General features: G+C 53.6%; 42 protein-coding genes (2 of these 42 cut by a window edge). 22 read left to right on the top strand and 20 right to left on the bottom strand.

Annotation, left to right across the window (positions count from 1 at the left end; genetic code table 11):
- The 4 genes from rsfS to argH form a co-directional block, all read left to right on the top strand.
- On the top strand, positions 1-98 hold the 3' end of the coding sequence (rsfS, locus tag FUA23_RS11820) for a ribosome silencing factor (protein ID WP_319923263.1). It extends 295 nt beyond the left edge of the window; the window shows 98 of its 393 coding nt (coding positions 296-393); its start codon lies beyond the left edge, outside the window; its stop codon occupies positions 96-98.
- Positions 99-190: 92 nt separating this feature from the next.
- Complete coding sequence (ftsH, locus tag FUA23_RS11815) at positions 191-2,179, top strand: ATP-dependent zinc metalloprotease FtsH (RefSeq protein ID WP_147930952.1); 1,989 nt, start codon at positions 191-193, stop codon at positions 2,177-2,179.
- A gap of 169 nt (positions 2,180-2,348) precedes the next feature.
- Positions 2,349-3,023, top strand: a complete 675-nt coding sequence (locus FUA23_RS11810; protein WP_147930951.1) for a nitroreductase family protein — start codon at positions 2,349-2,351, stop codon at positions 3,021-3,023.
- Positions 3,024-3,123: 100 nt separating this feature from the next.
- Positions 3,124-4,467, top strand: coding sequence for an argininosuccinate lyase (argH, locus tag FUA23_RS11805; protein WP_147930950.1), 1,344 nt, complete (start codon positions 3,124-3,126; stop codon positions 4,465-4,467).
- On the opposite strand, the gene FUA23_RS11800 is transcribed toward argH, so the two are convergent.
- The 5 genes from FUA23_RS11800 to FUA23_RS11780 all read right to left on the bottom strand — a co-directional run bounded on the left by FUA23_RS11800 (position 4,464) and on the right by FUA23_RS11780 (position 9,737).
- Complete coding sequence (locus FUA23_RS11800) at positions 4,464-4,706, bottom strand: hypothetical protein (protein ID WP_147930949.1); 243 nt, start codon at positions 4,704-4,706, stop codon at positions 4,464-4,466. The genes argH and FUA23_RS11800 overlap by 4 nt on opposite strands.
- A 315-nt stretch (positions 4,707-5,021) precedes the next feature.
- A complete protein-coding gene (locus FUA23_RS11795; protein WP_147930948.1) occupies positions 5,022-6,029 on the bottom strand; it encodes an NADP-dependent oxidoreductase in 1,008 nt (335 codons plus the stop codon).
- Positions 6,030-6,122: 93 nt separating this feature from the next.
- Positions 6,123-8,777 (bottom strand): choice-of-anchor B family protein, encoded by a 2,655-nt coding sequence (locus FUA23_RS11790; RefSeq protein ID WP_147930947.1) that lies wholly within the window; start codon positions 8,775-8,777, stop codon positions 6,123-6,125.
- A 321-nt stretch (positions 8,778-9,098) separates the two neighbouring features.
- Positions 9,099-9,353, bottom strand: a complete 255-nt coding sequence (locus tag FUA23_RS11785) for a hypothetical protein (protein WP_147930946.1) — start codon at positions 9,351-9,353, stop codon at positions 9,099-9,101.
- A gap of 3 nt (positions 9,354-9,356) precedes the next feature.
- Positions 9,357-9,737 carry a hypothetical protein gene (locus FUA23_RS11780; RefSeq protein WP_147930945.1) on the bottom strand — a complete coding sequence of 127 codons (381 nt, stop codon included), beginning with the start codon at positions 9,735-9,737 and terminating at the stop codon, positions 9,357-9,359.
- Positions 9,738-9,819: 82 nt separating this feature from the next.
- Here FUA23_RS11780 and FUA23_RS11775 point away from each other — a divergent pair, with 82 nt between their 5' ends.
- Positions 9,820-10,104 carry a hypothetical protein gene (locus tag FUA23_RS11775; RefSeq protein WP_147930944.1) on the top strand — a complete coding sequence of 95 codons (285 nt, stop codon included), beginning with the start codon at positions 9,820-9,822 and terminating at the stop codon, positions 10,102-10,104.
- Positions 10,105-10,127: 23 nt separating this feature from the next.
- Here FUA23_RS11775 and pnp read toward each other — a convergent pair whose 3' ends face one another.
- Positions 10,128-12,386 carry a polyribonucleotide nucleotidyltransferase gene (pnp, locus tag FUA23_RS11770; RefSeq protein WP_147930943.1) on the bottom strand — a complete coding sequence of 753 codons (2,259 nt, stop codon included), beginning with the start codon at positions 12,384-12,386 and terminating at the stop codon, positions 10,128-10,130.
- Between the two features lie 443 nt (positions 12,387-12,829).
- Between pnp and FUA23_RS11765 the strand changes: the two genes are divergently transcribed.
- Both FUA23_RS11765 and FUA23_RS11760 read left to right on the top strand, forming a co-directional pair.
- Positions 12,830-14,272: a sensor histidine kinase gene (locus tag FUA23_RS11765; RefSeq protein ID WP_147930942.1), complete on the top strand. Its 1,443-nt coding sequence runs from the start codon at positions 12,830-12,832 to the stop codon at positions 14,270-14,272.
- Between the two features lie 2 nt (positions 14,273-14,274).
- Positions 14,275-14,694 (top strand): response regulator, encoded by a 420-nt coding sequence (locus tag FUA23_RS11760; RefSeq protein WP_147930941.1) that lies wholly within the window; start codon positions 14,275-14,277, stop codon positions 14,692-14,694.
- Positions 14,695-14,730: 36 nt separating this feature from the next.
- Here the strand turns inward: FUA23_RS11760 and FUA23_RS11755 are convergent, their stop codons facing one another.
- The 4 genes from FUA23_RS11755 to FUA23_RS11740 all read right to left on the bottom strand — a co-directional run bounded on the left by FUA23_RS11755 (position 14,731) and on the right by FUA23_RS11740 (position 17,470).
- Positions 14,731-15,201 (bottom strand): DinB family protein, encoded by a 471-nt coding sequence (locus FUA23_RS11755; RefSeq protein WP_147930940.1) that lies wholly within the window; start codon positions 15,199-15,201, stop codon positions 14,731-14,733.
- 46 nt (positions 15,202-15,247) lie between these two features.
- The gene (gene murI / locus FUA23_RS11750; RefSeq protein WP_147930939.1) at positions 15,248-16,063 is read right to left on the bottom strand and encodes a glutamate racemase; all 816 of its coding nucleotides are present in this window, start codon (positions 16,061-16,063) and stop codon (positions 15,248-15,250) included.
- Positions 16,064-16,210: 147 nt separating this feature from the next.
- On the bottom strand, positions 16,211-16,717 hold the full coding sequence (locus FUA23_RS11745; RefSeq protein ID WP_147930938.1) for an OmpH family outer membrane protein: 507 nt from the start codon (positions 16,715-16,717) through the stop codon (positions 16,211-16,213).
- Between the two features lie 234 nt (positions 16,718-16,951).
- The gene (locus FUA23_RS11740) at positions 16,952-17,470 is read right to left on the bottom strand and encodes an OmpH family outer membrane protein (RefSeq protein ID WP_147930937.1); all 519 of its coding nucleotides are present in this window, start codon (positions 17,468-17,470) and stop codon (positions 16,952-16,954) included.
- Between the two features lie 380 nt (positions 17,471-17,850).
- Between FUA23_RS11740 and FUA23_RS11735 the strand changes: the two genes are divergently transcribed.
- From FUA23_RS11735 to aat, 3 genes are all read left to right on the top strand, one after another.
- Positions 17,851-18,318, top strand: a complete 468-nt coding sequence (locus FUA23_RS11735) for a redoxin domain-containing protein (RefSeq protein WP_147930936.1) — start codon at positions 17,851-17,853, stop codon at positions 18,316-18,318.
- A 30-nt stretch (positions 18,319-18,348) separates the two neighbouring features.
- A complete protein-coding gene (locus FUA23_RS11730; RefSeq protein ID WP_147930935.1) occupies positions 18,349-18,642 on the top strand; it encodes an ATP-dependent Clp protease adaptor ClpS in 294 nt (97 codons plus the stop codon).
- A gap of 108 nt (positions 18,643-18,750) precedes the next feature.
- Entirely contained in the window at positions 18,751-19,434 is a 684-nt protein-coding gene (gene aat, locus FUA23_RS11725) for a leucyl/phenylalanyl-tRNA--protein transferase (protein WP_147930934.1), read from the top strand.
- A 1-nt stretch (position 19,435) separates the two neighbouring features.
- Here aat and FUA23_RS11720 read toward each other — a convergent pair whose 3' ends face one another.
- Both FUA23_RS11720 and FUA23_RS11715 read right to left on the bottom strand, forming a co-directional pair.
- Complete coding sequence (locus FUA23_RS11720) at positions 19,436-19,873, bottom strand: hypothetical protein (RefSeq protein ID WP_147930933.1); 438 nt, start codon at positions 19,871-19,873, stop codon at positions 19,436-19,438.
- A 2-nt stretch (positions 19,874-19,875) separates the two neighbouring features.
- Entirely contained in the window at positions 19,876-20,151 is a 276-nt protein-coding gene (locus tag FUA23_RS11715) for a hypothetical protein (RefSeq protein ID WP_147930932.1), read from the bottom strand.
- A 174-nt stretch (positions 20,152-20,325) separates the two neighbouring features.
- Here FUA23_RS11715 and pdxA point away from each other — a divergent pair, with 174 nt between their 5' ends.
- Together pdxA and FUA23_RS11705 are read left to right on the top strand one after the other, a co-directional pair.
- The gene (pdxA, locus tag FUA23_RS11710; protein ID WP_147930931.1) at positions 20,326-21,447 is read left to right on the top strand and encodes a 4-hydroxythreonine-4-phosphate dehydrogenase PdxA; all 1,122 of its coding nucleotides are present in this window, start codon (positions 20,326-20,328) and stop codon (positions 21,445-21,447) included.
- Between the two features lie 135 nt (positions 21,448-21,582).
- Entirely contained in the window at positions 21,583-23,850 is a 2,268-nt protein-coding gene (locus tag FUA23_RS11705) for an efflux RND transporter permease subunit (protein WP_147930930.1), read from the top strand.
- Positions 23,851-24,484: 634 nt separating this feature from the next.
- Here FUA23_RS11705 and FUA23_RS11700 read toward each other — a convergent pair.
- Positions 24,485-25,147: a class I SAM-dependent methyltransferase gene (locus FUA23_RS11700; protein WP_147930929.1), complete on the bottom strand. Its 663-nt coding sequence runs from the start codon at positions 25,145-25,147 to the stop codon at positions 24,485-24,487.
- A gap of 69 nt (positions 25,148-25,216) precedes the next feature.
- Positions 25,217-26,665 (bottom strand): D-alanyl-D-alanine carboxypeptidase/D-alanyl-D-alanine endopeptidase, encoded by a 1,449-nt coding sequence (dacB, locus tag FUA23_RS11695; protein WP_147930928.1) that lies wholly within the window; start codon positions 26,663-26,665, stop codon positions 25,217-25,219.
- A gap of 112 nt (positions 26,666-26,777) precedes the next feature.
- Here dacB and FUA23_RS11690 point away from each other — a divergent pair, with 112 nt between their 5' ends.
- The gene (locus FUA23_RS11690; RefSeq protein ID WP_147930927.1) at positions 26,778-28,202 is read left to right on the top strand and encodes a DUF92 domain-containing protein; all 1,425 of its coding nucleotides are present in this window, start codon (positions 26,778-26,780) and stop codon (positions 28,200-28,202) included.
- Positions 28,203-28,295: 93 nt separating this feature from the next.
- On the opposite strand, the gene FUA23_RS11685 is transcribed toward FUA23_RS11690, so the two are convergent.
- Together FUA23_RS11685 and FUA23_RS11680 are read right to left on the bottom strand one after the other, a co-directional pair.
- Positions 28,296-28,943: a response regulator gene (locus FUA23_RS11685; RefSeq protein ID WP_147930926.1), complete on the bottom strand. Its 648-nt coding sequence runs from the start codon at positions 28,941-28,943 to the stop codon at positions 28,296-28,298.
- A 10-nt stretch (positions 28,944-28,953) separates the two neighbouring features.
- The gene (locus FUA23_RS11680; RefSeq protein ID WP_147930925.1) at positions 28,954-30,927 is read right to left on the bottom strand and encodes a tetratricopeptide repeat-containing sensor histidine kinase; all 1,974 of its coding nucleotides are present in this window, start codon (positions 30,925-30,927) and stop codon (positions 28,954-28,956) included.
- 219 nt (positions 30,928-31,146) lie between these two features.
- On the opposite strand from FUA23_RS11680, the gene rplS reads away from it, so the two are divergent.
- Positions 31,147-31,497, top strand: a complete 351-nt coding sequence (gene rplS / locus FUA23_RS11675; protein ID WP_147930924.1) for a 50S ribosomal protein L19 — start codon at positions 31,147-31,149, stop codon at positions 31,495-31,497.
- Between the two features lie 495 nt (positions 31,498-31,992).
- On the top strand, positions 31,993-33,024 hold the full coding sequence (locus FUA23_RS11670; protein ID WP_147930923.1) for a hypothetical protein: 1,032 nt from the start codon (positions 31,993-31,995) through the stop codon (positions 33,022-33,024).
- A 66-nt stretch (positions 33,025-33,090) separates the two neighbouring features.
- Here FUA23_RS11670 and rsgA read toward each other — a convergent pair whose 3' ends face one another.
- The gene (rsgA, locus tag FUA23_RS11665; protein ID WP_147930922.1) at positions 33,091-34,065 is read right to left on the bottom strand and encodes a ribosome small subunit-dependent GTPase A; all 975 of its coding nucleotides are present in this window, start codon (positions 34,063-34,065) and stop codon (positions 33,091-33,093) included.
- Positions 34,066-34,698: 633 nt separating this feature from the next.
- Here rsgA and FUA23_RS11660 point away from each other — a divergent pair.
- Entirely contained in the window at positions 34,699-35,172 is a 474-nt protein-coding gene (locus tag FUA23_RS11660) for an OsmC family protein (RefSeq protein ID WP_147930921.1), read from the top strand.
- Between the two features lie 5 nt (positions 35,173-35,177).
- On the opposite strand, the gene FUA23_RS11655 is transcribed toward FUA23_RS11660, so the two are convergent.
- Positions 35,178-35,621, bottom strand: a complete 444-nt coding sequence (locus FUA23_RS11655; RefSeq protein ID WP_147930920.1) for a hypothetical protein — start codon at positions 35,619-35,621, stop codon at positions 35,178-35,180.
- Positions 35,622-36,267: 646 nt separating this feature from the next.
- Here FUA23_RS11655 and ileS point away from each other — a divergent pair.
- Positions 36,268-40,122 carry an isoleucine--tRNA ligase gene (gene ileS / locus FUA23_RS22735; RefSeq protein WP_147930919.1) on the top strand — a complete coding sequence of 1,285 codons (3,855 nt, stop codon included), beginning with the start codon at positions 36,268-36,270 and terminating at the stop codon, positions 40,120-40,122.
- A gap of 284 nt (positions 40,123-40,406) precedes the next feature.
- Positions 40,407-40,898 carry a flavodoxin family protein gene (locus FUA23_RS11645; RefSeq protein ID WP_147930918.1) on the top strand — a complete coding sequence of 164 codons (492 nt, stop codon included), beginning with the start codon at positions 40,407-40,409 and terminating at the stop codon, positions 40,896-40,898.
- Between the two features lie 34 nt (positions 40,899-40,932).
- On the opposite strand, the gene FUA23_RS11640 is transcribed toward FUA23_RS11645, so the two are convergent.
- On the bottom strand, positions 40,933-41,475 hold the full coding sequence (locus FUA23_RS11640) for a hypothetical protein (protein WP_147930917.1): 543 nt from the start codon (positions 41,473-41,475) through the stop codon (positions 40,933-40,935).
- 189 nt (positions 41,476-41,664) lie between these two features.
- On the opposite strand from FUA23_RS11640, the gene FUA23_RS11635 reads away from it, so the two are divergent.
- Positions 41,665-44,484 carry a M16 family metallopeptidase gene (locus tag FUA23_RS11635; protein WP_147930916.1) on the top strand — a complete coding sequence of 940 codons (2,820 nt, stop codon included), beginning with the start codon at positions 41,665-41,667 and terminating at the stop codon, positions 44,482-44,484.
- Between the two features lie 16 nt (positions 44,485-44,500).
- On the opposite strand, the gene FUA23_RS11630 is transcribed toward FUA23_RS11635, so the two are convergent.
- Positions 44,501-45,016: a DUF6155 family protein gene (locus tag FUA23_RS11630; RefSeq protein WP_147930915.1), complete on the bottom strand. Its 516-nt coding sequence runs from the start codon at positions 45,014-45,016 to the stop codon at positions 44,501-44,503.
- A 739-nt stretch (positions 45,017-45,755) separates the two neighbouring features.
- Between FUA23_RS11630 and FUA23_RS11625 the strand changes: the two genes are divergently transcribed.
- The 3 genes from FUA23_RS11625 to FUA23_RS11615 all read left to right on the top strand — a co-directional run.
- The gene (locus FUA23_RS11625; RefSeq protein WP_147930914.1) at positions 45,756-47,594 is read left to right on the top strand and encodes a Xaa-Pro dipeptidyl-peptidase; all 1,839 of its coding nucleotides are present in this window, start codon (positions 45,756-45,758) and stop codon (positions 47,592-47,594) included.
- Positions 47,595-47,864: 270 nt separating this feature from the next.
- The gene (locus FUA23_RS11620; RefSeq protein ID WP_147930913.1) at positions 47,865-48,368 is read left to right on the top strand and encodes a hypothetical protein; all 504 of its coding nucleotides are present in this window, start codon (positions 47,865-47,867) and stop codon (positions 48,366-48,368) included.
- Positions 48,369-48,888: 520 nt separating this feature from the next.
- Positions 48,889-57,671, top strand: partial view of an HYR domain-containing protein gene (locus tag FUA23_RS11615; protein WP_147930912.1) — the 5' portion only. 1,861 nt of this gene lie beyond the right edge of the window; only the first 8,783 of its 10,644 coding nucleotides appear in the window; it begins with the start codon at positions 48,889-48,891; its stop codon lies beyond the right edge, outside the window.

The raw sequence follows: 57,671 nt of genomic DNA, 5'->3' as shown, positions 1-57,671 counted from the left end.
TCGATGTGGTAGTACATATTTTTTACCCCGAAACCCGCGCCTTCTACGAGCTGGAAGACCTCTGGAGTGATGCCGAAGTGACGGCTTACGACGCCTGAGACCATCTTCTTACCCAGCCTATAGCAGTCGCAACGCGAAATCAGCACTAATTGACCCAACGAATTGGGCAATTGTGCGTTAGCCTTTTACCATGAGTAATAACAATAAAGACAATAAGCCCGACGGTGGACCTAAGTTCCAAAGCTACTGGATGTACGCCCTCATGTCTCTGGTGCTGCTGGTGCTCCTGATTTCCAGTCTTGGAAGCGGAACCAGCCACGAGATTGACAAAGAGCGGCTTTATAAGATGCTGAACGATGAAGGAGCAATTACTAAAATTGACCTCGTCAACGGCCGCTCGGCAGAGATTTACATAGCTGAAGACAAGAAGGGAGAAACCGGCCCTTACCAGGATGCCTCCAGCGGAGGCTTCGGGGGGGGCAGTTACGACTACATCCTACCGGTCCTCGACCCAGCTGTTTTCAGCGATTACCTGAAAGAAGCTCAGGACAACCTCGAAATACCCTTCGAAAAGCGGGTTAAAGTCAATTCAGTTCGTCGGACCAACATCCTGGCTGAAGCAATGCCTTACCTCATTTCTTTCGGTCTGATCATTTTGATCTGGGTTTTCCTCATGCGCCGTATGGGCGGAGGAGCAGGAGGGCCTGGCGGCCAGCTTTTCAACATCGGGAAATCGAAGGCTACGCTCTTCGATCAGAACAGCAAGGTGAACATCACCTTTGCCGACGTTGCTGGTCTCGACGAAGCCAAGGAAGAAGTGATGGAAGTCGTTGACTTCCTCAAAAACCCGAAGAAATACACCGCTCTTGGTGGTAAAATCCCCAAAGGTGTACTCCTGGTAGGCCCTCCCGGAACGGGTAAGACCCTCCTGGCAAAAGCGGTAGCCGGCGAAGCTGGCGTGCCTTTCTTTACAATGTCCGGATCGGACTTTGTAGAGATGTTTGTCGGAGTTGGTGCCAGCCGGGTACGTGACCTCTTCAAGCAGGCCCGCGAAAAGGCTCCTTGTATCATCTTCATCGATGAGATCGACGCCATCGGCCGCGCCCGTGGCCGCGGTGGCATGCAGGGGGGTAACGACGAACGTGAGAACACCCTCAACCAACTCCTCGTGGAGATGGATGGTTTCAGCACAGATAAAGGAGTGATCCTGATGGCAGCGACGAACCGCCCTGATGTTCTGGATAGTGCCCTGCTTCGTCCGGGACGTTTCGACCGCCAGATCGGTATCGATCGCCCTGACCTGAAAGGACGGGAGGCTATCTTCAAGGTTCACCTGAAAACCATCAAGACCGATGGTGTGACGGTAGATGCATTTACCCTCGCGGAAATGACCCCCGGCTTCGCCGGGGCGGAGATTGCCAACATCTGTAACGAAGCTGCTCTTATTGCTGCACGCCGCAATCAGGACAGTGTAACGCTCGAAGACTTCAATTATGCCCTCGACAAAGTGATCGGTGGACTCGAGAAGAAGAACAAGCTCATCAACCCCGATGAAAAGGAGATCATTGCCTACCACGAAGCCGGCCACGCTATCTGTGGTTGGTTCCTGGAGCACGCCAGCCCGCTGGTGAAGGTTACCATCGTTCCCCGTGGTGTTGCGGCGCTCGGCTACGCTCAGTATCTCCCCAAAGAGCAGTATATCACTCGTACCGAGCAAATGCTCGACATGATGTGTATGACTTTTGGTGGCCGCGCGGCCGAACAGGTATTCTTCGGAAAAATCAGTACCGGAGCCCAAAACGATCTCGACAAAGTAACCAAGCAGGCTTACGACATGATCACCGTTTACGGTATGGATGAGGAAGTCGGCCAGGTTAGCTTCTACAGCATGGGACGCGACGCTTACCAGCGCCCTTACTCCGATGAGACATCTACCCTGATAGATAACCGGGTACGAAACATGCTCGAAATCCAGTACCAGCGTGCACAAGCCCTGCTGACCGAGAAGCGTGCCGAGGTAGAGTTACTCGCAAAGGAACTGCTCGACAAAGAGGTGCTCAGCAGCAAGGATCTCGTCCGGCTCATCGGTCCCCGCCCATCGGATGCAGATAAGCTTCCGCCGGTAGAGATGCCCGGGGTGATCGACAATAACCTTTCGCCTAACGGCAGCGGGAATTAGTTTTCCTGTTTTCAGATTGTCAGAACCGGCCGTTGGGAATTACTCCTGACGGCCGTTTTTTGTTGTGGTACATCAAAATTCAGCGCACGGACTACCTGCGCCTCAAAAGCTGATTTCAGACAGGCTCTTACTCCTATGACTTCTTAGCTGTAACGAATATCTTTACGCCATGCCTCACCACGACCAGGGCTTTCAGCCCCTCCGCCATACCGAATACACGCCCGCAGAAATGCTTGCCCGGGCTAAAGAATTTCACGAACAACACGAAGACCGCCGCACCGTACGGATGTTCAGTAATCGGCCGGTAAACCGGGAAGTCATTGAACTCATCATTAAAACGGCCTCTACTGCGCCCAGTGGCGCAAATAAGCAGCCCTGGAACTTCTGCGTCGTCACCAATCCGGACGTAAAAGCTAAGATTCGCGAAGCAGCCGAAAAAGAAGAGTACGAAAACTACCACGGCAGGATGTCTGACGACTGGCTTGAAGACCTGAAAAAATTCGGCACCGACTGGCACAAAGACTTTCTTACGACTGCCCCTTACATCATCGTTGCGTTCAAGAAAGCATACGATCTCGATGAGGAGGGGAACAAAGAAAAAAACTACTACGTCAACGAATCCGTCGGCCTGGCCTGCGGCATGCTAATCTCCGCCATCCATAACGCAGGACTGGTAACGGTGACGCATACGCCCAGCCCGATGAACTTCCTGCAAAAAGTGCTCGAGCGGCCGGATAATGAGCGGCCATTCCTTCTGCTTCCGGTCGGATACCCGGCTGAAGACGCTCAGGTACCGGTAATCTCACGGAAGGAATTAGGAGAAATGAGTGCCTGGTACGAATAGGAGCGATTGTAGAAAATTACGAAAGCGAGCTTACCGGTTGCGGCGATTATCTTAGTTTCGCGCTGCAACTATTGCACTGCATTAATAACAGCCTCCTGCCATGCCGACCAAACTCTGGGAAAAAGACTACGACCTCGATCAAAAAATTGCTGACTTCACCGTTGGGCGCGACCGCGAGCTGGACCTGGAACTGGCCCCGTTCGATATTCTGGGGTCGCTGGCGCACGTAACGATGCTGGAGGAAGTAGGCCTGATCGATGCGGGCGCGGCACGCAGGTGCAAAGAAAAGATGAAGGCGCTGTACCAGGAGGCCGTCGCCGGAAACTTCGTGATCGAGGATGGTGTCGAGGACGTCCACAGCCAGGTAGAGCTGCTACTCACTCGGGAACTGGGAGACGACGGTAAAAAAATCCACTCCGGCCGCAGCCGCAACGACCAGGTGCTGGTCGACCTGCGGCTCTACTTCCGCCACCGCATCCGGGGTATCGTGGAACGCACCGCCGAACTCAGCCGGACGCTGACGAACCTGAGCGAAGAACATAAAGACAAACTCATCCCCGGTTACACCCACCTGCAGGTCGCCATGGTATCGAGCTTCGGCCTGTGGTTCGGCGCTTACGCCGAAGCCCTGGTGGATGACCTCCGGATGTGGCAGGGCGTCTACGAAGTGACGGACCAGAACCCGCTGGGCTCCGCCGCGGGCTATGGTTCCAGCTTCCCGCTGAACCGGGACCGGACGACGGAACTGCTCGGCTTCCGGGCACCGGTCGTCAATGTAGTGGCCGCGCAGATGGGGCGCGGCAAAACGGAGCTGCTGATGGCGATGGCCATTGCTTCGCTGGCCCAGACGATCGGGAAAATGGCCATGGACGTCTGCCTGTACTCCAGCCAGAACTTCGGTTTCCTGCAACTGCCCGGGGAACTGACCACCGGCTCCAGCATCATGCCCCATAAGAAAAACCCGGACGTGTTCGAACTGCTGCGCGGACGGTGCAACCTCCTTCAGAGCCTCCCCGCCCAGATCGCCCAGCTTACAACCAACCTTCCTTCGGGCTATCACCGCGACTTCCAACTCCTGAAGGAAGCCATCTTCCCCGCCCTGGACCAGCTGGAGGACGGACTGGACATTGCTCTTTATGCCTTGCCCCGCACCAGCGTCCGCGCCCAGGAACTACCTACCGATCCACGCTATACTTACCTGTACTCCGTCGAGGCCGTCAATAACCTCGTGCTTGAAGGCGTACCCTTCCGTGACGCCTATATGCAGGTTGGGCGCGACATCGAAAACGGAACTTTTGTTCCACCGACGGATTTGAAGCATACTCACCTGGGGAGTTTGGGCAACCTGGGGAATGAGCGGATCCGCACGAAACTATCCGACGCACTCGCGGGCTTCAACTTCAGCCGGGCCGACGATGCGCTCACAACACTGGCGGGCCTTTAGCGTAGAAACGAAGGAAGCAGATACGTCAGAAACTGAATCATCCCGAGGATAAATACGCCCTCCCGTAAACAGAGGTCGTTCTTCGCCCGGAACTGACGAAAGAAATAGACACCACCCGCTGCGGCCGGCAGGATCATAAAGACCGTACGGAGGAAAAGCATCGGATCATCTACCGGCAGCGAGCCCAGCGCTTCAATTTTACCGGCTACATAAATGCCCAGCAAAACAGCTGGAGGCATATTGTAGAAATAGGGCAGGCGGATATCGAAATAGTTAATAAGGAAGGGCTTGTGGGAGAAAGATAAAAAACGCGAGTGCTTCAGGCCTTACATTTCCCCTTAAACATAGGTTTTCCCGTTTGCGGGCAAAACCGCGCAGCAAGAGGAGCCACGAGCGACAGCAAGCTAAACCGTCCGGAATTCGTAGTGGAGCAACGCCAACAAACGGAACTCCCTATTCTTAAATGCGTGTTGCCGGCGGCCTTCAAGCCGCCGGCAACACGCGTATACAAAGCTCAGGTAACCTTAATCGGTCTTTGCAAACGAAACTTTGACCTACTCCTCAATCACCTTCAACACCAGCTTACCTTTCTTCTCGCCGGTAAACAGCCGTTGAAACGTTTCGTGAAAGTTCTCGATACCTTCGTAAATGTCCTCTTTGCTCTTGAGCTTTCCTTCCATCATCCACTGCCCCATTTCCTGAGCTGCGGTCTGGTAGTCCTTGGCGTAGTCCATCACGACCATGCCCTGCATGGTGGCGCGGTTCACAAGCAGGGAGAGGTAGTTGCTGGGGCCTTTGACGTTTTCCTTATTGTTGTATTGGCTGATGGCGCCACAGATAACTACCCGGGCGTGCATCCGCAGGCGGCCAAGGGCGGCGTCGAGAATTTCGCCGCCGACATTGTCGAAGTATACGTCAATACCCTTAGGACAATGTTGTTTGATGCCGGCGGGAACGTTTTCGTTTTTGTAGTCGATACAGGCGTCGAACCCCAGTTCCTCAACAACATACCGGCACTTGTCGGGGCCGCCGGCGATGCCGACTACGGTACAGCCCTTGATCTTGGCGATCTGGCCTACAACGCTACCGACTGCTCCCGCCGCGCCGGAGACCAACACCACGTCGCCCTCCTTGATCTTACCAACTTCCAGAATACCAAAGTAAGCCGTCATCCCCGGCATGCCGAGCGTGCCGATGTAGGTAGGCATGGGAGCAAGGTTGGTGTCTACGGGGTAATAGTTTGTACCATCGGTGATGGTGTACTGCTGCACGCCGCCCCAGCCGGTAAGTACGTCTCCTTTCTTGTATTTAGGGTGCTTGTTGGCCTTAACGACGGTGCCGATGGTGCCGGCGCGCATCACCTCCCCGATTTGTACCGGGGGAATGTATGACTTGGCGTCGTTCATCCAGCCGCGCATGGCGGGGTCGAGGGAAACAAAGTGGTTTTTAATGATGACTTCGCCTTCTTTCAGTTCGGGGACTTCGGTGGTGGTCAAAGTCCAGGTTTCGGCATCAGGCATGCCGACGGGGCGTTTGGCGAGGATTTGCTGTTTGTTGGTCATGATCGTTGATTTTAGAGGCGCAAGGTAAGGCGGGGAGAGGAGAAAACGTTATTCACCAGGCGCGGCCGCAGGATGCAAAGTGATGGCGAACGCCTACCGTTTGACCACCCGCGTACTTTTTCCATTCACCGATACTAAATAAACGCCCGGGGCTAAGTCAGCAAGGTTGATGGTTTCCTGGCCTTCCGCGGCGGGGAACCGCCGCACCAACCGTCCGCTGCTCTCATAAACCTCCACGGCACCTGCGTCCGCGCCCAAAATCCATAACTGATCTTGCACCGGATTAGGGTAAACCACCAGCTCCTCACTTCCCGCAAAGCTCACCAACCGCACCTCACTTAGCGTGCTGCTCCCATCCCGGTCCACCTGCTCCAAGCGGTAAAAATTCGCACCAACGGCAGCATCAGCGTCCACGAAGGAGTAAGTTTGGGACACGGAGCTCTCCCCAACGGCAACGACCTCACCGATGGTCGCGAAGTTGATCCCGTCAGCACTTCGCTGAACCGCGAAGTGACTGGCATTGTCCTCCTCCTCGGTCACCCACTCGAGGCGGGCGGTTTGCTTGGCGACCGCCGTAGCCGTGAAACTGCTCAAAGTCACCGGCAGCCTCGCCAGGGCCGTGAGGCTAAAGTTGTCCAGCCCGCCCTCGACCAGGTGGCCGTTGCCGGTATCCCCGATGTTGAAGATGATCCGCATTTTGTCGGTCAGGGCGATTCCGAGGTCGCTAAAGGCGAAGTTGTCCGTCGTCCACGCGGCGCTGACGGCCGTGGAATTGTCGTAGGTCCTGATTACTTCCGTGGCGATGCCGTTGGTGATGGCAACGGTCATTTGATCGTCGGGGTCCGTGCTGCCGCCATCGTTGAAAAACCAGTAATCGTAGGTGAGGAGGATATCCTGGTTACTGATGTCGGCCGGATCAAATACGGGGGAGGTCAGGACGGTGTTGCCACCGTCAATGTCGTCGCTGCCCGCGCCACCACCACCGTTTCCGGTGACGTAGGCCAGGTTACCGACATCCCCCTCCGCGTCTACGCCAGGGTTGGCTGGCACTCCGCCGAAGGAGGTGCCTACGGGAACACCCCGCTCCCAGGCACCGGTGGTAGCGTCACCGCTGACCGTCCAGCCCTGGTCGACGGCAAAGCCGTCGTGGTAACCCGGCTCCAGCTGGAAACTGAGGGCCTCATTGCCCGTAACGCTCACGCTCTGACCAACATCGCGAAAACCCCAGGCTCCCGCGAAAGTCTCGTACTGGCCGGTGAACAGCAGTCCGAAATCGACCAGTCCGGCGCCGTCAGAGACGTCTTCTGTTGTACCGTCTTCGCCAGTCATCCTCACCTCTGCACCTGCGACCGTGCCCCCGTCTTCTGTAGACGTAACGTTGCCGGTAACGGCCACCTGTACTTTTCGCGTCAGCTGTACGTCCTGAATAAGTTCCGTACCGGGCGCGAAAGAGAGCTCAAACGACTCGCTGTTGTATCCCGCCAGGGAATAGGTGACCGTGAAGGTGCCGGTGGAACCGATTCCTGTCTTGTAGCGCCCCAGGGCATCGGAGCCGGCCGCTACGTTTTGTGCGCTGGCGATAGTGATGTTCACTCCGTTGAGGTTACTGCCGTTGTCCGCATCGGTAACCACTCCGCGCAGCCTCGCCGCGCGCTGGTAGTCGGCTTCGATTACGAAAAGGCCGTTGCTGATGTCGGTAGACAGTATGAGGCCGGAAGGCAGGAAAGGATAGGCACCCCAACTACCGTTGAAGCCCCCGTCGCTGCCGGTCCAGTGATCGAAGTAAGCCACTTCGACCAGGTTATCGGGTATCGATGCATCCACCACCTCGATGCCGTCAGTGTAGCTGCTAATGACGAGGTAGTCATCCTGCACGTGAACGTTGTGGGGGATCATACCGCTCCCGAGGCTGCGGGCGGGCCGGAACTCATCGATGAGCATAATATCATTGAGGTCGCTGATATCGTAGGCGGCTACCGGAGCGTTCGCGCGCTCGTCGGTGGTGAATACATAGTTGCCGCTCGCGTCGGCCCAGGCGTTGTGCGTAAAGTTGAAGGGGGTGTTAGTAGCCCCGATTTCGGTGATGTTTTGCGGGTTACTGACGTCGTAGAGGGTCAGTTCCCCGCCGTTGATTTCACTGGCGTACATAACGTCGTCTTGCACGTACACATCGTGGGCGTACACGGCGGGGGCAAAAGCTACGAAGGCCGGCACGCCCGGCGTGGTCGCCACGTCGTAAATCACCATTCCGCCGCTGTTGACGTTAGCGCCGGCGATATAAGCCAGACCGTTCGGCTCGTCGATATAAATATTGTGTGCCCGGGTCAGGTCGGCACCGCTCGTATTGGCCGTATTATAGTTCACCGAGCTTACACTGGCGGGAAGGTTCGAGAGGTCAATCGAAAGAATGCCATCCGCCCCCTGATCCGCAACTACATAAGCATGGTCGCCGTAAGTTTTGATGTCTCGCCAGATGGAAGTCGCCCCCGCTACGGATGCAACCTCCACGATATTATCCGGATCGGCGAGACTGACGATGGAGATGCGGTTCCGCAGGCCCACCAGAGCGTACTCAGTCCCATCGGGCGCCACGTAACCCCAAACATCGTTCAGGTCGTTTGCCGTTTGGGTCATCCCCGGAGGGCTGTAGTCAATCTGGTCGCGCAGCGTCGTATTGAAGCCGACCTGGGCGCTGACGCAGGTGCAAAGAAAGCTGATAAAGAGCAGGGTGGTGAGGAAGCGATTCATAAAACAGAGAACTGGAGATAAGAAGCGGAAACGGGAATACGTGCAGTACCGCAACCAACGTGAATTTACGTAGAATAGGACGAATCATCTTTTCGTCGGTCACGGTGTCTCACGAATTCCACAAATACCCTTTCCCCGCCATTTTAACTGCGCGGCTTCCTGCGGATGCCCCCGGGAGAGGAGAAACACACCGAGCAGCAGCCTGAAGACCTACCGAACAACGAAAGCCGCCTCCCCAAGGTGGAAAGGCGACTTTCATTATTCTAATAGTATCTCTTTAAAGAAGAGTAGAATATAGTAACATCTGGGAAGTACCTAACATCACAGTTCCGCAATACATCTTTCGTAGGTGCGGTCAACCGAACCTTCACACGAAACACGTTCATCAGCACAACTACCTGAACAATTGGGGTTGCCCGGAGTAATCCCCATGCTTTGCAAAACAGTTTCACCGTATAAATCCTGGCATTCCCCAAATCCTATTGAGAACTCTCCCGCACAGTTAGCCTTCGCATCGGCAAGCGCAGGTAGTGCAAAGCACAAGCAAAATATTACAATCGTTATTAAAGTTTTCATAGTCTATTCGTTTTCAGGTTTAGTAATACGCTGCTCACCAACATTCATTTTTTCTTCAACTGCGGCCACTGCGGCCTCTAATTGATCCGGTGTGAATTCGGCGATGAAATCACCGTAACGTTCGCTTACTACCGGACCGAATTCTTTGACCTTTTGATAAGCGTTACCAATAAGTTTAGCGTTTGGATACCCGGCGGCCTCGAATCTTTCTGATGCACGCTCCGGACTTTGCTCAATAAGCGCCCAGTCAGTGCCAGGCAAAGAAACGCCATGTCCAAAACGATCTGCCCGCTCAAGATTGATGAAATCATAGTGTGCGACAATAACGGATTTAAACTCGTCATCCGCCAATATCTTTTGCTCTAATAGGTCGCTGGTCAGCATCGTTTTATCACTATCTGTTGTGCAAGACACCAATAGAGAGCAAACGAATAAACAAAATTCGCATAGGTTTATCATTTAAAGAATGAAAAAAACACCACAAAAAGAATATTTGGGCGATCAACAACATAAATATAGGGCAGGAAAGGGGGGGGGAGGTGCAAATAAATCACAACTTGTTTTCTCTTATCTCCAAATATTCACAATCAATAAAGACCGTATTTACCCTCATTCCTGTGTTTCAATTAGGCCTCTACCGGTAACTCTCAATAGTATTATACCCAAACAAAAACGCCGCTTCTTCCCGAAGGAAGAAGCGGCGTTTTTTATGTCAGGCAATCACCCGATCAAACAGTTGCTCAACTCGTAGCGACTGCTGAATCAGTCGATCGTCTAGTCGCGGCGCGGGCGGTCACGACGGTCGCGTCCACCACGGCGGTCACCGCGGTCACCGCGGTCGCGGCGTGGGCGGTCCTTGGCGGCTTTACGCTCAGCTTCGAGCTCTTCATCGGTCGGGATGGTTCCGTCGGCGCGGGGCATGATGGCTTTGCGGCTAAGGCGAAGCTTACCGGTACGCTCGTCGATGTCAACGATCTTGAAGGTAACTTCATCGCCTTCGCTGAAGGCGTCTTCAACGTTGTCGATGCGGGTGTGGCTCATCTCCGATACGTGGAGCAGGCCGTCCTTACCGCCTTCGAAGCCAACAAATACACCGTAAGGCATGATCGTCTTGACCGTACCGGTGTAAACGCCACCAACTTCAGGGGTGAAGGTGATCTTCTTGATCCGCGCAACGGCGTCATCAATCGCAGCTTTGTCATTGGAAGCAATGGAGATGTGGCCCTTACCATCGATCTCATCGATGTTGATGTTGGTACCGGTCATTTCCTGCAGTTCCTGGATGATCTTACCGCCAGGTCCGATCACGGCACCGATGTAAGACTTCTCGATGATCAGCTTCACGATACGTGGAGCGTGCGGCTTGAGATCTTCAGCCGGAGCAGAAATGGTCTTCGCCATTTCGCCGAGGATGTGGAGGCGGCCTTCGCGGGCCTGATCGAGGGCTTGTTCGAGTTGCTCGTACGGAAGACCGTCGATCTTGATGTCCATCTGGCAGGCCGTGATACCTTTCTCGGTACCGGTCAGTTTGAAGTCCATATCTCCGAGGGCATCTTCGTCGCCGAGGATGTCGGAAAGGATAGCAATCTTGCCGCCTTCGGCAACCATACCCATCGCGATACCGGCTACGGGGCGCTTGAGTTGAACGCCGCCGTCCATGAGGGCCATAGAGCCCGCACAAACCGTTGCCATAGAACTGGAACCGTTAGACTCCATGATGTCGGAAACGATACGGATAGTGTGGGTCATCTCGTCGGGCAGTACCTGACGGATAGAGCGCTGAGCGAGGTTGGCGTGACCAACTTCACGACGTCCCGGACCACGCATCGGCTTGGTCTCACCTACAGAGTAAGCGGGGAAGTTGTAATGAAGGATGAAGTCAGCAAAGCTGTTTTCGTAAGCGATGTCGACCATCTGCTTATCGGTCTTCGTACCGAGGGTAAGACTGGTCAGGGCCTGAGTTTCGCCACGGTTGAAGATGGCGGATCCGTGAGCTGCCGGCAGGTAGTCGATCTCGGTCCAGATATCACGCACCTGATCGAACTTACGACCGTCGAGACGGAGGCTCTCGTTCAGCATCAGATCACGGATGGTCTTCTTCTGGATTTTGTCGTAGGCAGCCGAAAGGTCTTCTTTGTTTTCAGCGTACCATTCTTCGCCTTTTTCTTCAAGTACAGCCTCTTTGTAGTCGGCTTTTACCTGCTTGAAGGCGTCTTTACGTTGTTGCTTGTTGAGGGCGCCACGAGCAACACCCTGTACTGCTTCCTTCACTTTCCCTTCTACGTAGGTGAGGATATCTTCGGGGATCTCGTGGATCTCGACGTCGCGGGTGATGGCTTTGTCGCCTACCAGTTCGCGCAGTTCGAGCTGAGCTTTACACTGTACCTTGATGGCTTCGTGTCCAACTTTGAGGGCTTCGATGATTGCTTTTTCATCCACTTCTTTGCCTTCGCCCTCCACCATCATGATGTTGTCGGCATCGGCTGCGACGATGAGGTCGAGGTCTGCCTCGCTAAGTGCAGAACGATCAGGGTTGACAACGTACTCACCGTCGATGCGTGCCACACGGCACTCGGAGATCGGGCCAGCGAATGGGATATTGGAGACCATCAGTGCCGCAGATGCCGCAAGGCCGGCAAGGGCGTCCGGCATCACCTCGGGGTCGAGGCTGATCAGATTGATGATAACCTGTGTGTCGAACATGTAGCCCTTCGGGAAGAGCGGACGGATGGCCCGGTCAACGATACGGCTGATGAGGATTTCGTAATCGTTCAGGCGCGTCTCCCGGCGGAAGAAGTTGCCGGGGATACGACCTGCTGCAGCGAATTTCTCCTGGTAGTCAACGCTGAGGGGGAAAAACGACTGGCCCTCGCGTACGGAAGTAGAAGAGACTACGGAACAGAAAAGCATGGTCTTTCCACACTTTACGACGACGGAACCATCGGCCTGAGTGGCCAGCTTTCCGGTTTCGATGGTAACGTCGCGGCCGTTGGGCAGGGCGAAGTTTACCGTCATTGGGGTCTTATTACCCATGGTATATATATGACTTGGTTAGTTATTCAAATTAGTGAATTAGTGAACCATCCAGCCCGGGAGCTGGTTCCGCTATTACTATTCACAGCGCCGGATTTGTTTGCCCCGAACAGACAAACATGACGTCGCGAAAGGGGTACGCGGCAGCAACTCAGTAAAGCTGTAGCTCACTAACTCAACAATAAACAGCCTTGGAAGGGGGAGGGAGAAGGAACGCCTGATTGCGTTTATCGCGTGTACACGCGTCATAGTCTGCATCCCGCCGGTGGTCCGCTTTATGAACCGGCGGCAGCCACACGTTTGTGGCCTCAATCTTTTGGTCAATTTATTTCGCCGCGAAGATAAGGAATTATCGGTATAAAATTATTAACTGATTTTACACTACTGACCGAACCTACTCCCTTAACTTGACATGACGTAATTGCTAACTATACATTTTCACAATGCCCCTATCCGGCCTTCAAAGTTTCAGAATCAGTCCAGCCAAAGAACGCTCCCGGGTTTTCCGGAGCGTAATTATTGCTACACTGTTGCTCGTAGTAGTTCTTGCTGCAGCTCTGGCAACTCAGGCCGCAACCGGCCGCTCGCGCCAGGCAGTAATAAAAGCAATGAATCTGGAGCGGTCCCTTCATTCTTTGCTTTCTTCCGTTCAGGATGCCGAAACCGGACAGCGTGGCTACCTCCTCACCGGAGATGAACAATACCTTGAACCTTACATCTCTTCCCTGGAGGCCACCCCCGAAGCCCTCGCTCAACTGAGCAAATTCATTGAAGCGGGCAAAGACCAGAACCGCTTCCACCTCCTCACCCTGCTCATCCGGAGAAGATACGAAGAGCTCACCGCTACCATCGGGATGCGACGAGCCGGAGACTCCCTCGGCGCAGTGTCAATTGTAGCCCTCGACAACGGAAAGGCCATAATGGATTCTATCCGGCAGGAAATCGAAGTACTCAAGCAATCCGAACAGGCCGAAGTAGACGCCAAAATCGCCGTAGTTCAGAGCTTGTTCAACCTCGACATGGTTCTCCGGATCATCATTTTTGTGGGGATGTTTGTCATCCTCTATTTCCTTTACTCCCGCCTGCGCCCCCTCATTACTCACCTCGAAAACACCCTCGGAGAGAAAGAATCAGAGATTGCCATCCGCCGCCAGGCCGAGAAAGACAAAAACAACCTGATTGCAGACCTTAAGGACAAAAACGAAGACCTCGACCACTTCGCTTACATCGCCTCTCATGATTTGCAGGAACCGCTCAGAACGGTTACCAATTTCATTGACATCATTGAAGAGGACCACGGCGAGGTTATCGGAGAAGACGGTAAAATTTACTTTGGCTTCATTCATGAAGCGACAGACAGGATGCGGATCATGATCGAAACACTCCTGCGTTACAGTCAACTGGGCAGAGGCAGTGCTCTCACAAAGGTAGACCTGAACAACATCGTGGCCAACGTACTTCAACAGCTCGATGCCAAAATCAGCGAAACAAAGGCAAAGATAATAGTGCACGACCTGCCTGTTCTAAACGCCTATCCTATCGAGATAACCCAGGTTTTCCAGAACCTGATCAGCAACGCTCTGAAGTTTGTCAAAAAAGGAGAATCACCACATATTGAAATTTTTCAGGTTCCGAATGAAACATCTCTGCTGAAGATCGGTGTTAAGGATAAAGGCATCGGCATGAACGAAGCCGCCCTGGGTAAAATTTTCCAGATGTTCTCCAGGGTGAACGAAGCCGGCAGCTACAGCGGGCACGGAATAGGCCTTGCATTTTGTCGCAAAATCCTCGAAAGGCACGGCGGCAAAATTTCCGTCATTTCAAGCCCCGGTCAGGGCACCACATTTTACCTGACACTGCCCAAGAATTTAACCCCTCCAAAATGACAATGAAAAAAAAATTAAACCGAATTCTACTAATTGACGACTCAGCAGCCGACAACTTTATCCATCAACGACGTATAAAGAAAGCAGACGTAACGGAAGACATCGTTGTCAAGGAGAATGGCCAGGAAGGCCTTGATTATCTCAACACTGTTCTTGCTGACGAAACCTACCCTAAACCAGACCTTATTTTTCTGGATATCAATATGCCCGTCATGAACGGTTGGGAATTCCTGGATGAATACGAAAAACTGATCGAGGACCGCAAAGCACGGATGGTCCTGACGATGCTCACCACCTCTACCGCGCCGCGCGATCAGGAAAAAGCACGCAAATATCCTCACTTGGCCGATTTCACCGAAAAGCCACTCACCGAGGAGAAGCTGATGGCCATCATCAGCAAACATTTCCCCGATTACTTTTAGAGCGACCTGAGTGAATTCCTCTCAGGTTTAACTGTTTTACTTCAGCTGATTTCGCAACGAAATCATCGTACCAAGGTGCATCGCTTCGTGCATGTTGTTGAAATCCATTGCTTCGCCCACGTTTTTGAGCGTAGCGCCAAAACTGGTCGTGTACTCTTTGAAGTTGCTGAAATCCTCAACCTCAAGGTCTTTGCTTAATTGTTCCACGCCCGCGATCAGCTGCTTTGCAATCAGGTCACATTCTTCCTGGCTTGCGGGAGCTTCGGGGCGGGTGCCTTTCCGGTAACGGTCGATAAAATCGCGGCCGGAGGGTGTCTTCTGCCCCGACAAAGCGTACAGCAAAAGTTCCATCGTCGCCACTACGTGGCCGGCATTCCAGACGAGATTGTTGTTAAACCCGGGTGGAATTTCGTTCAGCTGCTCAAGGTCATGCGCCTCAAAAATGCGGAGTATGTTTTTGCGGGCGGCCAGTAAATAGGCCAGTTTATGTTCGGGTTGCTTGCTCATTCGCGCAAGATAGTCAGCACTGAAATATAATCGCCATCAAGCCGGATTAAAAGGAAACACGCGGCACCACCAGTTTCCGTTTGCCGTTAAGGTTGGCGAGTTGAAGCAGTACCCGCTGCAAAGAAATACTCCGGCCGGTCGTCATAAAAATATGGGCGGGGCCGCAGGTGCCGGGTGGGGTTTCTGAAGGCAAAGTAAAAAGGTTGTGTTGTAGCAATAAGCGTTCAACCTGACGTGCCGCTGCCGGTGACGGATCAATTATGTTTACTCCTACGCCGCAAACAGCCTGAATTTCATCCTTGATCAACGGATAATGGGTACAGCCAAGCACTATCGCATCTACCCCTTCCGCCAGCATCGGATCAAGAATTGACGCCAGCTTTGCGCTGAGAGCTACCTCCACCGCAGGCCCTTCTTCGATCAGCGGAACCAACCCTACGCAGGCGTTTTCGTAGACTTCTTTCCCCTTCAGGTGCTTATCGCGTAGCGTAAGGTAACGGGAACTGCCCAGGGTTGCGGCTGTTGCCAGCACCCCTACCCTGCCTGCTTTAGCTGCGGGCTTCACGGCCGGCTCCATCCCCACAAACGGGACCTCGGGGAATTCTTCCCGTAGGGCATCAATGGCGATGCTTGTGGCCGTATTACAGGCGACTACGATCATCTTTGCCCCTTCCGCCAGCAGGAAACCTGTGATCTTCCTGCTTCGCTCCAGAATACTCTCTGCGGACCGCGGGCCGTAGGGAGCGTAGGCATTGTCGGCAACGTACAGCAACGATTCTTCGGGCAACAGCTCTGCCATTGCTGTCGCTACGGACAGCCCGCCAATACCGGAGTCGAATATGCCGATGGGGGAGTTGGTCATGGTTCGGGAGGCAGCACCTGAATGTGCTTGCCGGGGGTACAAAGTTATACACAAAAAGGCCCGCGAACTCCGGTTAAGGAATTCGCGGGCCAGGTGGTTACCGGATGCTGCAAACCATTCAGGTTTGCAAACCTGCAACCCGGGTAATTACATACCGAGCTTGGCTTTAACAGCCGTGCTTACGTCAGAAGTTTCCTGACCGTAAAGCAGTACCTGCTGATCGAAGATGAACTGGTAGCCTCCTTCTTCGGCAACGGCTTTGATGGCGTCGTTTACCTTTTCGTAGATAGGCTCGAGCAGTTCAGTACGCTTCTTCTGCAGGTCACTTACCATGTCCTGCTCGAACTTGCCAATTTCGGCCTGGCGCTTCTCCAGCTTGGCAGACTCATCGTTCTGCTGCTTGGGAGTGAGCTCACCGGCTTGTGCTTTGGCCTGGAGGGCCTGCACGTCGGTCTGGAAACTAGTGACCATCGCCTGGCCTTTTTTCTGGAGTTGTTTCTGAAGGCCTTCGAGGTTAGACTCAGCAGCTTTCATTTCCGGCATCTCGGCGAGGATAGCCTGAGAGTTTACGTAACCGAATTTCTGGGCGGAGGCAGTGGTGGTAGCGGCGAGGAGCAGCAGGGCCACAACGGCCAATTGGAAAAACTTTTGCATTTGAATTAGTTGAGTAGTTGCCATTTTTTAGCGGGCGCAAAGGTACGAAAAACCTGCATCCGGTAAAAGACATGTTTAGAGTATGCCCCGGTTGGTTGGTTTTGGGACAAAGGGAATAACTTTAAGGGCGGGAAGCCAGAGGTCAGGAACCAGCAGCAAGGAACAGGGAGTTAGTACGCTGTCTCCTAACTCCTGACTCTTGATATCTGGTTCCTGGCTGCTGACTTCTGGTGCTTAGTTCTTGAGTGCACGCAGGATGTCGTCGGTCTTATCGTACGTATCGTTAGCGAAGATGATGCCAGCAGATCCTGCACGATCGAAGATGAAGTCGTAGCCACGCGTGGATGCGTAGTTTTCGATAGCTTCATAGACGGCATCCTGAATGGGCTTAACGAGTTCCTGACGGCGCTGGAAGAGGGCTCCTTCGGGGCCGAAGCGCTCGCGCTGCATCTTCTGAACTGACTGCTCTTTGGCAATGATTTCGTCTTCGCGCTTGGTGCGCTGGTCTTCGCTCAGCAATACCTGCTCGGCCTGGTACTTGCTGTACATGCCCTTGATGGCGTCGTACTGCTGACTGATATCCTGCTGCCACTTGGCGGCGAGTTGATCTAACTGCTCCTGGGCGTCCTGGTATTCAGTGATGCTGCCGAGAATTTTCTCCATATCAACGGAGGCAATTTTCTGAGCGGAGAGTGAGCTGCCGAAGCCTGCTATGGCAAATACGGCTATGAGGAGAAAGGTACGGATACGCATAAGTAAGCTTATTTGAGGGTTCAAAAGTAAGTTGGCCGCTTCGGACCGTCTACCTAATAGACGCTTCAGGGGAGCTGAAGTTACGCCATTGCGATAGTTTTAAGAGTTCAAAAAACAACGCAAACTACTGTAAAACAGACAACTAAACCCAAACGTGCGCCTGATCAGAATATGGTGTTTAACTTAAAATTAACGAGCGCCGTGGGCCTTTTCGGGGCATAAAGTTTGTATTTGCTCTCCTAAACCAGCTTAAACGAGAGGTCTCCCGCTCTTCAATCCTTTCCATTGCACCTGCGACCGCGCCGCTTAAAAGGGAAGCAGGTACAGAACAAAATCCGTCCAATTATGTATTCAACACCATAAACTAAATCAACACCACTATGGCACTCAAAGTAGGAGACAAAGCCCCACTGTTTACCCTTCACGCCAGCGATACCAGCGAGGTAAGCCTGAGCGACTACTCCGGAAAAAACGTTGTCGTTCTCTTTTTCCCGCTCGCCTTTACCGGCACCTGCACGGAAGAATTGTGTACCATGCGCGATGCCCTGACCGAATTTAACGGTATGAATACCGACGTAGTGGCCATCAGTGTAGACAGCCCGTTCACTCTGGCAAAATTCAAGGAATCAGAAAACCTGAACTTCCCGCTGCTAAGTGATTTCAACAAAGAAGTCAGCCGTCAGTACGGTTCCCTCTACGATACTTTTGTCTTTGCGATGGAAGGCGTATCAAAGCGCTCTGCCTTTGTTGTAGATGCCGCCGGTGTAATCCGTTACGCCGAAGTTCTTGAATCTGCCGGTGATTTGCCTAACTTTGCCGCGGTAAAGGAAACTTTGAGTACACTCTGATCGTTTTCGTCCAAAAGATTGCCAACCAGTATGTTATACGCACACGCCCCCCAGGAAGATGTCTTACTCGAAGAAGAAATTGAAGTTGGTTCCGGCGAACCAGCTGACCTGATCGTGTACAACGACGATCACAATACCTTTGATTGGGTAATGAAAAGCTTCGAGGAAATCCTCGGCCATTCCTCTCAACAGAGCGAGCAACTAGCGATGTTGATTCATTTTAAAGGCAAGGCCACCGTAAAATCTGCAGCGATGGCAGAGTTGCGGCCCAAACGTGAAGCCCTGGTAGACCGGGGCCTCTCGGCAGTAATCGAAGGAAGATAAACAGTTTTGTCGTCAGGCAGTTACTTTGTGGCCGACCAAACAATCAGGTTTGGCTCAGGCTATCTGGCTACACGACTGTTTAACTACTCTGATTACTTGATTCCCGATATGGCAATTTTTCGCCTCGACCCCCGTTTTCCCGAACTCTTCCCAGACCCTCTCCTTACCAACGGCGACGCACCCGCTTGTTTTGGTGGAGACCTGACCCCCGAATGGTTGTTTAATGCTTACCACCTGGGGTATTTCCCTTGGTTTAGCGACAACGAGCCCATCTTTTGGTGGCATCCCGATCCGAGGTTCGTGCTCTACCCCGACAAGCTCAAAGTGAGCAAAAGCATGCGACCTTACTTTAACCAGCAAAAGTTTACCGTCCGGTACGACACTCAGTTCCGGACCGTGATGAACCACTGCCGGGAAACCTACCGCCCCGGACAATGGGGAAGCTGGATCACCGATGATTTGATCAAGGGCTATGTAGGCCTGCACGAAATGGGCCTTGCGCACAGTGTGGAAGTTTACGACGGAGACGAGCTGGTGGGTGGGCTTTACGGGCTCGCCCTCGGTAAGGTCTTCTTCGGTGAAAGCATGTTTCACCTCCGGCCTAACGCCAGCAAATTTGCCTTCATCAGCCTGGTACGCAGACTGAAGAGTGAGGGCTACCGTGTGATTGATTGCCAGCAGGAAACAAGCCACCTGAAGTCGCTTGGCGGAGAACCGATCTCCCGGCCAGACTTTCTCGAACTGCTGGGCCCCATCCGGGAGGAAGCCTCGGTCAGAGGGAAATGGCAGTAAACTAATTCTCGTCTTCCAGATCGATTTCAACCTCAGGCAGAAGCCCCCGGTCTATGCTGTCGAGGTGCAATGAGTCCAGCAGCAAGCTGTCCCGCAGAAGCGTATCGAACCGGATCTCGAAGGGAAAAAGCGGACGTAAAGGGAGAGGAGACGAAAGTTCTTTGACCGGAGGGGCTCCGGGGCGACCAGGACGTGGCGGGCGGCCTTCAATCCGGCGGATTCTTTTGGCCCGGTCGAGGAGCAATGAATCGGCCCTGCGCATAGCTTCCTCCAGAACGTCTCCGTTACAATCGCGTTCAAGGTTACGGGTCAGATCAGCTATCCGCTCACGAAATTTTTCCATTACGTGGGCGTCGGAATCCAGATCGTCCGGCATACACCCTGTTCCCATAACGAATAAGACGAGCAGCAGGCTGAGGTGGTGGTACTTCAGGTTCATCGTTACTGGTTTTGGGGGATACGTGCACGCAGACGGGCCTCTTCTTCCAGCATACGTTGTACAATACTATCGGTAGCTACAGCTACGCGATCAGAAAAGTCTGCCTTACAGAGGCTGTCATAAAGCGGTCGGATGCTATCCATTGCTTCACCAACAAGGTCATCAATTCGTTCGCGCTCATCCATCGTCAGGCGGATATTGACGTTCTCTTTACTATCCGAGGAACAAGCTGCCAATGCCAGCGAAAGACTTGCCAGAAATAAGATTACTAATCGCATTCGGCAAAGGTAATACAACCCGAAACAAGCAGATAACCTACCACCGACGGTAGCTGTAACGACTATACCTAAGTGAGATTGAGGGCGCAGCCGGGTGCTATGAAACTGGCTTCATGCAGGTACCGGAAGGCGCTTTCTCAAACGTGCTTATTTTGGGTGTGTTATCTTCGCGCCATGGAACCACTACGCATAGGAATTTCAATCGGTGACGTGAACGGAGTCGGACCGGAAGTTGTCATAAAATCACTTACCAGAGAGGGTATCCTTGAGGTATTCACGCCCGTGATTTATGCTTCGGCTGCTGCTATGCGCCAGTACGAACCAGCAGATGACGCTCCTGAGTTTGCTTACGAAACGATAGACAAAGCAGAAGATGCCGAAGACGGCTTCATCAACCTCGTGGAATGTTTACCGGCCGGCCTGGAGTTCACTCCTGGCGAGGCAACCGAGTCTGGCGGCCGCGCAGCGGCCGCTTCGCTGGCCAGGGCCGTAGCCGAGCTCAAAGACGGGCAGTTAGACGCCCTGATTACAGCTCCGATCAATAAATCGGTGATGCCCGCGGATGCATTCCCCTACCCCGGCCACACCGAAATGCTGACCAAGGAACTGGGCGCCGACGAAAGCCTCATGTTTTTGGTTACTGATGATCTGCGGGTTGGAGTAGTCACCAACCACATTCCCGTTGCCGAGGTGGCCAAAGCCGTTACCAAGACGGCCATCCTTAAGAAGCTGAAAATTATGGACGAAAGCCTGCGGGCAGATTTCGGGATCAACCGGCCCGTCATCGCTGTGCTCTCCCTCAACCCACACGGCGGAGACCAGGGGCGCATCGGGAAAGAGGACATCGAAGTTGTCCGGCCAGCCGTGGAAGAAGCCAAAAAGAAGGGCATCCTTGCGATGGGCCCTTTCCCCGCCGATGGCTTTTTCGGTTCTGGCAAGCAGAACACTTACGATGCAGTTCTGGCCATGTACCACGATCAGGGATTGATTCCATTCAAAGCACTCAGCTTCGGCAAAGGTGTCAATTTTACCGCCGGGCTGCCCGGCATTCGTACCAGCCCCGACCACGGTACGGCTTATGACATTGTCGGCAAAGACGAGGCTGATCCGGCATCTTTCATTTCGGCCATGTTTGTAGCGCGCCAGGCTTTCCTTAACCGTGAGCGCCATACCGAAGACAGCGCCAACCCACTTACCAGCAGGATGCACCTTGTGTACAAACGCAAGCCCAAAGGCGGAAAAGGAGGTGGTAAACCCGGCGGAGGACCGCGCAAGGGAGGCTCACGTAAAAAGTAAGTCAGTAAAGGCAGAAACACGCCAACTTTTTCGGGCTTAGCTTCTTAGAATAAGAGCAACACATACTGAGCAGAAAGGGAGTCGTTTGACTCCTCTCTGCCTGATCAACTGTGTGATTGCCTGATCAATTTCCCTATGCGTAAGTACCGCCTACCAGTCATTATTGCCTTCTCCCTGTTCGCCGCAGCAGCAGTATATGGCTGTTTCAACCTGAAGTTTAGTTTTGATTTCAGCCAGTTCTTTCCGCGGGGAGACGACGACCTCGCCTTTTTCCTGGAATTCATCGAAGAGTTTGAGGGCGACGACAACTTTCTCCTCGTGGCACTGGACCGCGAAGAGGGCGTTTTCGACTCTACTTTTCTGGCCGAAGCCCATGATTTTGCCCTGAAAGCACGAGACGTTAAGTACATAGAAGGAGTTCAGTCGCTAACTACATTTTCCTATCCGCTGAAGACGCCCTTTGCCGTTACCACCATTCCTGCCATCCACCGAAACGACCCCAGCTTGTATGCTCAAGATAGTTTACGAATAATGCAGGATGAACGCTTCGTCAACACCCTGGTTAACGAAGCGGGAACAACCCTGGTGGTACTGCTCAAAACGGAAAGCCTCATCAACCTCACCGGCGAAGGCGAAGGTCCTTCCAGCATAGACAAGAGCCGGGAGCTGATGGACGGAGTTGAGGAACTGATGGCTACCTATAACTTTGAGGACCATCATTACCTCGGCTCTGCATTCTTCCAGAGAGAGATGGTTGACATGCAGGTCCGGGAAGTCGCTGTCTCTGCCATCGTCTCTGGTTTTCTTGTGTTTCTAATCATGTTCCTGCTCTTCCGACGCCCCCTGGGCATCATCGTTTCTTTGGTAAGTATCGGTCTTGGGCTACTTCTCTTTCTGGGTACGCTCGGACTGATGGGCAGAGAGCTCAACGCCATCGCCGCACTGTATCCGGTGCTAATGATCATTGTCGGCACATCGGACGTCATTCACATCATGTCGAAGTACATCGATGAGTTGCGGGCCGGTAAAGACAAGGAAACAGCCATCCGGATCACCATCCGGGAAATAGGGATGGCGACCCTGCTCACCTCACTGACTACCGCGGTAGGTTTTGCGACTTTGCTCACCAGCCGCATCAACCCCATCCGCGACTTTGGCATCAACGCTGCACTAGGGGTAATGATCGCCTTCGTTACTGTAATCTTTTTCACGACCGCTCTGCTCTCTTACCTGAGCGTAGATCAGATCGTCAAGATCGGCCGCCAGCAGGCGTTTTGGGACCGATTGCTGGAACGGGCGTATAAATTCACCCGTCTGAGTCCGGGAAAAATTAAGATCGGCGCAGCCATCGCAGCGGTTCTCTGTGCGGTCGGCATCAGTATGGTCACCACCAACAACCGTATCACTTCCGCCCTGCCACGAGGAAAGAAAATCACCGCAGACTTCCTCTTCTTCGAGCAGGAACTGGCAGGGTTCCGCCCCTTTGAGATGGCCGTTACCGCGAAGGATTCCGCAAAGATCACCGACTTCACCGTGATGCTGGAGATCGGGAAGATCGAAGATTACGTAAAGCAATTCGATGCAGTACGGAGTACTGCGAGTATTACTGCTGTGTACCGGAGCATCAACCAGATGTTCAACAACAACCGCCCGGACGCTTACGTACTGCCCGACGACGAACGGAAATACGCTCAGTACCAGCGCCTTGCCCGTCAGGTACCGGCAGTAAACCTGAACATCCTGATGAGCAAAGACGAAAAAAAGGCCCGCATCACCAGCCGGCTGAACGACCTGGGCGCAGACAGTACCCAGGCCTTCCTTTCCCGTACCGATGCCTGGATCAATGCGAACATCGACACCTCTTTGGTGGAGGTCCGCAGTACGGGTACTGGTGTCATCATAGATAAAAACTCGGAGTATATCCGGGAGAATCTCCTGCAGGGTTTAGGACTGGCAATCCTGATTGTTTGCGTACTGATGGGAGTCCTTTTCAAGAGTTGGAAAATGCTGCTCGTAAGCCTTGTCCCCAATGTTTTACCGTTGCTTTTTGCCGGGGCCGTTCTTGGCTTTACGGGCATTGAGCTCGAAGCTGGCGTCAGCATCGTTTTCGCTATCATCTTCGGTATTGCGGTGGATGACACCATTCACTTCCTTGCCAAATACCGGTTGGCACGGGGCAAAGGGCTCAGCGTCGAAGAAGCAATTCACCTCACCTTCCGCGAAGCAGGAAAGGCTATTGTTCTAACGTCTATTGTACTGTTTTTCGGTTTTCTGGTGATGCTATTCAGCATCCATCCGCCGAGCGTGACGATTGGCTTGCTGATCAGTCTGACCCTTGCTAGTGCCGTGGTTTCTGACCTGATGCTTATTCCGCTTATGTTGCGGTGGTTGGATAAGGATTAGGTAGTAGGTAGAGCGTAGAAGGTAGTGGGTAGTGGCTACCGCACGTTGGAGGCGTAGTAGGTAGAGCGTAGAAGGTAGTGGGTAGTGGCTGCCGAACATTGGAGGAGTCTAGTGGGTAGAGCGTAGAAGGTAGTGGGTAGTGGCTGCCGCACGTTGGAGGAGCCTAGTGGGTAAAGCGTAGAAGGTAGTGGGTAGTGGCTGCCGCACGTTGGAGGAGTCTAGTGGGTAGAGCGTAGAATGTAGCGGGTAGTGGCTGCCGCACATTGGAGGAGCCTAGAAGGTAGAGCGTAGAAGGTAGTGGGTAGTGACTGCCGCACGTTGGAGGCGTAGTAGGTAGTGGGTAGAAGGTAGTGGGTAGTGGCTCCTGCACGTTGGAGTAGTTTCGGGGCGCGGCCGCAGGTGCGGGGGGAGATTTCAGGAGAGGGGCTTCTCGTGGAGGACTCCCCCGGGATTCCGTTCGAGGCTGCCACTTCTTCCCTGCATCCGGGGTTAAAGCGGTTTGATCCCTCCGGGATCGGGGGATAGCGTGGGTCTTTGCCGTATACCGTTCCAGGCACCGGCGGCCGCGCCTGATGCTTTTCTGCGTGCGTTCCTGGCGTGCAATACCCGTTGTATTCTATGAGCTACGTTCTTTCTATTCAGGTTTTTTCTTGTCTGCCACCACGATGTACTGATATTCGAGGGTGGCGTCGTCGCTGGAAACCTCGTGAAAACCAGCCTCTTTCAGGAGGTCCTGCAGCTCCCCGATGGCAAGGCGGTCGTTCTTGGCCGGGCCGATGGGCGTCGTTTTCTTCTTCCAGTCCACGATCACGATACGGCCATCCGAGCGGAGGGCGGGGTATAGCTTTTTGAGGTAGTCTACCTTATTCTCGATGAGCATAAAGGTGTTTACGATCAGTACGATGTCGACCTCGCTTTTTTCCAGCATCGGGTCGTCGGGCTTAGCGAGGCGGGGTTCGAGGCGGGGACGAAACTCTTTGGGCAAGCTGAAATTACGCAGGGTATCGAGGTAATTGATGTACTTCTGGTCGATCTCTACCGCGATTACCCGGTCGGCGATTGGCGCCAGTTTTTCGGCAAAAAAGCCCTCACCTGCGCCGATGTCAGCGATGACGCGCTCGCGGATATCCCCCATGGCATCCATGACGGCCCCGGGGTTTTGCCAAATCATACGAGACCGTGCGTCGTCTTCCGGATCCACCTTGGCGTAAATAGACTCATCGATCGTAGGTTCCGGCTTGTCTTCGCAAGCGGCAATGAGCAGTAGAAGCGGAGCGAAAAAGAAGAGGTAACGCATTAGACAGGGTTTAACTTGGGTCGAAGATATGTAATCCGATATAGCAAAGATGAAAGAGCATGAGGTCGATTAAAGTTGCGCCCGACAAATCTCGAGCATCAGCAAATGCATCTTATTCCGCAAATCCCTACTCTCGATCGTGAAGTTATTGACCATAATAGCGAAAGCCAGCTGCGAACCATCTTTGCGGTCGGCATAACCGGCATAGGCGCGTACGGCTCCCAGGGAACCACTTTTTGCCCGCAGGCGCCCTTCGGCGACCGTCCCTTTCAGGTAGCCCCGCATGCTTCCGGTTCGTCCCGCCAGGGGGATGCTTGCCCGCCAGCGCAGTTCTCCGCGCCGGTGGCGCAGAAAGGACGTCATGAATTCCGCAGAAAAGAAGTTACGGGTTGCCAGGCCAGATCCGTCTTCGAGCCTGACTGCTCCGACCGGGAGCCCGGCGGCAGCAAGCCAGTCTTTTACCACTTTGGTGGAGGACAATTCATGGGTTTCAACTCCCCGGGCTTTACTTATTTCACGCAGGAGGACTTCGGCATAAAGATTGTTGCTGCGCAGGTTAGTTCTGTCCACAATTTCGCTGAGTGGAGGAGATATGTAGGTATCGATCACCTGGCCTTTGGCTAAATCCGTGTCGCCGATGGTACGGTTACTTTCGGCGGGAAGGCTCACGGAAACACCCGCTTCTTTCAGCTCGCGGCACAACAGTTGTGCGGTAAACAAAGCCGGATCGGGAATTGCTCCTTTGATCGTGAACCGCCCAGTCCCTACGGGGATCGTTCCGCGGATAAAATTATCGTAGCCGAAGGGTGCACCGAAGATGTACGCCTGGTCGCCACTGCCGCGCGGGCCGCTGCGCAATTCATTGGTCAGTTTCAGGCCCGGCACCTCCGGCCGGGTTCGCTGGATCGGCGGGATGTCCCCCACCCTGCCCCGCTGCAGGAAATCGAGGAAGTAGAAATTCTCGTGAATATTCAGGCCATAGGCACCGGCTCCGTAGTAGTTACCGATATCGCTCCACGGCCAGCCGCCGGCTGGCCCGTCGGTACCGAAGTAGCTACCGTCTCCGATTACGCGACCGTTCACCTTCCGGATGCCAGCGGAAGTAATTGCGGAGCGCCAGCGATCCATCATTTTGTTCAGGCCGGGGACGCCGTCGAGGTACGGGCTTCCCAGGCTGGGATCACCGCCGCCAACGATGTGGATATCGCCGTTGAGTGTGCCGTCTTCTATCGTTCCCACTACCAATAGTTTTGTCGTAAAGCGGTGGTCTTCACCCAGAACATCCATTGCCACAGCGGTAGTCAGCAGCTTTTGGGTGGAAGCGGGGATGCACGTCAGCTGACTCTGGTGACCACCAACCATCCTGCCGGTTTCGGTATCGATTACGCTGATGGAAATGACCGCACCGGCAAGGTCGGGATCCTGCGCGAAGTTCCGGATATGGTCCTGAACGGAGACCTGAGCGGCGAGGCTCAGGTTGAGGATTGAAAAAAGGAGGATTAGAAGTAATTGGGGCAAGGGACTGCAATATTTTAGGGGATGATGTTCTTTCTCTTCCGGAGAGCGGAGAGGCGGCCGGGGATTGAAACCGCAAGATACTCAAGCGGCACGAACAGTTTACCTTTACCTCATGCTCTTGCCCCTGGCCATAACCGTTCTGATTGCCACTGTACTCTGCGAAACAGCAGCCCGCAAAAAATGGCTGCCGTACTGGGTTACCCGAAAGATCCTTCATTTCGTTGCGGTCGGTGCCTGCGCTGTGGCGACGGTTGAGTTGGAACGCGAACTTTTTATCTGGATAGTTGCCGGCGCAGAGGTTATTCTGCTCGGGCTGATTCTGTCCAACCAGTTGCTGCGGGAAGAATCAGGGCGGAGGGCCTGGGGGATTGTCTGGTTTCCACTCGCTCTTCTGATTTTGCTCCTCTGGGTTCAGGACGACCGCCTGATTGCATTCTGCATGCTTATTCTGGCCGTTTGCGACCCGGCGGCAACGATTGCGGGAAAGTTGTGGGCGAAGAAGGATTACCAGCTCACGGGCGACCCGAAGTCTTTAGTGGGGAGCCTGGCCTTTCTTACGTCCTTCGGTTTGCTTGTCTGGCTTCATTTGCCCTTCGGAGCGTGGCTGGGCTGGGGAAACCTGTTGGCGCTCGGGCTGATGCTGACCGCTGCGGAAGCCCTCGGCTCACGCGGACTTGACAACCTGATCATCCCGCTATTTGCCGCCTGGTTCTTCGTTGGGATGGAGGAGATTTTTCCGGCGCAGAACTATGCTTTATACCTGGTAATCGCGGCGCTCCCCTTTTGCTGGGTATTGGTTCGCCGCAGAAGCCTGACTCCCGGAGGAGCCCTGACCGCGTCTTTGCTGGGTATTGTTGTAGTTATTGGTAGTAAGACCACACTATGGCTCCTTCCCCTTTTTCTTTTTCTGCTGAGCAGCAGTCTCATCGGTAGACTTTTTCCGGTAACAACAGTCGCCGGAGACGCTAAGCAGAAGCAGCCCCGGGACGCAACGCAGGTTCTGGCCAACGGGGCCGTGTATGGCTACCTGGCAGCCTTTGAATGGCCGAAGGACGGATTCCTTTATCTGATTCATCCCGAAACGGAAATCTGGCTCCTCGCCGCCATGGCCATCGCTACCGCCGACACCTGGTCTTCCGAAATCGGGCAGTATTTCCGGCAGCCGACGTACGACCTGGTGAAATGGCGCAAGGTGCCGGCGGGGCTGAGCGGCGGGGTGAGTATTGCCGGCACACTGGCCGGCCTGGGCGGGGCCACCTTTCTGGCAGGAGCCTGCTTCTGGATGGTCCCCTACATGAGTTTCGCGATGGTCATCAAAATCATCCTGATCGGTTTTTTCGGGATGCTGCTGGACAGTGCATTGGGATCACTCTTTCAGGCGAAGTATAAAGACGTTGCTACCGGAGCCATGAGCGACACCCCGGGAGATGGCCGGGAGCTGGTTGGGGGCACAAAATGGATGACGAACGACCTGGTTAATTTCCTGGCGATTTTACTTGTGATATGGGTGATCATGCACTCATTCAGGTTAACCTGAGCTTACGCAGGTTCGGCGACACCACTCCAGATGAAGAGGCTGTGTCCTTCATCCCTTCTCTGCACCTGCGGCCGCGCCCGCTGAACCCGCGTACTAATCCTCCAGCAAGCGGTATTCCAGCGCTACCCGCACCAATCCGGCGGTGTTCCGGGCGCCCAGTTTTGCCAGGATGTTGCGCCGGTGCGTCTCTACCGTACCAAAACTGATGAATAGTTTATCGGCAATTTCCTGGGTGGTGTACTCGTCCACGATCAGGGTCAGTACTTCTTTTTCCCGGCGGCTGAGCCGCGGGAAAGGACTTCTGTTGCGTGTTTTTTCTCCCCTGCTGGTTCCTTCGATCAACATATCGTTGATTTCTTCGCTGAAATATTTACGCCCTCTTTTCACCCGGTCGAGGGCGATCAACACTTCATCCTTGCCAGCATTCTTATGCAAATAGCCACTCGCTCCGTTCCTGATCATCAGCCGAACCAAACTCATCTCACTAACCATAGACAAGCCGACAACGGCAACGTCCGGGAATTCCTTTTTGACCATTTTGCAGAGTTCCACGCCGTTGAGCTCCGGCATATGGATGTCCATCAAAATAGTATTGATCGGCTCGCCCTGCCGCAGGGCAGCTAACAGCTGTGCACCGTTTTGGTACAGCCCCGTGAGGGTAACACCGGGCACGTTTCCCAACATCAGTTCAAGCCCCTGAAGAACTATGGCGTGGTCATCCACGATGGCAAGGTTAGTCATAATTTATCTGTTAGGGTATGGCAGCATTTGAAAAGGTTGTGGGCTTGTCCAGGGGTACGGTAAGCGTTACCGTCGTACCGTGACCGGGGCTACTGTCGTATTGAATTTCGCCGTTCAGGTAGTGAACCCGGCTTTCAATATTCTCCAGTCCGATGCCGCCCCCAGCTGATTCGCGGGTCGCATCGAACCCTATCCCGTCATCCTCTACGGTAAGCATCAGTTGGTTGGGTTGATCGATAAGCTGGAGGAACAGTTTATTCGCCTGAGCGTGCTTCATGACATTATGAGTGAGTTCCTGCAGAATGCGCAGAATCATCGCCTGTCCGTCTTCATTGAGGCGCAGATCGGGTTGTCCGACTATTTCGAGTTCGGTCTCTAAGCCACGCAGGTTGAGCTGATCCACCATATCCCGTACGGAACCGGAGAGGCCCGACAGCGCAAGCGTTTGTGGCATCATATTGTGGGCGATACGTCGTACTTCGGTACAGGCCCGGTCGAGCAACTGACTTGCCGCAACGGCGGTCGGGGCCTCGTTGGCCAGCCGTGATTTCACCGTAGCCAGCAAGCCACCCAGGCCATCGTGGAGGTCTTTAGCCACCCGTTTTCGTTCTACCTCCTGCCCTTCGATCATAGACCGCAGGCCGTTCACCTCAGCTTCCTGTTTCAGGGCTCTGACCTCAGCTTTCCGTTCCGATTCTTTACGCAGAGCTTCACTCTTCTGAAATTTCAGGCGCGAACGCAGGAGCAAAAAAGTGCCCGCTGACAGCAGAGCGAAGAGGCCAAGGCCCAGCCACAGCATCTGGGATCGTTGCCGCTGCTGACCGATGATGAGCTGCTGTCGTTCAATTTCAGCCTCCCTCAGTTGGGCCTGAAATTTTTCGGCGGCTTCGCCGTAAACATCCAATCGTTCCTGTTCAAAGACGTGCTCGATGGTATCCACATAAAAAGCAAAATGGCTGAATGCCATTTCCTGGTCCTCGAGTTGTTGGTATGTTTGGCCGAGCGACCGGTTGAAATTAGTAACCAGCGCGAGCACATTTGTTTTCTTTGCGTAGGCGAGCCCCTCTTCGAGGTGCTCCCGTGCTTCGACGTAACGGCCGTCTTTTCTTGCCATTTCCCCCAGCCCCAGTAAAGCGTTGGCCATGGTAAAGGCATCCAGCTTCAGATTTGGGGCTTCAAGTGCTTTTTTGATCAGGGATTCAGCTTTGTCCAGTTCGCCCAGATCATAAAACCCGATACCCCGGCTAATCTCGACCGCAGGCAATTCTTCGGGGTGGCCGAGCGCGACGTACAATCCCGCGGAACGATCGAGCGTCTCCAGCCCTTCCTTTACTTTATTCAACTCAATCTCCACACGCCCCAGGTTATGCAATGTTGCTGCCATCCCCAAAGAGTCATTCACTTCTTCCTTCATCTCCAGCGACAGCTTATAGGTTCTTTCGGCTGAGCGCGGACGGTTCAGGCGGCGGTACAAAACCCCCAGGTTGTTCAGGATTTTGGGGAGATCTTTAGTGTACCCGCTGCTCATTGCGAGATCATAAGCAGCCGCGTAATCTCCCACAGCATCATCAAACCGGTACTGAATGATGGCCACCACTCCTTTGTTCACCAAAATACCTACCCCGATTTTCGGAGCTACGGCAGGATCGCCAATGCGCGACAACGCCAAAGCATTGTAATAACTAAACGAATCGATATCCGAAGTGAGGTAATGCAGCGAACCTAAGGTTCGGTAGCCCAAAGCTGACCACGTGGGTAATTCGCGGCGGTCTGCTAACCGGCCCATTGTCAGCGCATAGTTCTTTGCCCGGGGCGTGTCCTCGATCATCATCAGTTTCACGAGCTCATAAAGAGCATTCAGGTCTGAAGTATCATTCCCGGGGCGGGCAACCTCGGAGAGCAGACTATCTGTTTGTGCCCGCAAACCGGAAGTGGTTGCAAACAGAACAAGGGTAACAAACGGGACGACCAGGTAATGACGCATGGTAATGGATAGATGCCTCGGCCCGTAAAACAGGGCGCTAAGAAGTCCAAAATTTACGACTTTACCGGTAAGAAAAATGCATGAAAAAAGGGGTTTCGTTTTTCTCTATGAATTCATGGATCAAAGACTTACAACTATTTTCACCAAGCACTTGCTCAACAAGAAACAAAGACGTACCTTTGCGGGCCGCAAGAAGCGAGTTTAAAAATTTTATCCGCCATGGACGCTATTTCCTTCATTCACGAGCAGGTCACCAAAGAGACCAACCTTCCAGCTTTCCGTGCTGGTGATACCGTAGTTGTAGACTACCGCATTACGGAAGGCGACAAGTCACGGATCCAGCAGTTCCGTGGCGACGTAATCCAGATTAAAGGTGAAGGCCTTACCAAGACCTTTACCGTTCGCAAGATGTCCAACGGTGTTGGTGTTGAGCGTATTTTCCCCCTCTCCTCTCCTGCTATCGATGGCCTGACCATCGTTAAGCACGGTAAGGTTCGTCGCAGCCGCCTTTTCTACCTGCGTGATCGCGTTGGTAAGAAAGCCCGCATCAAAGAGCGTCGTACTAAGTAAGGTACTCTTCCGGCATTTCGGTTTCCCCTGCCTTTTCTGTTATCAGGTGCGAGTAAGGGAACATTCGATAAGCCGGATTATGTGCAGCAGGGTGACAGCATCCTGTTTGCGCTCCCTTTACGGCCCAGCCCGATCAATCTCACCGGAGGTTGGTCGGGCTGTCTGGTTTGTGACACTCAGAAGTATTTCCACCATGTTATATCGGAGCATAGAGAAAGTACCTGATGCAGGGGCAAACGCTGATTAACGCCCCTTGCACCTGCGTTCGCGCCCTGGAAAATGCATTTTTCGGGGGACGAAAAGCCTTGCGGGCAGTAGGTGCTTCCAAAATTTAACGTTTTATCGTAATACAGGAGGGAAGAAACACGTTTATAGCGCGTTCCGAACATCAGGCATACGTTCTGCATTATAGGGACGATTCTTATTCTTAGGGAGCTACTCCTGGCCGTTGCACCGGCCAAAGTGGGCGGTTCTCTTTAACTAAACCAACGCCATATGGCTACTATTCAAAACAACCCGAATCCATCACCTTCTCCTAAATTCACCCCGACTCCGGAGCCGAAAAAGAGCCGCACGCCCCTGCTTGCTGGCATCATTGCCGTTCTCTTGCTGGCCCTTGCGGGCCTGGGTATCGGTTACGCTAACCGCGGAAGCGAGAACGCACAGCTGTCTACTGACCTTGTGGAGATGGAGCAATTCAAGGCTACTGCCGAAAAGCAGTATTACGAATCGCTCGCAGAGTTGGAAGAAATGCGGGGCAGCAATGAAGAACTGAATGCCCTGATTGATCAGCAGAAAGAAGATCTCCGCACCCAAAAAGAGAAAATTTCCAGCCTCACCCGCGACAGCCGTAACCTGGTTGCTGCCCGCCGTGAACTGGCCGAGCTCCGTTCCCAGACCGACGGCTACCTCGTTCAACTCGAGGAAATGCGCCTTGCCAATGCCGAACTGACCGAAAACAACCAGCGCCTTTCCACCGAGCGCGATATGCTCAGCAGCGACCTTCAGGTGAGCCGCCAGCAAAACGAAAGCCTCAACAGCGAACGCGCCGTACTGGTAAGCGAGCGTGAACAACTAACCAGTACCAATCAGGAACTGAACCGTAAAGTGGGCATCGCCAGCGTACTTAAGGCTAATAATATCACTATCGTTGGTCAGAAAGCTCGCAGCAACGGCAAATTTGCCGAGCGCAAAAACGCCAATTACGTTGATCGCTTGTACGTTTGCTTCAACAGCCTCGACAACGCAGTAGCGAAGATGGGCGAAGAAACATTCCAACTCCGCATTATCAATCCTGCAGGAGAGACAATCCAGATTGACGCCGAAGGAAGTGGTGTATTCACTATGGCCGACTCCGGCGAACAGATACCATACACTAAAGCCGTTAATTTTGAATTCGACGGTGCTGCTGCCAGCCACTGTACCGATTGGTCGGTAGAGAGCCAGCAATACACCGAAGGTACTTACACCGCTGAACTCTACAACAAAGGCTACTTTGTAGGCGAGGGAACGGTTACATTTAAGTAATTCAATTCCCGACAACCAAAAAAAAACGGGGTACGGACCATCTGGTTCGTACCCCGTTTTTCTTTGTTAAACCTTCTTACGCTCCCAATAATTCTGGTCTTCTGTTTCAGCGAGAAGCGTCAGGTAAGAATTGTACCGGACATCGGTAACGCGATCATCTTCCGCTTCCACCGAAGCAATAACAGCACAGCCGGGTTCATTTTTATGAAGGCATGATCCTCCAAACTTGCATTCCGGACTCATTGCGAATATTTCGCGATAATAGTATGCGATATCAATCGGTCTGAGGTAATTGAAAGTCAGATTCTTTATACCGGGCGGATCAATAATTTCACCGCCGAAGGGCAAGTCGAATAACTCGGCAAAAGTCGTGGTGTGTGTTCCCTTTCCTGTGTAGTCAGATATTTCACCTGTCCGTAAGTCCAACTCAGGCGCTATTGCGTTGACGAGAGTACTCTTCCCCACTCCACTCTGGCCACTCAGGAGGCTGCGTTTGTCTTTTAACAGGCTTTTGAATTCTGCAAGATTGGTTCCCTTTTCGGCGGAAACGAGCAGGACGCTGTAGCCGATGTCCTGATAAATCGATGCTATCGCCTCGTACGTCAGTAGATCGTCTTCGTCGAGCAAATCGGCCTTATTGAACACGATAGTGGTTGGGATACCAAAGGGTTCAGTCATCAGCAAAAAGCGATCGATAAAGCCCAATTTCACATCAGGATAGATCAAAGTCACGATGAGAACAGCCTGATCGATATTGCTCGCAAGCAGGTGCAATTCGTGTTTCTTGCGGGGGCTTTGCCGGACCACATAGTTCTTACGGTCCTCAATTTTGCGGATAGCACCGGTCTCTTCGTCTCCTGTTCCTTCGATTACGACCGAAACCCGATCGCCTACGGCAATCGGATTGGTAAGTGCTTTGTCTTCTAAGCGGAAACGACCAGCTACGCGGCAGCGTAGCTCGAGCGCACCTTCGGGGCTTTTTTCATCGAGCCGGACATTGTACCACGAACCAGTAGATTTTGTAACAGTACCTTGCTGCATAAGGGAGAAATAAATTGAACCGAAGGTAGAGTAATAAAGCGCAAGTAAATGTTTAGTTCACCCAACATTTAAACATATCGGCAAAAAGAACAGAGCAGCTCCACTTTGAGCACCAAATTAAACCATTTTACATACTGAAAATGAGCAACTTACACACTTACGCCTTGCTTTCTTTCCACTATTTAATTTCAATGTACCTTTGTAAGAGCACCGCTAGTCCATTGATCGTATAGTGCCACGTTGTATCTTCAGCTTTCTTGTCCTCATATTTTTATGATAAACCTATAATTGTTCATTTAACCTGGTTCTACCTTGATCAGCAAGGCTAGAATCGGTTCTGTTTAAAATCATAGTTTCATGAAAATTGAGTTCCCTTCCGCAAGTTATCGGAGAATCCTATGCTTTTACTTTATGGTCCTTCTGTACTCAGGTTGATTGTGGTTCCTTCTTCTGGGATGGCCAGTAGAGCCTTAGATCAAGGTACTGACCATCAGTGTTAGCAGCAAGGCGTCCCGATCAGAGCAATTCTGGTCGGGACGCTTTCATTTTAGCCTCCGGCCGGATCTGGATGGAGCAAAGTTATTTCTCCGGAGTCCCCGGAAAACGACGTACTTTGGATGAAAAGCTAAAGTCATGGCCAAAGAGCACCAATATTACATCCAAACCGAGTGGACCGGCAACCTCGGTTCCGGCACCTTAGACTACCGTGCGTACAAGCGCGACCACATCATCTCTGCTAAAGAAAAGTCGGCGACCATTGCCGGCTCCTCCGATCCCGGTTTCCGGGGCGACTCCACCCGTTACAATCCCGAAGAACTGTTTCTCAGTTCCCTTTCAGCCTGTCATATGCTATGGTACCTTCATTTAGCTTCCGTCAACGGCATCACGGTGCTGGAGTACATCGATACCGCCGAGGGTACAATGGCCGAAGATGCTGACGGAGCGGGGCGCTTTACATCCGTAGTTCTTAAACCGCACATCGTCATTGCTCAGGCAGAGAAGGTGCTCCGCGCCAAAGAACTCCATCACGAGGCGGGCCGAAAGTGTTTCATTGCTAATTCCGTCAAAGTAGCAATCGAGTACGAAGGAGAGATCGTGGCCGGTTGAAGCGCTCAGTAAGTTCGGATATCTGCGTCTTTACGCAGGCAAAAATCGCCAGACAAACGCCAGGCGATAAGATCGCCGACCGTCAGGTCCTTGCGGGGGTTAGACCGGTCGTACTCCAGACACAATAAGCCAGGGGTGGGACATCCAGGGAAAGCGCGCTCAATAATTTTCCATGATAACCAGACTAGAATAGCCAAAGGGGCTAGCAACTGGTCCCGGATTGTTATGATTTCACCCTCACTCTCAAAATGATCGTCGTGGACGTATCCGCTATGACCAAGCTGAAAGCGTTCAACAAAGTCGAGCAGGAAGAAGTAGTTATCATCGCCCCAGTGGCCAAGGTCTTCCGCAATTTTATCGTTTAACCGGGCCGGGGGCTCGCCCTTCATCTGTGACAATTCGATTGTATCCAGATAAACGAATTTGACTTCAGAATAAGAACAGCGCATCGTAATCGTACTGGTTATCAACCAAATATACAGCAACTGGCGACCAAATCACCCTGCTTTGCTCTTCAAACCTCCCCCTGCACCCGCGATCGCGCCCAACTTGTACCACGCAAACGGTCAGGGTAAACCTTCAGTACAGCGCAAAAAAAAAGAGGCAAACAAGTTGCCTCCCAATAACCCCAAAAAACCAAATGAAAACTAAATCAATCAAACGGCAACGATATATAGTACCGCCCGACTGTAGATCCAAGGTATGATAATTTAATTTAGCCACAAGCATTTTTGAACTTTTTTTTCACCATCCAGCGAAATTTCGTTTGCTTAAAAATGACGTTAAGCCATACTATCTACTGTTTAACAAACAGGAACCGCAAGCCCGGAAGATCAGACTTTCCACCCCCTGATCCTGCATTTTAGTCATCCGGGGTACTCTATTTGATTTCCTCATAATGCTGCCCCAACCCATTTGTAATTCGCGTGTTACCTTTGCAATATGTTAGTAGCACGAATTATTTGCGGCATAATTATCGACGGCGCTTCGCGTCCGTAGGTTGCCGCTGTATTTTGCACAGCATGAAAGCTCCGACGGACCCGTTTCCGACGGAGCTTTTTTTATTTTTGCCCCTTATTATATATCCACCCGCAGATGTTTTCCACTTACAATCAGTTAGACCTTCCCGAAGTAGACAAGCAAATCCTGGAATTCTGGGAGAAAAACGATGTGTTCAAGCGCAGCATTGAGGAGCGGGACATCGAAAACTCCTTTGTCTTTTACGAAGGCCCTCCTTCAGCCAACGGCAAGCCGGGCATCCACCACGTAATGGCACGGACCATCAAGGATATCTTCTGCCGCTACCAAACCCTGACGGGCAAACGGGTAGAACGCAAGGGTGGATGGGACACCCACGGCCTGCCCATCGAACTGAAGGTGGAATCTGAACTCGGAATCACCAAGGAAGACATCGGCACGAAGATCTCCGTCGACGACTACAACAAAGCCTGTAAGGAAACCGTGATGCGCTTTAAAGGCATCTGGGACGACATCACCGTAAAAATGGGCTACTGGGTCGACCTGGAGAAGCCTTACGTAACTTACGAAAAAGAGTACATGGAGTCGGTCTGGTGGCTGCTCAAGCAGATCTACGACAAAGGCCTGATGTACAAAGGTTACACTATCCAGCCCTACTCTCCCGCAGCGGGTACGGGCCTCAGTTCGCACGAATTGAACATGCCCGGTGCTTATCAGGATGTAAGCGACACCACCGTTGTAGCGATGTTTCAAGCGCAGCGCGACGCAGATTTTGCGTGGCTCTGGAGCCTGCCAGTAATGCCTCAGACAGAAGAGGGCGCAGACGCAGGTGCAGTGATGGGTTCTGAGGACAGCAGCGATGTGCACATCATCGCCTGGACGACGACGCCCTGGACCCTGCCGAGTAACACCGCCCTCACCGTAGGCCCCGATATCGAATACGTCAAAGTGCGGACCAAGAACCAATATACCGGAGCTCCCAACGACGTCGTTTTGGCCAAGGAACTCGTTTCGAAATGGTTTGGTGGCCACAATCAACCGGTAGTGGAAGCCATGAGTGCGCCCTTCCCCGGCAGCAAGCTGGCCGGGCTGCGCTACGAGCAACTCCTTAAAGGTCCCGTACCTACCGATGGCGACGCCTTCCGCGTCATCACCGGCAACTTCGTAACCACCGATGCCGGTACCGGTATCGTGCATACCGCACCCAGTTTCGGCCAGGACGATATGGCCGTTGGCAAAGCCAACGGTATCGGCTCACTGACCCTGGTGGACAAGCAAGGTAAATTCACCGCCGACGCCGGCCAGTTTGCCGGCCGCTACGTCAAAGACTACAAAGACGACCCCGAATACAAAGACGTTAACGTCGACATCGCCATCCACCTCAAAACAGTGGGCCTCGCCTTCAACGTAGCCAAGTACAACCACAGCTATCCCCACTGCTGGCGGACCGACAAGCCCGTACTCTACTACCCCCTCGACAGCTGGTTCATCAAGGCCAGCGCCGTCAAGGAGCGCATGAGCGAGCTCAACGACACCATCAACTGGCAGCCCGAAAGCACCGGCACCGGTCGCTTCGGCAAGTGGCTCGAAAACCTGAATGACTGGAACCTCAGTCGTTCTCGCTACTGGGGCATCCCGCTGCCCATCTGGCGCAGTGATGATGGTTCGGAGGAAGTCTGCATCGGCTCCATCGCCGAGCTCGACGCTGCCATCCAGGTGGCCAACAAAGAGCTGGGCCTTAATCAGAGCGTGCCGAAAGACCTCCACCGTCCCTACATCGATGAAGTGGTTCTTTTCCAGAACGGCAAGAAGCTTGTCCGCGAGCTCGACCTGATCGATGTTTGGTTCGACTCCGGCTCCATGCCTTACGCGCAGTGGGGTTTCCCTGGCCCCCTAACCCCCAAAGGGGGAACCGGGACCCCCTCCACTACTGACGAGGAGCCTCCAGTATATCAGACGGCGAACCCCATGACCTATGCTCAGTTAAAAGAGTATGCACGGGAAATGCGCAATGAGAAAGCGACGCCTTCAGAAGAAGCTCTCTGGACCTTGTTGTCAAATAAGCAGTTCGAAGAAAATAAATTTCGTCGCCAACATATCATTGGCAACTTCATCGTTGATTTTCTTCACCTGAAGAAACGACTCATCATTGAAGTTGATGGAGCAATCCATAATTCAAAAGAAGCCGCAGAGCTTGATCAGGAGCGGACTAAGATCCTCAACAGCAAAGGGTTCAGAGTGATCCGGTTTACTAACGATGAAGTACTGCAGAACCCGGATGAGGTTCTAGCACAAATTCGTTATGCACTGAACACCCGCCCAACGTTCACTAAAGATATGCTGGACCAGGGCCTCCACTTGCGCCCGCCCTTCCTGACCCAAAGCCAGGACTCCACAGCTCCCCTTCCCCCTTTGGGGGCCAGGGGGCAGGGAGCGGCCTTCCCGGCCGACTTTATCGCCGAAGGCGTCGACCAGACCCGTGGCTGGTTCTATACCCTTCACGCCATCGGCACGATGGTCTTCGACTCTGTTGCTTACAAAAACGTAGTCTCCAACGGGCTCGTTCTTGACAAAGAGGGGAAGAAAATGTCGAAGCGCCTCGGCAATGCGGTAGATCCCTTCGTTACCATCGACAAGTACGGCGCCGACGCTACGCGCTGGTACATGATCAGCAACGCCAACCCGTGGGACAATCTAAAATTCAACGAGGAAGGCATTCAGGAAGTCCGTCGTGTCTTCTTCGGCACGCTGCACAACACCTACAACTTCTTTGCGCTTTACGCCAACATTGACGGGTACGATCCGCTGACGGCTCAGCCGGTGGCGTACAAAGACCTGCCCGAAATTGACCGTTGGATCATCAGTCGCCTCAACTCCCTGACCAGGGAAGTTTCTGAGCTCTACGCAGCTTACGACGCAACACCAGCCTGCCGTGCCATCGAAAACTTCGTCAACGCCGAGCTTTCCAACTGGTACGTGCGTCAGTGTCGCCGCCGTTTCTGGAAAGGAGAAATGAGCCAGGATAAGCGTGCAGCTTACCAGACACTGCATGGTTGCCTGTTGCAGGTAGCTCACCTTATGTCTCCCGTAGCGCCCTTCTACGCCGATCATCTTTACCGTGATTTGTTGCGCGGAGGCGCGGACGCAGGTGCACTGGAAGGACGTGAAGGAGCATTGGCCGACAGCGTTCACCTCAGCATCCTGCCTGAAGCCAACGATCGCCAGATCGACAAAGACCTGGAAACGCGGATGGCTTACGCTCAGCGCATCAGCTCGCTGACGCTTTCGCTGCGTAAGGCCGATAATCTCCGCGTGCGCCAGCCGCTACAGAAGATCCTCGTACCGGCGACCGACGCTGAGTTCCAGGCTCACGTAGAGGCTGTAGCCGACATCATCAAGTCTGAGACCAACATCAAAGAAGTTGAATTCCTGACCGACGGCGATTTCCTAAAAAAGAGCATCAAGGCCAACTTCCGCGTCCTCGGCAAGAAGGTCGGCAAGATGATGAAAGACGTTGCTGCGGCCATCACCCAGATGAGCGGAGACGACATCACACTGCTGGAGAAATCCGGAGCCTTTGTACTCACCGTCAATGACGAGGAGGTTGCCATCACGCTGGAAGACGTGATGATTGCCACTGAAGACATCCCCGGATGGAAGGTCGCCTCCGACGGCGAAGTCAGCGTTGCGCTCGACGTTACCGTTACGCCCGAACTGGCGAAGGAAGGCCTTGCCCGCGAACTCGTCAACCGCATCCAGAACATGCGCAAAGACCTCGACTTCGAGGTGACCGACCGCATCCGCGTTCGCCTGCAGGGTTCCCCCGCGGTGGAGGAAGCCGCTACGGCTTTCCGTGACTACATCTCCTCCGAAGTACTGGCGGATAGCCTGGTACTTGATGGCGATGTTGATGGCGATGCACTGGAGTTGCCGGGTGAAGAAACGGCTACGCTGGCGGTGAGCCGGGTTTAGACAGCTTCTCAACGAAAGCGGTAGACATTCTCAGGTCATGGATATACTATATAAAGTCTTCCTTTATCTTTCTTTCTCCGCCTTTGTAATGGGCGGATTCTACAACCTGAAAATGATATGGTTGAGCTGGAAAGGGTATACTTTACACCCTGACAAGTTAACCGCTGAGGAGAAAGAAGCAAGAGAAGGAATCCGAAAAATGAGATGGTGGCCGCTGTATTGGCTGCTGGGTAGCTCTTTCTTGTTTTTACTTGCCGTTCTCTTCAATAATCTGCCCTGATGAAATGCTCCTCCTCCAAGCTTCCGCACGCCCCGGCGGCGATACCTTCCACGTCGCCCAACGCCTCGCCAACGAGCTCAAAGCGGAACACCTCGACCTGCTCGATTACAAGATTCATCCCTTCAGCTACGAGCAGGAATACCCAGCGGATGACGACTTTCTGCGGCTGATCGAGACAAAGGTTTTACTCTCCGACCAGATCATCTTCGCCAGCCCGGTGTACTGGTACGCCATGTCGGGGCCGATGAAGATCTTTTTTGACCGTCTGAGTGATCTGCTCAAGAGCCGAAAAGACCTGGGCCGGCAACTACGCGGCAAGCGGATGTCGGTACTTTCCGTGAGCAACGATGAACAAATTAATGCATCCTTTTACGAGGCGTTTCGGCTTTCCGCCGAATACCTGGGCATGGAATACGGGCCGGCTTGGCACGGGTGGGTGGGAATAGACAGAAAGGCACAGATACACAAAACACAAAGCCCTACGGGTATTCCGTAGGGCTTTGGATTGCAGCATCTGCGATAATTTAACCTTACAGCGGCGAAGCCGTAAGCCTGAACTCCGGCTTAACCGCAAGATCAGTATCTGCGGGAACGGGAGTATTGGTGGTTATGGTCAGCTGAAAATCTGATGTGGCGGAGAGGAGGTGGTCCAGCAATTCAGTGTCGTTGACCTCAAGGGTGACGGATCCGCCACTCAGGTCAGAGAAGTCGTTCTCAGCCAGGGTGATGGTGCCCAGCCCGGGGGTGGTGATGGTGAGTTTGACGCGGTCTACCGCAGTAAAATCAATCGCAGCGTTGGCCGTTGCGACCCGGAAGAGAGCGCTATTGAGTTTCACCGATTTCACGCGGTCGGCGCTAATGTTCTCGTCGTTGAGTTTAGCAACAACTTCGCTCGGTATTTCCTGATCGGGGAGTACGAAGGTTCCGGCTTCGTCGGCCTCCGGCAGGGTGAAAACGATCTCAGATCCGTCTACATCAACCGTAATATCCGGAACGACATCATCCACCAGTCCGCAGGAAGACAAACCAACAGTAAACAGGGCAAAGAAGAAAGGCAAGGACTTAAAAGTCATAGTTAAAGGGTATTTTAGTTTGCCTCTTTATGGCCAGACATCCACGAACCGTTACAGCAAGAGAAAAAGAATTTGTCGGGGACGTTGAGCGTCCAGTTTACAAACGGTGCTTTGCTTTCGGACCGAATGCTCCGCCAACCTTACCTTGCATCCTGCGTCCGCGCCCAAACAGACCAATAACCACCACCTATGCTTCCAAGATTCATCGCCCTGCTATTACTGTTTTCCCTTTTCGCTTGCAACGCAGACCAGAGCAACACCAGTACTACTACCGGCAAATTCTCCGTCCCCTACGAAAAATTTGAGCTCGACAACGGATTGGACGTAGTGCTCCACGTAGACAAATCGGACCCCGTGGTAGCCGTGGCGTTAACGGCCCACGTTGGCTCCGCCCGCGAGAAAGAAGGACGCACCGGCTTTGCCCACTTATTTGAGCACCTGCTCTTCCTGGAATCGGAGAACCTGGGCAAAGGCGGGCTCGACGCCATGAGCGCCCGCATCGGTGGCTCGGGAGCCAACGGCTCCACCAACCGGGACCGGACGAACTACTTCCAAACCGTCCCCAAAGACGCCCTCGAAAAAATGATCTGGGCCGAAGCCGACAAGCTGGGCTGGTTCATCAACACCGTCACCGAACCAGTGCTGGCCAAAGAGAAACAGGTCGTCAAAAACGAAAAACGCCAGAGTTACGACAACCGCCCTTACGGCCACAACTCCTATGTGATCGACAAAGCCTTATACCCCAACGATCATCCTTACAACTGGCAGGTAATCGGCTCGTTGGAAGACCTGGACAACGCTACACTGGCCGACGTTAAAGAGTTTTTCCGCCGCTGGTACGTACCTAATAACGTAACGCTCACCATCGCCGGAGACTTTGACCCCGCGCAAGCCAGAACGTGGGTCGAGAAGTACTTCGGCGAGATCTCCGCCGGAGAAGAGGTAAAGAACATGGCCGTTCGCCGGGGCCAGCTGAGCGAAACCGTAAAGCTGTACCACGAAGATAATTTTGCACGGCTGCCGCAGCTCACCATGGTCTGGCCAACGGTAGAACAGTACTCCGAAGACGCTTATGCGCTGGACGTGCTGACCGACTTCCTGGCCTACGGTAAAGAAGCTCCCTTCAACACTGTGTTGGTTGACGAAAAAAAGCTTGCGCCCAACGTAAGGATGTTCAACTCCACTTCCGAATTGGCGGGCGAAGCCCAGCTTACTATCCGGGCCTTCCCCGGTACTTCGCTGGACTCCGTTATGGCAGGAGTGGAAGCGGCTTTTGCCCGCTTCGAGACCAACGGCATCTCAGATACAGACCTGAACCGCATCAAGGCCGGCCAGGAAACCCGGTTCTACAACGGGCTCAGCAGCGTACTCGGCAAGGGATTCCAACTCGCGCAGTACAATATGTTTGCCGGAGACCCCGGTTACGTGGAAAAAGACATCGACAACATCCTCTCCGTAAGCGCTGCTGACGTAAAACGGGTGTACGAAACCTACATCAAAGGCCGGCCGTTTGTGGCCACCAGTTTCGTGCCGAAGGGAGAAAAAGCCCTCGCGCTCTCCGGCTCAGAAAAAGCCGAAGTGGTGGAAGAAAAAATTGAAACCGGAGCCGAAGAGGAGTTCGATGCCTCTGTAGCGGCAGAGTACGAACCCACTCCGTCTACATTCGATCGCTCGTCGGAACCACCTTACGGCGAAGCACCGGAAATTACCCCGCCCACCGTTTGGCAAACTACGCTCGACAACGGCATTGGCGTGTACGGCATCGAGAACGGAGAAGTACCACTGGTAAACTTCAACCTCACCATTCCTGGCGGGCAACTGCAGGAAAGCCTGGAAAAACCCGGCGTAGCGAATATGCTGGCCGAACTGATGACCAAAGGCACCAAAAATAAAACGACCGCCGAACTGGAAGCCGCCATCCAGCAACTGGGAGCGCGCATCAATGTCTATTCTTCTACTGAAAGTTTCGTGATTTACGGTAACACGCTTGCCCGCAACTACCCGGCTACCATGGCGCTGCTCACCGAAATTCTCCTGGAGCCCCGCTGGGACGCCGAAGAGCTCGAAACCATCCGCCGAGAAACCCTGAGCGACCTCGAGCAGGAAGCAGCTTCGCCCAACGCGATTGCCAGTGCGGAATGGAACAAACTACTGTACGGCGATGACAACATCCGGGCTTACAATGAGCTCGGCACGCCAACATCGATTCCCGCCATAACGATGGACGACCTAAAGAGCTACTACAGCAACTACCTCTCTCCTTCCATCGCAAAAATGAACGTTGTGGGCGCACTAGACCAGTCTGCTGTCACCGCTCCGCTGGACAAGCTGGTGGAGGCCTGGCCGGCCAAAGAAGTAACCGTAAAGCAGTGGCCCGTTCCTGCCCCACCGGCGACGGCAAAAGTTTACTTCTACGATGTGCCAGGTGCCAAACAATCCGTCCTCCGTATTGGTAAGCCGGCCCCGACCGTCGCCGACGCCGACTACTACCCCGCCACCGTGATGAATTACATCCTGGGCGGTGGCGGCTTCGCCTCCCGCCTGACGCAGGAACTCCGCGAAAGCAAAGGCTACACCTACGGCATCCGCTCCGGGTTCTCCGGCTCGAAGGAAGTGGGAGAATTCCAGATCGGTAGCGGCGTGCGCAGCAACGTCACGCTGGAATCTGCCCAGGCCGTTAAGGAGATCCTTGAGGATTACCCGGCAACCTTCTCGGAAAAAGACCTGGAAACGACCCGCAGCTTCCTGACCAAATCCAATGCCCGCGCCTTCGAGACCGCAGGAGCCAAACTGAACATGCTCGGCAACATGAGCGAATACGGCTGGGACGCCAACTATGTGAAAGACCGCGAAGCCATCGTGCGCGGCATGAGCCAGAAGAAAATCAAGCAACTCGCCGAACAGTACCTGAAGCCAGGTGAAATGATCTGGCTGATAGTTGGCGATGCGAAAACGCAGCTTCCGCGAATGAAAGAACTGGGATACGGAGAACCGGTGAGATTGAATTAAGAGAGGAGAACTGACATCATCCCCAATACGTCTGAAACCGCTGCCTGAGGTCCCGGCCTTCGCCATAACGGTCATAGGCTTCGAAATTGGAGACTATTTCGTCCGCCGTTTCCCGGAAGGTGTCGAGCATGAGTTCTTTTTTTGCCATCTCTGCTGACCGTTCAAAGCTTTTCAGCATGGAGTTGTAGAAAGGCTCGCTCTCTACGTTGTAGAATTCCATGGCCTCCACCATCACGGCTACGCGGTAAAAATTCAGTTCAATCAGGTCTTTGGCGTGAATGGAGACCTCCCTGAAGTCTTTAATCACCTTGGCCGAGTTGCTGCGGCCCCGTTTCCCCATGCGCCTGCGTCCGGTAAAAAAGGCTTTCCGTACATCCTTTTTATACTTATCAAGCACTGCTTTGGTGCTGCCGCTCAGCTCCAGTTTGTAATATTCACGGAGCGCGGGAAAGCGCTCGTAGAGCGTTTTCAGCTCCTCACGCAGCTCGTCTTCGTCTAGTTCTTTCAGGAGGCGGAGGAAGTCTCTTTTCATGGGGTCCTTTTCAGGCGCGAACGCAGGATGCCGGGTTTTGGTTTGAAGGAGCAGGGGTGGTTTTTAAAATGGACCTCTCTTTTGCCAAGTACATGAACAGTAGCTCCGGCTTCAGCCGGAAGCTTAAAAAAAGACGCTGAGCTTCACGTCGAACCAAGCAAACCACCGGCTGAAGCCGGGGCTACGGCGGGAAACACGGCTCTAACAGTAGCTCCGGCTTCAGCCGGAAGCTTAAAAACGGACGCTGAATTTCACGTCGAACCAAGTAAACCACCGGCTGAAGCCGGGGCTACTGCGGGAAACACGGCTCTAACAGTAGCTCCGGCTTCAGCCGGAAGCTTAAAAAAAGACGCTGAGCTTCACGTCGAACCAAGCAAACCACCGGCTGAAGCCGGGGCTACTGCGGGAAACACGGCTCTAACAGTAGCTCCGGCTTCAGCCGGAAGCTCAAAAACGGACGCTGAGCTTCGCGTCGAACCAAGCAAACCACCGGCTGAAGCCGGGGCTACTACGGGAAGCACGGCTCTAACAGTAGCTCCGGCTTCAGCCGGAAGCTTAAAAAAAGACGCTGAGCTTCGCGTCGAACCAAGCAAACCACCGGCTGAAGCCGGGGCTACTGAAAACCAGGTAAAACCGGAGCCCTTTAACCACCCTTTGCACCTGCGTGCGCGCCCCGAAACATTCGGTTACCGTCATGCAGAAGACGCAAATGTTGCCCGGTCGTGATTATCTTAGGGCCATGAAGAACACGCTCTCCTTTTTGCTATTGATTTTCTCGGTAGCGACCCTACCCGCCCAGACCGAAAAAGCCCAACCCGTCTTCAAAGACGGCGAAGCCCAAATCGTTCCGGCCTTCGATGATGCCAGTAAATGGATCCGCCACGACCTGTTCGTGGAAACGACCTTCGATACCGACGGCGACGGAAAAATGGACCGCATGCACGTAGCCGTCACCCGGCCGGAACAAACAGAAACCGAAGGGTTGAAACTGCCCGTTGTCTATGAAACCAGCCCCTACTTCGCGGGCGTTGCCCGCGGTGGCAGCGAACTCTTCTGGAACGTGAAACACGAACTTGGCGAAGCAGCTCCGGCCGATCATGTCCACCCTGAAGTTCAGCGCCGGGGCGAGCGACCAATCATCTCGAACGGAAAAATCAAAACCTGGGTGCCGCGCGGTTACATCGTGGTGCATTCCAGTTCGCCCGGTACGGGCCTGAGTCAGGGCTCGCCCACCGTCGGTGGCCCCAACGAGAGCCTGGCGCCGAAGGCCGTCATCGACTGGCTCAACGGCCGCGCCAAAGCTTACACAGAACCCTACGGAACGGAAGAAGTGAAAGCTTACTGGACTACCGGCAAAGTCGGTATGACGGGGACTTCGTACAACGGCACACTGCCCCTGGCCGCAGCCACCACCGGTGTAGAAGGCCTGGAAGCAATCATTCCCATCGCCCCCAACACCAGTTACTACCATTACTACCGCTCCAACGGATTGGTGCGCAGCCCTGGCGGCTACCTGGGCGAAGACCTCGACGTGCTTTATGACTTCATCCACAGCGGAGCCGAAAACAAACGGCCCCACAACAACCGCGTTGTCCGCGATACCGAGATGAAGAACGGTATCGACCGGATTACCGGAGATTACAGTGACTTCTGGGCCGGCCGCGACTACCTCAACCAGATGGCACCGATGAAGGCGGCGCTGCTGATGAGCCACGGCTTCAACGACTGGAACGTAATGCCCGAGCACAGTTACCGCATCTACGCTAAAGCCAAGGAGATGGGCCTGCCCACCCAGATCTACTACCACCAGAACGGACACGGAGGCCCTCCCCCCATGAAGATGATGAACCGGTGGTTTACCCGCTACCTGCACGGCATCGAGAACGACGTTGAGAACGACGCCGAAGCCTGGATCGTACGGGAACGCGACGACCCGCAACAACCAACCGCCTACGACGACTACCCCAACCCGAAAGCCGCAGACGTAACGCTCTACCCTTCCGCCGGTGCTCCCGGTCACGGCGGCCTTGGCCTCGTTCAGACCCAGACGATGAAGCAAGAGACCTTCACCGACAACTACTCCTTCAAGGCCGAAGCCCTTGCCGGGGCCGAGTTCACGGAGCATCGACTGATTTACGTCTCCCCCACCCTGACGGAAGACGTTCATATTTCCGGCACCCCAAGCGTAACGGTACGAATGGCTGCCGACAAAGCCCGGGCCAACCTCTCGGTCTACCTCGTCTCCCTGCCCTGGGAGGAAGGTCGCCGCACCGTGATCACCGACAACCTGATCACCCGTGGCTGGGCCGATTTCCGCAACTATAAAAATATCCGCAAAGAAGAGGACGTGAAGCTCGGCGAATTCGTCGATGTGAATTTCGACCTGATGCCCGACGATCAGATCATCCGTACCGGCCAGCAAATCGGACTGTTGATCTTCGCCAGCGACAAGGAGTTTACGCTCTGGCCCAAGCCAGGAACCCAGGTAACGGTTGATCTTTCCGGGACATCCGTAACTCTTCCGGTAGTGGGGGGAGCGTCGGTGCTCGGACGCGCGTTTAAGGGAGACAAAGAATAAGGGGCTCCGTAGCTATAAAACGATAACGGGTACACTTGTGTACGCTATGTCGATCCGGAGGCGAGTTTCACACGATCAGAAAAAATTCTTCTGTTAGGTGTAACGCTCACTTTTCCAACTGCATCAATGATTGAAATCGTGGTGTGGTTATGGAAAGGAGTAGTTCCTTTCGTCTTAAGAACTATCAACCCTCCAGACAACATCACATTCACTAAAACATTCACCCTTTCCGGTACTTCCTGGAACCGGATTAAACCGACCCGTTTTACTATGAAAAACCTCTTATCACTCATTGCTCTCACACTCTGCCTCTGTTTTGCCGCCTCTGCGGACATGCAGGCGCAGGATTACAAATCCGCCGCTGGCCTTCGTTTGGGTTATCCCTGGGCAGCCAGCTACAAAACCTTCATCTCCGAATCCAGCGCCCTCGAGGCATACGTTGGCTACCGGGGGTACTCCGGCTTCAGCTGGATCACCATCAATGGTGCGTACCAGATCCACAAAGACATCGAATCCGTCGATGGCCTGCAGTGGTACTTTGGTGGCGGCGCCGGTGTTCAGCTCTGGAACTCAGAATTCTTTGATGGCGGCGAAACGACCTTCACCGTTTCCGGTTACCTTGGCCTTCAGTACACATTTGCTGACGCGCCGATCTCCGTCACTGCCGACTGGGTTCCGACCCTCTTCCTCGGCGATGGCTTCGGGAGCGGAGGCTTCGGCGGCGGCTACGGCAACCTTGCCGTTCGCTACGTGCTGAACAGCGGTGGCAAATAAGCGAAACACCTCATAACCCACAAAATTGCCCTGGTCTGCATCGTGCAGGTCAGGGCTTTTTTTTGCGTGCTGGAAAAGGACTGAGCAAAGGCATCAGTACACTCTCTCAGGTATTTCCGGGCGCGGCCGCGGGTGCAGACTCCGTTTAAGAATTTGTCTTTTCTCCACCAAACAACCTCTGATTTGCCGCAATGTCATAGGTACTTATACCTGTTATCACCATCAATAACAACATTTACACGATACAACTAGCCATTCATCATCCTATTTAATAATTTCACAGCCACTTAGACTACCAATTGCTGTTCCCCTTCCGGTTTCGATTCTGCAAAACGACACGCCTTAATCATGCCAGCTTTTCTTTACCAAAAGAAACGTCCTCAGGGAGCAATGCAGAATATTGAGTGGGCGTGAAGTTTACCGGAATCCTGTTCCTGCTCACTTTTGGCCCTTTTCAGATTTTATTCCCTCGACCCTATTGCGGAAACGAATTTTACCTAATCTCATACACAAGCATATTATGACGACCCAACAACTATTTACTTCCCTCAAGCGGGAGGTTGGCCGACTTGTCTGTTCAAGACGTTTCGCCCTGTGCCTTCTTCTTTACGTGATGTGTTCATCCACAGGAGGTCTTCAGGCTCAGTGTACTTTTGAAGAAGCCTTTCTCTCAGGAGAGGAACGAAGTCTTGCAGACTATGACGGTACGTGTAATTTTGTCGTAGGCGTTGGCTGTACTTACCCCGCTCCCGGAACGACCAGCCTGTCACGAGCAATCACTACAGGCCTTCCCCCGGCCACTGAGGTCACTTCTCCGATGGTCATAAACATATGTTTTTCCGGAGACATTGACGTAGAATACCTTGAAGTAGACATCTCCGGAAGGACGTTCTATATTGGGAATTTAGGCTACATCCCCGACAATATTTCTTTCAATTCCTACTGTAGAGACTTTGTGCTTTATGCATCTACTGTTGAAAGCGATCTCGCAGATAGCGATATCGATATAACTGTTGCTCCGTATCTACCTACCGGAGGGTGGACCCCAGATCCTAATTCAGATGGAAGCGATAATTACGGCTTTGAAATCGTGACCATCAACTTCGAGTACAACTTCGATGTAGACATTACACCAGCAGCCCCTACCGACGACCCAACGACCTCAGAAGATGAGAGTGTAATGGTTCGCTGTAGTGACGATGCCGACATTGATTTCGACTCCTCTTTCCCCGGCGCATCTTTCACGATCAACCCTGTTCCGGCAACGGGTTTCGATACGAATACAGGACTGCTGGACGTATCAGAAATCCCTGCGGGCCTTTATAGTATAAACGCCACCTTTACCAGCGATGACAACTTCTGTTCGGTCAGCTCAGATATTGTTCAGGTAAGCGTGCTGGCCGAAGCGGTTGCGTCCTTAAAACCTACGTTAATCAACTGCGCAGCCGAGATGGATTCCATCAATCTCTCCGTCATGTTTGACGGAGCGAACCTCGAAGGGGGCACCTTCTCTGTGGTCAGCGGCCCTGCGGCAACGATCAACGACAACTTTCTGTTGATTCCTCCCGGTGGTGGCTGCCTGGGTATTCAATACTCAGTGGTTGATGCTGCCTGCAACAACGTTACCAGAACAAGCAATACCGCCGAACTGCTCATTCTGATGGAACCGTCCCCTGAGTTCACCGTCGGAGGCTATACTTCTCCTATTTGCAACGCTGGTGGAAACGAAATCATCACTTTGTCCAACATCAGCAACGGCCCCAATCAGTCGCTGACTATTTTGAGTAGCTCCGGCACGGTAAACGGTGCTCCTGCTACAAACGCCATAGCGGTGGCATTTGGCTCAGTAAGCTTATCGGGGCCTGCCGCATCAGGCTCCAATACGTATACTATTTGCCTTACCGAAGAGAACAGCCCACCCACCAGCTGCGCCAGTGCTTTCCCCTCCGATGACGCAAGTACACCGAATACTGACGAGAGCCAGATCAGCACCTGCGCCGAGACCACCTGTAGTACCGTAGTTATATACAACGACGGAAACGGATGCGCTCCTAATGCACTGTTCGCCAACGAATGCGAGCCAGATCCCGACGCCACTGACGTCTGCGAAGTAGACGTAAAAAACAACCTCGCGCTCTCGTGTAGCTTCTTTACACTCAACGGTCCGCAACTCATCGAGGCCGAGCTTGAAAATTACCCAGGGCTCATCCAGTGTTCGGACCCTGCGATTGATTTCGACTGGCAAGGCAGCCTCCCCGGCAGCTTTGGTGACATTGCCACCGGCGGACCTACGCTCGGAGACCTGAACCCGGCAGCTGGTGTAATCTGCGATATCATCACTTTTGAAATTTGTATCCCTCTGCCTATCGTCGATGACATTTGTATCGACCCTATTCCTTTGGGCTCTTTCGAAGACGCTTGTGATCAAACCATCGGACAAATCATCTTCACCAACCTCGGTGCCCTGATCGGAGGGGACGGCGGATCGGGAATAGTTGTTGCCGATACAGACGGTGATGGTAACTTCGATTACATCGTTGAAGATTATGTCTTCCCCGCCAGCGGTTCCGCCTCTGTACCCAACAACATCGTGAGCAATACCGGAACCATAACCATCAGAAACGTAACCTCCTGGCCCTTTGACGCTGCGGATGTATGCGGAGAGGTTACTTCGGAGTCTATCAACCTTCTTGAATTGCTCCCCATCGGTGCTATTCCTCTCGTTGGTATCATCATCGAAGACCTGCTCGCAGCCGCGTCCTGTAACGTAGACCTGGTTTTTTCCGACGAAGAGACCATCGAAATTCCGGTCTACAACAACTCGGTTCCCGAGTTTGCGAACTGTCCGGAAAACGGATATGTGATCACGGAGGATGGCGTTTGCGATACCGAGGTCAGCTGGTCTGTCCCTGTTGCTTACGACGGTTGCGGAGGAGACGCCCTTCAGTATAAAGGCTTCACCGATTACCCCGAGGCAACGATGTACTACAATGGCCCGTCAACACCTACTCCGGTAGCGGTTGCCTCTTCAGGCGTTTACCAAACCGCCGGCCCCCTTCCCGGTTCTGATCTGGAGCCAGGCACCTATACTGTTGCTTACAGCGCCTATTCTTGTTCCGGAATCGTTGGAACTTGTTCCTTCGAAGTTCTGGTCACCAGCGGAGATCCCGTTCTTGCTTGTCCTGACGACGTAGCTCTTAAAGTAGACGGCGATGTCTGTACTACCGTTGTGACCGGAATCGCCCCGTTGCAGGGCCTCAACTGTGCGACGGTAATCAACTACAGCATTGCTTTTGCAGACGGAACCACAGCCGAGACCACCACACCTTACTCTCTGGCAACCCGTGGCACCCACAACGACGTAAGCGGAATAGAATTCCCCTTCGGCACCAGCACCGTGACCTACACCATGCTCGTTGACATCAACGGTGATAACATCATCGCCGACGATGGCTCCGAGACCCAAACCTGTGATTTCGACGTCCAAATCGTCGATGTCCAACGTCCCGAAGCAGTTTGTGTCGACATCGACGTACGCCTGGACAACACCGGGAACGTAACCGTTTTCGCTGAAGACCAGATGGACGACACCGCTTTCATCAATGGAGGAAGTACCGACAACTGCGGAATCGAAAGCATTCTCATTGCCAAGCCAAACGAGATGCCATCAGCATCAACCATGTTCGACTGTACGGAAACCGGCTACAACCTCGTAACCTTATCCGTGACCGACAACAGCGGTAACGTTACAACTTGTCTTTCTCAGATTAAAGTCGATGATTTCTTCGAAGGCATTTCCTTTGACCTCGATGCACCGGAAATCTGTCTGGAAGCCAACAACCCCTCTCAGCTCGACTTCTCTAACTACCTCGTAGTTACGCTTCCTGACGGAACCACACTGTCTCACGCAGAAGTAGCCAACAACACTTACCTCGGCGACGCTGTAGGTGGCTTCGGCATTACAGCTTTCGCTCCTGCCGCTGGTTCAGCTTCGGCCAACCCCGGAAGCATCTCTACCGATGGTGTTTACACCCCAGGCGACGGTACCGGCTTTGTAACGGTGTCTTATGTACTGGCCCTTCCCGGAGCCGTTATGCAAAACGGCAACGTTGCCCTCACCGGATGTGTTGAAATTGCCCACGCTACGTTCGAGCTCCGGCAACCACTCGACATGGACTCTCCGGAATGTGAGTGTATCGTTCAGAATGACCGCGTCGTTAACCTCGGAGAAGTTACCGGTGGTCTCGAGCCCTACACCATCCAGTTTTCCGGCGTTCACTTAGACGTCGACAACGACCAGATTGCTGATGACGTAAATGGCTCTTTCACCTACCAGGGCTCTTACATCGGCTCTAACGGAGCGGTAATCAACTACGACAACGAGGACTTCACCGAAGACCTCGGCAACCTGCTCGTTGACTACACACAGCCTACCTGGTCGTTTACCGTAATTGACGCCCGGGGTTGTGAAATCTTTCGTTCCGGAAGCTGTGACAACGACGACGAAAACGGCACACCAGAGATTCTCTGCGAGAACCTGGGGCCTGTTGCTCTCTTTACCGAGCCGCTCGCCTGCGAAGCTCAGTACCTGTGGGCACATACCTTGCCTACCGATAACTGCGACGTGATCCTGTACACCTACACGATCACCAACCCTGATGGTTCAGTGGCCGGCCCGTTCGACATTACCGCTCTGTTGAACCCCGACATTACTAACCCGCTGCCTGATCAGTTCAACGGCTCTTACGACTTCGAGCACGTAAGCCCTACTCAGAAAACTTCAACCGTTACTTACTACGCCGAAGACGCCGTCGGCAACTTCTCTCAGTGCAGTTTCGAGGTAACCGTAACGGACGACGATCCGCCCCGCTTCATCAACTGCCCCGAGCCGGCGGTGATTGTAGATGCCCCAGACACCTGGTGCTCTGCCTTTGCGAACTACTCACTGCCCCTGGCCGAGGACAATTGCAGCATCCCCGTTGTTACCCAGGTAGATGACACCGGACTGACCTCCGGCGACCTCTACCCCGTTGGAATTACCATCAACACTTTCGAAGCCGTTGACCCTACCGGAAACACCGTCCGGTGCGACGTGAAGATCATCGTAAATGACTTCCACACCCCACCGACCTACGACTGCCCTGATGACGTAAACGTCAGTACCGACGCAGGCGACTGCGTTGCGGTCGTCGATAACATCGCGCCTACCAATATCGAGGACAATTGCCTTCCGAACCTAACCGTGGTTTACCGCATCGACGATGCTGACGGCAACGAAGTCGCCAGTGGCTTTGACGATGCCAGTGGCAACTCCTTCGGGCTTGGCTCAAACACCGTCAGCTACTCCGTACAGGATATGCCCCTGCTGTTGATTACCGAGATAACGCACGACCTTTCCGACGCTGTAGACGGAACCCTTCCGGTGCCCGGCTTTACTACCGGCAACCCTGCGGACGGGGACTACCTGGAGATCACCAACTTCAACCGCGCTGCGCTGGACGTAAGCTGTCTGATGATCACCCGCTCCCACGCCGCAGGACTGGAAGAATATGCCGTTCCCACCTTTACGATTTTGCAGCCGGGAGGCACGCTGACCATCCATTTCGGTGATGGCACGAACTCACCTGCCGATGATTTCTTCAACGTTCCCGGAGCAGCAAACCTTGCGGCCGACGAGCCCGCCGCGTACAGCATCGGCTTATCCCGGTCTGTAATTGACGTAGCCATCATGAATGGCTTCGACATCAGCGGAACGGATGCTGGAAACTACTGGTCGGGCACGACAGGCCCCGTAAACGGCTCTGGCATTGTCCGGACAACGGTTTGGGATACGAACACCGCGGCAGACTTCGCTCCCGGCGAAGCTTGTTTGCCTACTACCATCGGAGCACTTAACCCCGGCCTTGAGCAACCAACACCCAACGGAGCAAGTACGGCGATTCAGGCGCAGCCTACTGTCCGGGTAGAATGTGACTTTACGGTTACTGTCTCCGACGATGAGGCCCCTGTTTGCGGTCTGTACGGTGAGTGGAACAGTTATTCATCCGGAGCTATCGATCTCGCCTACGGCGAGTGTGTCGAGGCAGTTTACACCGTCGGGGAAGCGTACACCGTATCTGATGTCAACCTGAATATTCAGGGATTGGCGGGCGACATGGGTAACCTGACCTTTACGCTCATCAGCCCCGAAGGCACCGAAGTTGTACTGGCAGCAGCTGTGTGCGCTGGTACCGACGCCGTAGAATTCACCTTTGACGGAGATTTCGGCCCTTCCATCAGTGCCGGGTGCGGGTTCCTCAATAACGCTGGCGAGCTGATCATGCCCGTTGGCGACATCGAAATATTCAACGGAGAAGCCGCCGCAGGAGACTGGACCCTCGAGATAGGTCACAATGCCCAGGTAAACACTGCACCTGCGTCATTCGCCTCCTCCATCCTCTTCGTGAGTTCCCGGGAAGTTTACCCGGATTACACCACTACTTTGGAAAACGACTTCCGTCTCTGTGGTGCCGAATACACCTGGAATCACGCCATCCTTTTCGACAATTGCGAAGGAGGTTCAATCCTCTGGACGATCATCGACTCAAGCGGCACAACACTGGCAAGCCAGCCAATACCGATCTTCCCCGAGAACACCGAGGTGACCTTCTTCTTCCCCGTTGGTGTCTCCACTGTGAACTACGCCCTCACCGACGGCAACGGCAACACCAGTAACTGTAGTTTCGACGTAACGGTAAACGATACCGAAGCTCCGGTGATCACCTGCCCCGCCGACGCTACGATTCAACTCAGCGGAGGTGAATGCGAGAGGGCTTATCGCCCCACCGACTATACCGCTACGGACAACTGCGCCGTTGTGGATATTTTCGGCACTCCGCCTTTCAACCAGCCACTCCCGATTGGCGACAATACAATTGAATTTACCGTAGTGGACGCTGCCGGCAACGACACTACCTGTACCTACGTGGTCACGATCCTTGAGTACATCCCCGCTAACCCGCAAATGGCCTGTCTTGATCAGATCAACATCCACTTAGACGGAGATTGTGAACAGGAAATCATTCCTGCCCTGGTGCTCGCTGGCAACGAGTACTACTGTTTCGACAACTACGTACTGACGCTGCTGCAGCAAAACGAAACCGGTTCATTCGACACCATCACGCCAAACATAGCCGGCATCGATCAGATCGGCGAAGTTGTCCGTTACCAGGTTTATGACCCACGCAACGATGTAAGTTGTTGGGGCAACATCGACGTGGGCTTCTTCGAAGCACCAGAATTTATTTGTCCGTCCGACACGACGGTAAGTTGTAATGCTGCCACCGACACCAGCCTTCTGGGCGTTCCGATACTTCAGAGCTGCGCGATCGCAGGTGCAACGATTGCTTTTGCGGATACCCTGCAGAGGAACGACGCCTGCGACGATCCCCGCGCAATCCTCCGGCGTACCTGGACCGTAACTGATGCTTACGGCAACTCTGCGAGCTGCGTTCAGACCGTCACCATCGAAGCCTTCGACCTGGCTGTAGTTCGTTTCCCGGCCAACCGCGATGGCGACGCATCACCGGCAATCTACTGCGCCGCGGCAGCGGCCGATCCAACCCTGACCGACCCGGAAAACACCGGCTTCCCATTTGTCGACGACGGTTCGGACATATTCACCACTAACTTCTGTAGTGCGAGTTACCTGTACTCCGATGAAGTGTTCAACATTTGCGCCGGCAGCTACGAAATCCTGCGAACCTGGAAGGTTCGCAATACCTGTCAGCCAGTTGTCCCGGGCGTTAACCCGATTGAAGCCGTTCAGATTATACGGGTACTCGACTTCGAGAATCCGGCTCTGGAGTGTCCCGATGATGTAACGATCAGTACCAGCAGTATCGATTGCAACGGTGCTTACCTCATCCCTGAGCCTGTCGTAGAAACCGGATGTACCAACTGGGAATACACCGTCTCTGCCAGCAACGGCGAGCTCAGCCAGCTCCACAACGGGACCTACCTGCTTTCTGGCCTCGACGAAGGGGGCTACACCATCCGCTACGAAGTAGAAGATGAGTGTGGCCGCTACAGCGAGTGCATCTTCAACCTCACGGTAGTAGATCAGGTTGGCCCAACTGCAGCCTGTGAAGATGGTCTCAACGTTTCACTTGATGGCAACGGATTAGCGATTGTCTCTACCGCAGACATCGATGGCAACAGTGAAGACCTCTGCGGCGAGGTAGAACTGGCCATTCGCCGGCTCTACGAACTCGATCCTGGCTCCTGTCAGGCAGTAACCCCGTACTACACCGACTGGGACGCATCGATCGGCCTGAACTGTTGTGACCTTCAGGATCTGGTAACCGTTGAACTGCGGGTAACCGACGAAGACGGCAACAGTTCGGTTTGCTGGACAGAAATTCTCGTGGAGGATAAGATTGCTCCAACCTGTCTTCCTCCGGAAGACGTAACCATCACCTGCGTCGAGTACAGCAACAACCTCCCGAACGATATCGCAGACGCTACCGAAGCTCAACTAAACGCCATGTTCGGCACTGCCGGAGGAGCCGACAACTGCAGTTTCGGAATCACCCAGATGATTACCGGAAGCACCAACAACTGTGGCGTGGGCCAACTCACCCGTATATTCACCGTAACCGATGGAGGCGGACTGACCAACAATGTACAGTGCACCCAGCAAATCAGTATTGTTCCGGTATTCGATTACCAGATCACCTTCCCTACCGATGAGAGTGGTACCTGCGCTGAGATACCTGACTACGATGACCTTGCGTTCACCGACTTCGGTTGCGACCTTCTCACCGTCACCACAGCGATAGACACACTCCGCACTACGGAGGCCGGCGAGGAATGCTTTAAACTCCGCATCACGTACGATGCCGTAAACTGGTGTGAATACAACTCCCTGGGAGAACCTTACCTCCTGCCCAGAGACGGGAACAACGGCCGGGATCCGGAAACTGAACTCCTGTACCTGAACGTGAAACCCGGCACCGACGTCAACATCACCTCCGATGACTTCGCCTTCCTGTCCCGTTTCACGGATCGTATCTTCAACGCCAACACTCAGCAGGCCGACAAACTCGTTGACGATGGCAACGATGTTGCCGGCACGAATGACGGTAACGGCGAAAACGACGCTTTCGCATACGCTCAGGACGACAGCCGGGGAGCCTTCCGCTACGTGCAGTTCATCAAAGTTTACGACGAAGTGGCTCCGGTCATCGTTGTTGACGAACCTGCTGAGTGCTTTAGTGGAAACGGTGACAACTGTGCCGCAGAAGTAACGCTGAGCTTCACCGC

The organism is Neolewinella aurantiaca, assembly GCF_008014675.1.
In the GTDB taxonomy this organism is placed as follows: domain Bacteria; phylum Bacteroidota; class Bacteroidia; order Chitinophagales; family Saprospiraceae; genus Neolewinella; species Neolewinella aurantiaca.
Note: the sequence above shows the minus strand (reverse complement) of the source record. Positions and strands in the feature narration are given on the sequence as shown.

What these genes read in the sequence shown, in the direction of transcription:
- ftsH (WP_147930952.1), top strand. Translation starts at nt 191, where the DNA reads ATGAGTAATAACAATAAAGACAATAAGCCCGACGGTGGACCTAAGTTC.
- FUA23_RS11810 (WP_147930951.1), top strand. Translation starts at nt 2,349, where the DNA reads ATGCCTCACCACGACCAGGGCTTTCAGCCCCTCCGCCATACCGAATAC.
- argH (WP_147930950.1), top strand. Translation starts at nt 3,124, where the DNA reads ATGCCGACCAAACTCTGGGAAAAAGACTACGACCTCGATCAAAAAATT.
- FUA23_RS11800 (WP_147930949.1), bottom strand. Translation starts at nt 4,706, where the DNA reads ATGCCTCCAGCTGTTTTGCTGGGCATTTATGTAGCCGGTAAAATTGAA.
- FUA23_RS11795 (WP_147930948.1), bottom strand. Translation starts at nt 6,029, where the DNA reads ATGACCAACAAACAGCAAATCCTCGCCAAACGCCCCGTCGGCATGCCT.
- FUA23_RS11790 (WP_147930947.1), bottom strand. Translation starts at nt 8,777, where the DNA reads ATGAATCGCTTCCTCACCACCCTGCTCTTTATCAGCTTTCTTTGCACC.
- FUA23_RS11785 (WP_147930946.1), bottom strand. Translation starts at nt 9,353, where the DNA reads ATGAAAACTTTAATAACGATTGTAATATTTTGCTTGTGCTTTGCACTA.
- FUA23_RS11780 (WP_147930945.1), bottom strand. Translation starts at nt 9,737, where the DNA reads ATGCTGACCAGCGACCTATTAGAGCAAAAGATATTGGCGGATGACGAG.
- FUA23_RS11775 (WP_147930944.1), top strand. Translation starts at nt 9,820, where the DNA reads ATGAAAAAAACACCACAAAAAGAATATTTGGGCGATCAACAACATAAA.
- pnp (WP_147930943.1), bottom strand. Translation starts at nt 12,386, where the DNA reads ATGGGTAATAAGACCCCAATGACGGTAAACTTCGCCCTGCCCAACGGC.
- FUA23_RS11765 (WP_147930942.1), top strand. Translation starts at nt 12,830, where the DNA reads ATGCCCCTATCCGGCCTTCAAAGTTTCAGAATCAGTCCAGCCAAAGAA.
- FUA23_RS11760 (WP_147930941.1), top strand. Translation starts at nt 14,275, where the DNA reads ATGAAAAAAAAATTAAACCGAATTCTACTAATTGACGACTCAGCAGCC.
- FUA23_RS11755 (WP_147930940.1), bottom strand. Translation starts at nt 15,201, where the DNA reads ATGAGCAAGCAACCCGAACATAAACTGGCCTATTTACTGGCCGCCCGC.
- murI (WP_147930939.1), bottom strand. Translation starts at nt 16,063, where the DNA reads ATGACCAACTCCCCCATCGGCATATTCGACTCCGGTATTGGCGGGCTG.
- FUA23_RS11745 (WP_147930938.1), bottom strand. Translation starts at nt 16,717, where the DNA reads ATGCAAAAGTTTTTCCAATTGGCCGTTGTGGCCCTGCTGCTCCTCGCC.
- FUA23_RS11740 (WP_147930937.1), bottom strand. Translation starts at nt 17,470, where the DNA reads ATGCGTATCCGTACCTTTCTCCTCATAGCCGTATTTGCCATAGCAGGC.
- FUA23_RS11735 (WP_147930936.1), top strand. Translation starts at nt 17,851, where the DNA reads ATGGCACTCAAAGTAGGAGACAAAGCCCCACTGTTTACCCTTCACGCC.
- FUA23_RS11730 (WP_147930935.1), top strand. Translation starts at nt 18,349, where the DNA reads ATGTTATACGCACACGCCCCCCAGGAAGATGTCTTACTCGAAGAAGAA.
- aat (WP_147930934.1), top strand. Translation starts at nt 18,751, where the DNA reads ATGGCAATTTTTCGCCTCGACCCCCGTTTTCCCGAACTCTTCCCAGAC.
- FUA23_RS11720 (WP_147930933.1), bottom strand. Translation starts at nt 19,873, where the DNA reads ATGAACCTGAAGTACCACCACCTCAGCCTGCTGCTCGTCTTATTCGTT.
- FUA23_RS11715 (WP_147930932.1), bottom strand. Translation starts at nt 20,151, where the DNA reads ATGCGATTAGTAATCTTATTTCTGGCAAGTCTTTCGCTGGCATTGGCA.
- pdxA (WP_147930931.1), top strand. Translation starts at nt 20,326, where the DNA reads ATGGAACCACTACGCATAGGAATTTCAATCGGTGACGTGAACGGAGTC.
- FUA23_RS11705 (WP_147930930.1), top strand. Translation starts at nt 21,583, where the DNA reads ATGCGTAAGTACCGCCTACCAGTCATTATTGCCTTCTCCCTGTTCGCC.
- FUA23_RS11700 (WP_147930929.1), bottom strand. Translation starts at nt 25,147, where the DNA reads ATGCGTTACCTCTTCTTTTTCGCTCCGCTTCTACTGCTCATTGCCGCT.
- FUA23_RS11690 (WP_147930927.1), top strand. Translation starts at nt 26,778, where the DNA reads ATGCTCTTGCCCCTGGCCATAACCGTTCTGATTGCCACTGTACTCTGC.
- FUA23_RS11685 (WP_147930926.1), bottom strand. Translation starts at nt 28,943, where the DNA reads ATGACTAACCTTGCCATCGTGGATGACCACGCCATAGTTCTTCAGGGG.
- FUA23_RS11680 (WP_147930925.1), bottom strand. Translation starts at nt 30,927, where the DNA reads ATGCGTCATTACCTGGTCGTCCCGTTTGTTACCCTTGTTCTGTTTGCA.
- rplS (WP_147930924.1), top strand. Translation starts at nt 31,147, where the DNA reads ATGGACGCTATTTCCTTCATTCACGAGCAGGTCACCAAAGAGACCAAC.
- FUA23_RS11670 (WP_147930923.1), top strand. Translation starts at nt 31,993, where the DNA reads ATGGCTACTATTCAAAACAACCCGAATCCATCACCTTCTCCTAAATTC.
- rsgA (WP_147930922.1), bottom strand. Translation starts at nt 34,065, where the DNA reads ATGCAGCAAGGTACTGTTACAAAATCTACTGGTTCGTGGTACAATGTC.
- FUA23_RS11660 (WP_147930921.1), top strand. Translation starts at nt 34,699, where the DNA reads ATGGCCAAAGAGCACCAATATTACATCCAAACCGAGTGGACCGGCAAC.
- FUA23_RS11655 (WP_147930920.1), bottom strand. Translation starts at nt 35,621, where the DNA reads ATGCGCTGTTCTTATTCTGAAGTCAAATTCGTTTATCTGGATACAATC.
- ileS (WP_147930919.1), top strand. Translation starts at nt 36,268, where the DNA reads ATGTTTTCCACTTACAATCAGTTAGACCTTCCCGAAGTAGACAAGCAA.
- FUA23_RS11645 (WP_147930918.1), top strand. Translation starts at nt 40,407, where the DNA reads ATGCTCCTCCTCCAAGCTTCCGCACGCCCCGGCGGCGATACCTTCCAC.
- FUA23_RS11640 (WP_147930917.1), bottom strand. Translation starts at nt 41,475, where the DNA reads ATGACTTTTAAGTCCTTGCCTTTCTTCTTTGCCCTGTTTACTGTTGGT.
- FUA23_RS11635 (WP_147930916.1), top strand. Translation starts at nt 41,665, where the DNA reads ATGCTTCCAAGATTCATCGCCCTGCTATTACTGTTTTCCCTTTTCGCT.
- FUA23_RS11630 (WP_147930915.1), bottom strand. Translation starts at nt 45,016, where the DNA reads ATGAAAAGAGACTTCCTCCGCCTCCTGAAAGAACTAGACGAAGACGAG.
- FUA23_RS11625 (WP_147930914.1), top strand. Translation starts at nt 45,756, where the DNA reads ATGAAGAACACGCTCTCCTTTTTGCTATTGATTTTCTCGGTAGCGACC.
- FUA23_RS11620 (WP_147930913.1), top strand. Translation starts at nt 47,865, where the DNA reads ATGAAAAACCTCTTATCACTCATTGCTCTCACACTCTGCCTCTGTTTT.